Source organism: Gymnodinialimonas phycosphaerae (assembly GCF_019195455.1).
Lineage (GTDB): Bacteria > Pseudomonadota > Alphaproteobacteria > Rhodobacterales > Rhodobacteraceae > Gymnodinialimonas > Gymnodinialimonas phycosphaerae.
In genome coordinates this window covers 3,988,675-4,044,602 of sequence record NZ_JAIMBW010000001.1, presented here as the reverse complement: position 1 = coordinate 4,044,602, position 55,928 = coordinate 3,988,675, and the positions used below count along the sequence as shown (strand labels likewise).

Here is a 55,928-nt window from a genome sequence, read left to right as displayed (position 1 = left end):
TCATTCTATTTCAATGTGTTGCGCTGATTATTCTGCGATGCGGCGCTTTGCCCACGAATTTTGCGTCGCTGAAAGCCGCGATTCTTTGGTCTTCGCGGTCGAAACTCACGTATTTTCGCACAGGTCTGGGGCAAAGCGCCCGCATTGGCGCGCTCAGCCCGGAAGGCGTTCAACCACGGCGCCGGGCCGGAATCCAATCAGGCAGCGTCGGTCTGACTTGTCGTATAGGGGATGGCACGCGCGGTCTGGACGCGCTTCGGGAACAACTTCCATCAGGTCGACGAATCCTGCCGCGTGCATCAAATCAATCAGAGCCCGGTAGGTTGGGTGCAATTCCGCATTATAGGCGCCTTCCGCGTGGTGCGACTGATCCTTGTTGGTGCGCAGGATGAACGCTGAAACCGGGGATTTATACGTGATCGTGTCAACGATGCAAAAGGTCGAGGTCGCTGCAAACGACAATTCCATCAGGCGCACCGGATCGGTGACGTGGTACAAAAGCCCGAGGTTCAGCACGACATCGGCCTGGCCCTCATAGGTGTAGACGTCCCGCTGCTCGAACGTGGCGCTGGCAAGGTCAAATTGGTCCGCCAGAAGCCGCGCCTTGCGCAGGTTGACCTCGCGCAAGTCGAACCCGCGCACCGCGTCGAAGCCAAGCTCTGCCGCCAGAAGGGAAAAATATCCGTGATTGCAGGCGAAATCGACCGCCGTGGCCCCTTGTGGCGTCCGGCCGCACAGCCGCAGCCCTTCGCGGATCGCACCGGAAATGAGGTGCGAGCGATAGACAGTGCGCTCCAACGCCTCCGCCCCGCCTGTCAGCACACCCGGGGCAAGCTGGATCGAGTAGCCCCAGGGTTGCAGCGCCTTGATCTCCTGCACGAGGCCCTCTCGGGCAGCACCCCGCCCCATCAACGACGGCAGCGCCGTGGGCACCGGAACGCGCATCTCGGGCAGCAAACGCTCGGCTTTCAGAATGCCTGCCTCGCGCAACTTTCCCAGCCACTGATTGTACCGCGCCCCGCTTTGCCCCAAGGACATGCCTTCTGTGTTCGGCACATCCGCAGGTTTTTCCTTGGCCAGATTGCTATCGGATTGTTCCATGTGATCCCCAACCTTCCGTTACGCCGTCACACCGCCGTCATGCGGGCTCTTTACCAATGGCGTCCAGGGATGTCGAAGACTGGCCCCGCCCGCTGACCCCCACGGGTTGAGAGCTGCCCTCCAGCACACGCAAGGGCCTGCGCACCCGCTCTGCCAGCCCGGGCTTGCGCCTTGCCGGAATGCGCTTGGATACCTCGATCAAGATGACCCCGCCGGCACGGTTGCGGCTCAGCTTGGTGCCCAGACGCTCCACCATATCCGCCGACTTCAGCCAGAACCGCTTCGGCGAGGGGGGCACGAACAGCGCTGCCGCGTGGCGCTCGGGTATGAAGTCGAAGGCCTCCAACTGCGCCTCCAACTGTCCCAACGAATAGGGCCTCCCGAAGCCGAAGGGTGTCCCGTCCCGGCGCGCCCACAGGCCCATCCGGTTCGGCACAATGAACAGCGCCCGACCGCCGGGCGCCAGCACCCGCTGGCATTCGTCCAACACGCTTGCCGGATGCTCGGATGTCTCTAGCCCGTGCAGGCAAATCAGCTTGTCCGCCTGTCCGGTCTGCACCGGCCACAACCCTTCTCGGCACAGGAGTGAGACATTATCCAGACCCGCAGGCCAAGGCATCACACCCTGTTGCGCCGGCATCACCCCGATCACCCGCCGCGCGTCGGCCAGATAGGGGCGCATCAGCGGCACGGCGAAGCCGAAGCCTACGACCGTCTCGCCCCTGGCGCTTGGCCACATCTCCAGCATCCGTTCGCGCACCGCCTTCTGGGCGATCCGCCCCAAACGGGTGCGGTAGTAGAACTGCCGCAGGTCTATGACATCCAGATGCATCCGACTTCCTGTTTGCAAACGCGCGTCCAGCGGCGCAGGCTTTCGTCTAACCTATGCATTTAATCTAACCACTGAGGGCGCAAAGACCATGGCCGATCCGCAGATCATCACCATCCCCTGCCTCCAAGACAACTACGCCTTTCTTCTGCATGATCCCGACACCGGGGCCACGGCCTGTGTGGACGTCCCCGAAGTCGCGCCGATCAAGGCCGCGCTGGCAACCCACGGCTGGACCCTGACTGACATTCTGATCACGCACCACCACGGGGACCATGTCGACGGCGTTCCGGCGCTGAAGGCCGCAACAGGTGCCAAGGTGTGGGGCTGTGGCGCCGATGCCGGCCGCCTCCCTCCTCTGGACAAGGCGTTGGCTGAGGGCGACACTTTCTGGGTCGGCAACTTGGCGATCGAGGTTCTGGACACGTCCGGCCATTGCGACAATCACCTGTCGTTCTACGTGCCCGACGCAAGGGCCGTTTTCACCGCCGACAGCTTGATGGCCCTCGGCTGCGGTCGCCTCTTCGAAGGCACGCCCGCGCAGATGCACGCGTCACTACAGAAGCTGGCCGCCCTGCCCCCGGAAACCCTCGTCTGTTCCGGCCACGAATACACCGCGTCCAACGCGCGCTTCGCATTGACTATTGAACCCGACAATCCTGACCTTATCTCTCGGTCAGAGGCGATCGCCGCCGCCCGCGCGGCGGGTCAACCGACCGTTCCGTCCATCCTGGCCGAAGAATTGGCCACCAACCCCTTCCTGCGCGCCCACGTGCCCGCCGTCGCCGCCCACCTCTCGATGACAGGCGCGTCACCCGTGGACGTTTTCACCCGCATTCGTGCGCAAAAAGATCGGTTTTAGGTGTACTGCCTGAAAATCGAGCAACCCCAAGGCTTTAGGGAAAATTTTTGGCAAATCAGACCGTTAACCAAACACGAAACACGGGGTCTTGATGCGAATTTGCTTGAAACCTACGGCCGGAAAGCAAAATTTAACTTTATGAGGCCACGATCGGGATGAGGGGCCACCCCTCCCTCGATGCAGACGAAAGGAGCACAGATAGTGCCGTCTTTTTCGAACACACTGGAACAGGCCATCCACGCTGCCTTGGCGAACGCCAACGCACGTCGCCACGAACTGGCGACCCTGGAACACCTGCTTCTCGCGCTTATTGATGAACCCGACGCGCAAAAGGTCATGAAGGCCTGCTCGGTCGACATCGAACTGCTGCGGGACACGCTGTCGAAGTTCATCGATGAGGATCTTTCGACCCTTGAAACCGATGTTGAAGGGTCTGAGGCCGTGCCAACGGCTGCTTTCCAGCGCGTTATCCAACGTGCTGCGATCCATGTGCAGTCCTCGGGACGCACGGAAGTGACCGGGGCGAATGTCCTCGTCGCGATTTTCGCGGAACGCGAAAGCAACGCCGCCTATTTCCTGCAAGAACAGGATATGACGCGCTACGACGCCGTGAATTTCATCGCCCATGGCGTCGCCAAGGACCCTTCTTACGGCGAAGCCCGGCCTGTGACGGGCGCGGAAGATGAAGACACCGAAGCCCCCAGCCTCCAGGACAACACCGGGGGGGAGGAGAAGGAATCCGCCCTCGCCAAGTATTGTGTCGACCTCAATGCGAAGGCGACCAAAGGCGACGTCGATCCCCTGATCGGCCGCTCTGCAGAGGTCGAGCGGTGCATTCAGGTGCTGTGCCGCCGCCGCAAGAATAACCCGCTGCTGGTGGGCGACCCCGGTGTCGGCAAAACTGCCATCGCCGAGGGCCTCGCCAAGAAAATCGTGGAGGGGGAAACCCCCGAGGTGCTGGCAAACGCCACGATCTATTCACTCGACATGGGTGCGCTTCTGGCCGGCACCCGCTATCGCGGTGACTTTGAAGAGCGGCTCAAGGCGGTCGTGAAAGAGCTGGAAGATCACCCCGATGCCGTTCTTTTCATTGACGAAATCCACACAGTGATCGGTGCGGGCGCCACCTCTGGCGGTGCCATGGATGCCTCCAACCTGCTCAAGCCCGCGCTGCAAGGCGGCGGTCTCCGCTGCATGGGCTCCACCACCTACAAGGAGTTTCGCCAACACTTCGAAAAGGACCGCGCCCTGTCGCGGCGTTTCCAGAAGATCGATGTGGCAGAGCCTTCGGTGGATGACGCGGTCAAGATCCTCAAGGGCCTCAAGCCTTACTTCGAGGATCATCACGGCGTGAAATACACCGCTGATGCGATCAAGACCTCGGTTGAGCTGGCCTCTCGCTATATCAACGACCGCAAACTGCCTGACTCGGCCATCGACGTGATCGATGAAGCGGGGGCAGCGCAGCACTTGGTCGCGGAAAGCAAGCGTCGCAAGACGATTGGCACCAAGGAAGTGGAAGATGTGGTCGCCAAGATCGCCCGCATCCCGCCGAAGAACGTATCCAAGGACGATGCGATTGTACTGAAGGATCTTGAAGTATCCTTGAAGCGGGTCGTCTTCGGTCAGGACAAGGCGATCGAGGCGCTTGCGTCCTCCATCAAGTTGGCCCGTGCCGGTCTGCGGGAACCTGAAAAGCCCATCGGCAACTACCTGTTCGCCGGCCCCACCGGCGTGGGTAAAACCGAGGTTGCCAAGCAATTGGCGGACACCTTGGGGGTTGAGCTGATCCGGTTCGACATGTCCGAATACATGGAGAAACACGCGGTTTCCCGCCTCATCGGTGCACCTCCGGGCTATGTCGGCTTCGATCAGGGCGGTCTTTTGACCGACGGCATCGACCAGCACCCGCATTGTGTGTTGCTGCTGGACGAGATCGAGAAGGCGCACCCGGATGTCTTCAATATCCTGCTTCAGGTCATGGATCATGGGACGCTGACCGATCACAACGGACGGTCCGTCGACTTCCGCAACGTGGTTCTGATCATGACCTCGAACGCGGGCGCGGCGGAGCAGGCGAAGGCCGCCATCGGCTTCAACCGCGATCGGCGTGAAGGCGAAGACACGGCTGCGATCGAGCGGACGTTCACGCCGGAATTCCGTAACCGTCTGGATGCGGTGATCTCCTTCGGGCCGCTCCCGAAAGAAGTGATCTTGCAGGTGGTCGAGAAGTTCGTGCTTCAGCTTGAAGCGCAGTTGATGGATCGCAATGTCACGATCGAACTGACCAAGCCTGCCGCAGAGTGGCTGGCCGACAAGGGCTACGACGACCGCATGGGTGCGCGCCCCTTGGGCCGCGTGATTCAAGAACATATCAAGAAGCCCCTCGCGGAAGAGTTGCTGTTCGGGAAACTGGCCAAGGGCGGCAACGTGCAAGTCGGCGTCAAGGACGGCAAGATCGATTTGCGTGTGGAAGAGGCCGGAAGCCCGCGCCTCTCGCCCAAGAAGAAGCCTCCGCTTCTGACCGCTGATTGATTGTGACCTGACGCAGAGTTTGAAAAGGGCCGGGGACTTCCTCGGCCCTTTTTCGTATTCAACCCGGCGGCCCACCGCCCATTCTGCCAACGTGATATCTATATGGTGTCATCTTGAACGGTTTCGGCCCTTGATGAAGTCTCTACGCCTCCTGGGAAGGTTCTCCATGCGCGCGCTGCTTCTTGTCCTCTCAAGCTCCCTCCCCGCTCTCGCGCAAGAGGGTCCTTCCCTCGCTTTTCCCGTCGATTGCGTGTTGGGCGAAACCTGCATGATTCAACAGCTCGTGGACCACGACCCCGGCCCCGATGCACAAGATTTCCTCTGTGGCTCAATGAGTTACGATGGCCACCAAGGCACCGACATCCGCGTTCCGGACATGGAGGCGCTGGCCCGCGGCATCCCCATTCTCGCCGCCGCACCCGGCACCGTGCTCGGCACCCGCAACGGGGTTCCAGACACCGGCACCGGCGGCTTTCCCGACGGACAGGATTGCGGCAATGGCGTGCTGATCGAACACGAAAACGGTTGGCAAACCCAGTATTGCCACATGGCCCAGGGGTCTGTTGCCGTGGCCCAAGGCGATACCGTCGAAACAAGGCAACCCATTGGCGAAATGGGTTTTTCCGGCAATACTGAATTCCCGCATCTGCACATCACCGTCCGTCACAACGGCGAGGTCATCGATCCCTTCGCCCCCATCGATAGCGGCACCTGCGATAGCGACGTAACGCTTTGGGCGGACGACATCCCCCTTTCCCCCGGAGGTATTCTCAGCATCGGCTTTGCCCAAGCGATGCCCACTTATGAGGCGACCCAAGCCGGGTCGGCTGATGCCAACGCGCTGTCGGCAACCGGAGAAGCCATTATTATCTGGGGCTTTTTCCACAGTGGGCGCACGGGCGATCTCGTCACGGCCACTATCACCGCGCCCGATGGCACGACCTACCACACCCAGGATATCACGCTGGAGCGTACCCAGGCACAGCTTTTCCGCGCGAGCGGTCGCCGGATCCGCACTGCACTGCCGGTGGGGGTCTACACCGGCACCGTGTCACTTACCCGCGACGGCATCCTTGTCGACGAAGAAACGACAACAATTTCCGTGCGTTAGCGCTCGGTCAACTTCAGTTCGATCCGCCGGTTCGCCGCTTGACCCGCTTCGGTATCATTTGGCGCAATCGGTCGATGCTCGCCAAAGCCCGTCGCCGCCAAACGACGCGGAGGGATGCCCAATTCCTCGCTCATGTAAAGGACGACCGCCAGGGCGCGCGCTTGGCTGAGCTCCCAATTGTTGGCGTAGGTGGCCCCTTCACGCAGCTGCTGATCATCGGTGTGGCCATCCACGCGGATGATCCAATCGATGGCCTCGGGGATGTCTTCGGCGATCTCCAGAAGCAACTGGGCCACGTTTTCGATCTGCGCCAACCCCTCTGCCGCCAGGTCCGCAGAGCCGACCTCGAACAGCACCTCAGACGAGAACACGAAACGATCCCCCTCGATCCGGACGCCCTCACGATCTTCCAGCAATTCCCGCAAACGGCCAAAGAATTCCGAGCGATAGCGCTCCAGTTCCTGTGCTTCCGCTGCCAGCCGCGCGACCTCGGCGGCCTCCAGTTCAGCGCGCGCACGCTCTTCGGCGGCCAGTTGCGCCAACGCCGTATTCAACCGCGATCCCAGCGCCTCGATCTGAATTTGCGCCTCTTCATCGCGGTCCTCCGACAGCGTGAGCAGTGATTGCAGCGAACCCAATTGCGACCGCAATGCCGCGACCTGTTCGTTCAGAAGCGCCACCTGACGCGCACTTTCAGAGGATTGCGCCTCGGCCCGCTCCAACTCCTGATTGGCCTGCGCCAGAAGGGTCGCGCGGGTCTCGGCCTCTGACAGAGCTTCCGCGAGGGCGGCGTCGGTTGTCTGGCGCGCGGCGAGGGCGGCGGCCAACTGCGCCTCCAACGTGGACAATTCGGCAGCGGCAGCGACAGCCTCGGAGGCTTGCGCCTCGGACGCGGCAATCGTTGCTTCCAGCTCGGCCAAGCGCGCGGCGGCACTCGCCTCAGCACTTTCCAGACGCGACAGGACAAGGGCCAATTGGCGTTCCAATGCCGTCAATTCACCGGTCTGGGTCGATAAAGCAGCTTCGGCACGATCCAGCTCCAACTCAGCCGCCGCAAGGGCGTCGGCAAGGGATGCAGCCTCTCCCTGCCCACTTTCGGCCCGCGCCAGCGCGCCCGCAAGCCGCGTCGCCAGATCATCGCGGGCGGCATCGGCGGCGGCAAGTAGTGTCAAGGTTTCCTCGGCCCGCTGGCGCTGCTCTTCCAAGGCAAGTGACATCGCGGTCAGTTCTGCATCGGCATTTTCCAGACGCCGCCGCAGGGCCTCGGCTGCCGCTGCTTCGGCGAGGCGGGCGGCCTCTTCCTCTGACAGGGCGGCGGTTGTGTCATCCAACTGCGTGCGTAGCGCCGCCGCCGCTGCAGCCTCGGCCAACCGGGCGGATTCCTCTTCCGAAAGCGCCGCCTCTAGGTCGCCCAAACGGGCGCGCAGGGCCTCTGCCGCTGCCAATTCAGCCAACCGCGCTGCTTCTTCCTCGGACAGCGCGGTCTCTACTTCCGCCAAGCGCAAACGGAGGGCTTCTGCCGCAGCCACGTCTGCAAGGCGTGCAGCTTCCGTTTCGGACAAATTCCCCTCAACTTCCTGAAGGCGCGACAGAAGTTCTTCGGCGCGTTCGTCCCCGCTGGCCAAAGCCGCAAGGGCGGCGGTCAGGGATTGATCCCGCTCGATCAACGTGCCCGCAAGTTGCGCGCTCCGGGTTTCGGCCCGCGCCAACGCAGTCAGCGCCTCAGTCAGCGCGCTCTGACGCACTTCCAATTCAGACGATGACGCCGCCAAGGCGGCCAGCGCGTCGGACAGGGACGCATCCCGCGCCGCGCCCTCGGCCTCAAGATCTGCGATCAGCGCCTCCAGCGCTTCACGACGGGCGGCAGCAAGGCGCGCGGCCTCGGAGGCTTCGTCGATCTCGGTGCGGGCGGTGGCGAGCGCAAGGTTCAGCGCCTCGGCCTGCGTCATCGCTTCCGCCAGTTCGGCCTCGGTCTCGGCCCTACTTGTCGCCAGCTCCGCATTCTGCGCCAGAAGCCCCGCGACTTGTTCCTCGAACGCCACGATCCGGGCCGATTGTGCTGCACTTTCCGCCGTCAGCGTGGCGATTAAGGCCTCCTGCGCGGTGGCCTGCTCCTGGGCCGCCGACAAGGATCCCGAAAGCGTCGTGACCCGCGCCTCCAACTGCCCCGCCCGCGCTTCTTCAAGGCCCAAGGCCTGGGCCAACTGGTTGACCTGCGCCGTCAGGGAATTCAGTTCTTCATCCTGGGTGCTGATTTCTTCGGACAGCACGTATTGCATGACCATGAAAATGGTCAGCACGAAGATCATCACCATCAAAAGCGCGGTAATGGCATCGACGAAACCGGGCCAGATCGCCCCGGACATGCCCTGCTTCGCTTTGCGGTGGAAGGCCATCGCCTAGCCGTCCCCGCGCTGCCGCGCGCGGGCCTCGGCGGGGGCGCGGGCGGCCTGGGTCAGCGCTTGCAGCGCCTCGGTCAGTTGCGCCAAGTCGCCCCGCAGGCCCATGACCTCTGCGTCGCGATTGGTGCCGATTTCCTCGGCCATCTTGAACAGCTGCACGTCGATGGAGCGCAAGCGGTTGCGCGACTCGTCGTCCAGACCCTGCTCGGCGGCCATCCCGTCGAGGGCCGCCGCCAAGCGGTCCTGCGCCGTCGCAAGCCGTTCGGTGGCCGCCACCTGCCCCGGCCCCAGCCGTTCGGTCAAACTGTCAATGCTTTGCGCCAGGGTCAGCACCCGCTGTTCCGTCGCCGCACGGCGCGTCTCGGATTGCGCGAAAAGCGATTGCAGCGTGTCCATCTGGTCAACCATGTGGTCGAGCACGGTGGCGATTGCCGCCTTGTCGATAGCCCCGTCCCCATCGCCCGAGAACGACACGCGGGTGATCGAGGCCAGCCATTCCTCCAACTCGCGGTAGAAGCGGTTCTGGCCGTGGCCCGCGTAAAGCTCCAGCAAGCCCACGACAAGCGACCCGGCTAGGCCAAGCAGGGAGGACGCGAAGGCCGTGCCCATACCGCCAAGCTGATCGTCAAGGCCGTCCATCAGGCGGCCAAAGACGGCGAGGCCTTCTTCGCCTTCGGTCGGTTGCAGGGATCGGATGGTTTCCACAACCGCCGGCACCGTCGTGGCAAGGCCAAAGAAAGTACCCAAAAGGCCCAGAAAAATCAGAAGGTTGGCGATGTATCGCGTGATATCGCCGCTTTCCTCCATCCGCGCGCCAACACTATCAAGAATGGATTTCGCCGACGCGGGCGTCACCTGCGTACGAGATCCCCGCAGCCGCGCCACGCCAGAAATCGCCGCCAAAAGGCGTGGCGGCTTTTCATCCGCATCCGCCTGGCCGCCCTCGGCCAATTGTTCGATCCACGCAACCGAAGAGAACAGCTGGATCACCTGAAAGAAGGTCGCGCAAACGCCCACGACGAAGACGATAGCAATCGTACCATTCAAGTAGGGTGAGGTCAGGAACACGTCCTGCACCCGCGGCCACACCAAAATGCCCCCCGCCACGACAAGCGCGAGGATGATCAGCATCAGAAGGATCTGCTGCGTGGGCCGTGTAAATCGGGCGCTGCCTGCGCCCTCTCTGCTGCTCGCCATGGGGTTTGTCTCAACCGCTCTTTTGACTTGTCTGGCGACACCCTACACGGTTGTGGGCCGTCACGCCAACAAAAGCCTTAAAGCGCGGCCTTCAAGTCCCGGACCATGGTCACCAAAGCCTCCAGATCGGCGTCGCCGATGCCCAATTCGCTTAGATGTGCGGCGGTGTTGTAGAGATATTCATCATTCGGCCCCCGCCCGCCCACGGCACCGGCAATGATGCGAGCCTGAACCTCCAGCGCATGTTGACAGTATTGCACATGGTCGCGGTTGATCACGTAGGTCAGCACATCGTCCTGCGTGCCGCCGTCATGGAAATTCACGGTTTGGCGCGTCTCGACATAGGCCGAAGAGATCAATTCCCGCTCTCGCAGATAGGCGATGGTGGCGTCCTCGGTCCCCGGCTCCGCGCGCAGCGCCAAGCCATCGCAACTGGCCCCCTGCAAGGCATCCAGGGCAAGGACCAGTCCGGGATCGGCCTCGGTTCCGCGATGATGGATCGACGACATGCAGAAAGAGCGGTGCCAATCGTGCAGCCGCGCGATCCGGGTTTCCGCCACGCAAAAGCCGGGGTTCCACAGGAGCGAGCCGTAGCCGAAAATCCAAAGCGGTGCTGTCATGGGGTTCATCCTTGTCGTGCTCTGCCCTCATAGGCGATAGAGTGACGGAAGGGGAGTGCCATGAAGCGGCTTTTGATCTGGATTTTCGGAGTTGGGGCCTTGGGCGGGATCGCCTGGGGGGGCGGTGCCATGGTTTCCGAGACGGCCGCGACCCGGTGGCTGGATGACAGGCAGGCCGATGGCTGGGTGGCCGAGGTCTCGGACATTTCGGTCAGCGGCTTCCCGTTGCAGTTCGTGACGGAATTGCAGAACCTTGAACTTGCCGACCCCGAGACGGGCCTTGCATGGTCCGTTGCGTCGTTGGAGTTCCGCCAGGACGTCCTGCGCCTGGACCGGATCGAGGCGCGCTGGCCCGCGGTTCAGGTCATCGCATCACCCTACGAGCGGTTGAATGTCTCTGAACTGGGGGCAGAGGGCCTGCACCTGCAAGCCGCGCTGGACGTGCAACCCACCAATCGTTTCGCGCTGGATGCGCTCCACGTGGATACGGGGCCGTTGCAGGTCAGTTCCAGTGACGGCTGGCAGACCCAGTGGGAGCAGGGAAGCCTGATCCTGACCCGTGTCGCGGACACGGAAACGACCTACGACATCATGGCGCTGGCCACCGCCATGACCCCGCCCGAGGCGTGGCGGACCCGTCTGGATCCCGCAGGCGTGTTGCCCGCAATCATGGAACGGGCCGAAGTGCAGGTGACAGCCACGTTCGACGCCCCATGGGATATGGATGCGATCGAAGTCGCCCGCCCGCAATTCACCGCGCTACAGATCGACGAGGTCAGCATGCGCTGGGGCGACATGCTGTTTCGCGCCACGGGCACCTTGGACGTCACCGCAGGTGGCGTGCCCGAGGGAGAGTTGGCCGTACGCGCCGAAAACTGGCGGGCGATGGTGGATCTGGCCAGCAACGCGGGCGTCGTTCCCGAACGGCTGCGCGGCACCGCAGAGGCCATGTTGGAGGTGTTGGCAGGTCTGTCCGGCAGCGAAGAGAACATCGACGCGACGCTCTCGTTTTCCAATGGACGCGTGTTCATCGGACCGCTGCCGATTGGGCACGCGCCAAGCCTGCGCCTGCGCTAGCAGGCCGTCAGCGGCAATAAGAGCCCGAGCGGTAGGAGGCCACGTCGAAGTGGAAGTGATCCCGGTGGAACCGGTCCGATTCCGGCCCAAGGACCGTGCCGAACGTCCCGCACGCGGCTTGGTGCAGGCCACGCATGATCGAGGAATTGCCGCCGCGCCAATCGTTCAACACACTGAGTTCACTGCCATTTTGCAGCCCTATGCCGGCGATATCCACCGCGTTGCCCGTCGCATGCTCGGACAATCGCGCCCCGGATTGCGAGTTGCGCGTGCGGCACGCATAAGAGGCGACCACCCGAAGATTCGCCATGCCGCCCCCGGTGTTGCCGATGATATCCTCGGCGGCCAAAACCCATTCGCTAATCGACTGCGCCGTGGTGCAATTGACCGTCGCAGGTGTCGTCAGGGTGATTCCATGTACCGTGCGCAACCGAACGGCACGCGGGATGCCGCAGCCGTTGATGCGGCCTGCGACAGGCTCGATCTCGTCACCCTGAAGGCCCACCACACCGCAGAGCGTGCCAGTGTTTCGGCCCGGCTGCGCCACGGCCGAGGGGATGTTGCGCGTCGCTGCTGCGCGAACTTGCTCCACAAGGCCCGCGGGGCGCTGTTCGGGGCGCAGGGATTGTGTCATGGCAAGAGACGAGCCGCCGCCGACAGCACCCGTGGCTGCAGGCGTCTCGCCCTGGGGCCGGAACAGTGCGGCAAGGCCACGAGGCCTTGTGGGCGCGGGGGCCTCGGCCGCTGGGGCCGCTCCGATGGCCGAGCCGACGGCGGTCCCGATTGCTCCGGGCCCCACGCTGGAGGGCACCGGCGTGCCCGCGGGGCGTGCCATAGGGCGCAAGGATTCCGCCGGAGCCCGCGCAGTGGCCGAGATCACCCGAACCTCAGCCGATTGGCCAAGCGCCGCAAGGGGCACGGCAGCGGCAACGGTGACAACACAAAGGCCCGCGCGCAGGTTCATTCTGTGTCTCCCTTCTTCGCCATGTTGCGTCCGAAATCAGGGGCGTCCGTATCTTGGCCTGCCTCGATGATCCCCCGTCGAATGGCGCGGGTGCGGGTGAAGTAATCATGCAAATGCTCGCCATCGCCGGTACGGATCGCCCGCTGCAACGCGAACAATTCTTCGGTGAAACGGCCCAGAATTTCCAGTGTCGCATCCTTGTTTGACAAGAACACATCACGCCACATTGTCGGGTCCGAGGCCGCGATACGGGTAAAGTCCCGAAACCCCGCCGCGGAATACTTGATGACTTCGCTATCGGTGACGCGCCGCAGATCGTCGGCCACGCCGACCATAGTGTAGGCAATCAGGTGCGGCGTATGCGAGGTCACGGCAAGAACCAGATCGTGGTGGTCCGGGTCCATTTCCTCCACAAGCGCTCCACAACCTATCCACAGGTTTTTCAAGCGTTCGGTCGCGGCCGGATCGGTACCTTCAGGCGGCGTCAACAGCGTATAGCGGTTGTCGAACAACTCGGCGAAGCCCGACCGCGGGCCGGAATGTTCGGTCCCTGCCAACGGGTGGCCCGGCACGAAATGAACGTGATCCGGCAGATGCGGGCCCACTTGCGCGATGACCTCTTGCTTGACAGATCCCACATCCGTGACCGTCGCCCCCGCGGCCAGATGCGGCGCGATGTCAGCGGCAACGGCGGCCATCGCCCCGATAGGCACAGCGAGCACCACAAGGTCGGCCCCCGCCACGGCCTCGGCAGCCGTCTCGGTGATCCGGTCGCACAGATTGATCTCGGCGGCGATGGCCCGCGTCTCGGAAGAGCGCGCGGTGCCCACGATCTCCTTGGCCAAGCCGCCGCGCCGCATGGCGTGGGCTATGGACCCCGCGATCAGCCCAAGGCCGATCAGGGCGACGCGGTCGTAGATAACGCTCATGCCGCCACCAAGGCAGTAAGGGACGCGAGAACACGGGAATTGTCCTCGGGCCGTCCCACGGTGATCCGCAAGCAATCAGGCAACCCGTAGGACTTGGGCGCGCGCACAATGATACCGTCGGCCTTCAGGTGGGCATCGGCGGCATCGGCGGCTGCCTCGGTTTCAAACCGGGCCAGCACGAAGTTGGCATGGCTGTCATCACAGGCCAGCCCCAACTGGCGCAACCCGCCCACAAGTCGAGCACGCTCCGCCGCGTTCACACGCAGGCATTCCGCCACCCAATCCACGTCCCGCACCGCCGCCTCAGCCCCCGCTAAAGCCACGGTGGACAGGTTGAACGGCCCCCGGATGCGGTTGAGCGTGTCGATCACATGGCGCGGGCCGTAACCATAGCCCACCCGCAACCCACCAAGGCCGTAGACCTTTGAAAACGTCCGGGTCATCACCACGTTGTTGCGCGCCTCTACCAGCGCTTTGCCGCCATCGTAGCCGTCGGCGAACTCTACGTAAGCGCCATCCAGGATCAGCAGGCATTGATCCGGCAACGCATCGGCAAGGCGCATGATCTCGCCATTGTCGATCATCGTCGCGCAGGGGTTGGAGGGGTTGGCGATGAAGATCAGCCGCGTCTGTTCGGTGATGCCCGCAAGCAGCGTGTCCACGTCGACGGTGCGGTTGACTTCAGCCACCTGCACCGGCGTGGCCCCTGCAGCCTTCGCCGCGATCGGGTACATGCCGAAGCCGTGTTGGGTGTAAAGCACCTCATCCCCCGGCCCGGCATAGCATTGGCACAGGAAGTGAATGATCTCGTCCGAGCCGACGCCGCAGATGATGTTATCGGCCTCCAGCCCGTGAACCTCGGCAATCGCCGCGCGCAGGTCGGCGTGATCGGTGGAGGGGTAACGATGCGCGTCGGCCACGGCATCCGCCATGGCGACGACGGCGGCGGGCGACGGGCCGAACGGGTTCTCGTTCGACGAAAGCTTCAGCGGCGCGGCATGGCCCGCAATTTCCGAAGCCCCGCCCTGGTAAAGCGCGATGTCGAGGATCCCGGGTTGCGGGCGGATTTGGGCTGTCATGGATGTCACCAACTTGATTGTCCGCCGGGTTTACGTGCCGAGGGCCCGGCGATCAATAGAGGTCCGGATTCGTCCGATCGGGTTCAACGGGGAAGAGTAATGGCCACAAAGAATGGAAAATACAGTGCCAGGAACGCGATCGCCCAGAGCATGCTCATTCCTGTGAACATGCAGATAGCGGCAAGCGCTCCCACCGCTCCGAGCGGGGCATAAATAAATCGGCGTTCCGCTCTGGCCGGATCTTCTGCAAGGGTGGCGCGATAGGCGCGGAAGGCCCTCTGGTATGGGCCGATGATGAAAGCGATAAGATGGTCGATAGCTGACGCCCTTGTTAATGATTCAGAAGAAATTCTGCGGGTCGATGTCGATGCTCAGGCGCAGGTGACCGGGCAGCTTTAGCCCGTTTGTCCAACGGCTTAGGGCGGGTTGCAGGGCCACGCCCTTCGGGGCCTTGACCAGCAGCCGCACCCGGTGCCGCCCACGCACACGGGCAATCGGCGCGGGCGCGGGGCCATAGACGATGCCGCCCGCGTCGCGGATCGGGCCATCATTGCGCGCCAGATGGGTACCCAGATCGAAGGCTGCGGCGGCCTCGGTGCTGGAGATGATAACCCCCGCGAGCCGCCCGTACGGCGGCATGCCTGAGGCCTCACGTTCCGCGGCCTCGGTGCGCCAGAAGCCTTCCTCATCACCAGACAGGATCGCGCGGATCACCGGGTGATCGGGCTGGAACGTCTGCAACAATGCCTGCCCCGGTTTCTCGGCCCGCCCCGCGCGGCCCGCCACCTGTCGCATCAGCTGAAAGGTGCGCTCTGCCGCGCGCAGGTCACTGCCCTGAAGCCCGAGATCCGCATCGACCACGCCCACCAGCGTCAGCCGGGGGAAATTGTGCCCCTTCGCGACAAGCTGCGTGCCGATGATCAGGTCGGTGTCGCCGTGGGCCAGTTCCTCGATCTGGGCCTTCAAGGCGCGGGCAGAGCCGAAGAGGTCCGATGATAAGATCGCCGTTTTCGCATCGGGGAAGGCGGCGGCGGCCTCTTCCGCGATCCGCTCGACCCCCGGGCCGACGGCAGCCATCTTGCCTTCGACCTCGCACGAGGGGCAAACCTCGGGCAGGGGTTTCGTTTCGCCGCATTGGTGGCAGATCAGGCGTTTCTGGAACCGGTGTTCGACCATACGCGCATCGCAGTGATCGCAACCCACCATCTCGCCACACGCCCGGCACAGCGTCACCGGCGCATAGCCGCGACGGTTGAGGAACAGCAGCGCCTGTTCGCCTGCCTGCAACCGGGCACCCACGGCGCTTTGCAACGACGGGGACAGCCACGACGACCCCGGCAAATCCTCCAGCCGCATATCGATCGCGGCCATGTCGGGCAGGTCCTGCGGCCCAAAGCGCGAGGCCAGATCGAGCCGCGTGTACTTGCCCGCCTGCGCATTGGCCCATGTCTCTAGCGAGGGCGTGGCCGAGGCCAGCACCACCGGCGCATCATTCAGAGACGCGCGCAGCACGGCCATGTCACGGGCATTGTAGCTGGCCCCTTCGTCCTGCTTGTAGGAGGTGTCGTGTTCCTCATCCACGACGATCAACCCCAGATCGCGGTAGGGCAGGAACAACGCAGAGCGCGCGCCGACGACCAGCTGCGCCTCGCCTTGCCCAACCATGCGCCAGCAGCGGCGGCGTTCGGTCATGGTCACGCCGGAATGCCATTCCGCCGGGTCCGCGCCGAAGCGCGCCTTGACGCGGGTGAGGAATTCAGAGGTCAGGGCGATCTCCGGCAGCAAAACAAGCGCCTGGCGACCTTCGCGCAGGCATTCTGCGACAGCTTCCAGATAGACCTCTGTCTTGCCCGACCCGGTGACGCCCTTGAGAAGTACCGTGCCATACCGCCGGGCACGCAGGCCCTCCTGCAACTGCCCAGCGGCAAACGCTTGATCTTCGGTCAGCTCCTTGCCCGGCAGGCCCGGGTCCAAAGTCAAGTATGGCGCATCGCGGGGCGTATCCGCCTCTTCCACCACGCCTTGTTTGGCCAAGCCCTTTACGACCGACGAAGTCACCCCCGCCAATTCGCTCAATTCCTTCAGCGTGAACCCCAGCCCGCCGTATTCCACCAACGTCTCGATCACCCGCGTCCGCGCGGGCGTCACGCGGTCCGGCGTCCCCTGCCCCAAGCGGTAGACTTTCCGCATCGACGGCGGGTCCGACAGCCCCGGCGCGCGGGTCGCCAACCGCAACATGATGCTCATCGGTGTCAGGGTGTAGCCGCCTGCCTTCTCCAGAAAGTCCCGCATCTCCGCGCGCATGGGGGCCACGTCCAGCACACGGTTCACCTTCCGCACCTTGGCGATGTCCCAATCGCCGCGTCCCTTCCCCCAGACGACGCCCAACACCTTGCGCGGCCCCAGTGGCACCTCCACGAAGGCCCCCAACCAGCAGCCCCCTGTCGGCGCCTTGTAGTCCAGCACGCGGTCGAGGGGCTCTGCCGTCAGAACCCCCACCAAGTCGCCTTCATCGAAATGCTCGTCGATAGTGTCTGGCATGGCTTTCAGGCAAACCGTCATTGTTGTAGAAGGCCCCAAACCATCACGATATCCCCCCGAAAGGAACCTCGCCGATGAAATTCTTTGTGGATACAGCAGACATTGACGCAATCCGTGAGCTGCACGCCCTTGGCATGGTCGATGGCGTCACCACCAACCCGTCGCTCATCATGAAATCGGGCCGCGACATCAAGGAAGTCACCGCCGAGATCTGCGCGCTGGTCGATGGCCCCGTGTCCGCCGAGACGGTCGCGCTGGATGCCGACGGCATGATCAACGAAGGCCGCGAGTTGGCCAAAATCGCCGACAACATCACCATCAAAGTGCCGCTGACCTGGGCCGGGCTTCAGGCCTGCAAGGTGCTGTCGGGCGAAGGCCGCATGGTCAACGTGACGCTCTGCTTCTCCGCCAATCAGGCGCTTCTGGCCGCCAAGGCGGGCGCGACGTTCATCTCGCCGTTCGTGGGGCGGCTTGATGATATCAACATCGACGGCATGGATCTGATCGCAGAAATTCGCCAGATCTACGACAATTACGCGTTCGACACCGAGATTCTCGTGGCCTCGATCCGCACCGCCAACCACATGAAAGACGCGGCCCTGATCGGCGCGGACGTGGCCACCGCGCCGCCCGCGGTGATCAAGGCGATGGCCAATCACGTGCTGACCGACAAGGGCTTGGAAGGCTTCATGGCGGATTGGGCCAAGACCGGGCAAAGCATTATCTGAGCAGTCCAGCGTTTGCGCCGGTCACCTGACGCCTTAGTGTCCGGTGGCCCGCGCCAGGGTAGCCGACGGCACTTCGCCGAACCGCGCCGCGTAGCGTTGCGAAAACCGACCCAGATGCGTCAACCCGGACGCAAGGGCCGCGGCGGTCACCGACGCGGCGGCACCGCCTTCCAACAGGGCGCGGGCGTGGCGCAGGCGCAGGTCCGACAGATACGCCATCGGCGCCATGCCGATTTCAGCCGTGAAATGGGCAGACAATGTGCGGGCGGACACCTGAGCCACGGCCACCAGATCGCGCAATCGGATCGGCTCGTCGAGGTGCGCAACCATATAGGCCGTCACCAGGGCCACATCGCGGGGCGCCTGTTGCGCAGGCGGCTCGCTGGACCTGCGGCACTGGATCAAGATGGTGGCGACAATGGCATCCAGATAGGCCTCTACCCGCGACTGATCGGTCACGAAATCGGCGTCGGCCGCGTCTTCCTCGACCATCTGCGCAATCAACCACCCGATTGCGCGATGCGACGGCACCCGAAGATCGAAGGTCTCCCCGACACCATGCGCGACGTCGGAAGGATCCTGTAGCACATTGTCCGCAAAATCCTGAAGCCGCTGGTGCGGCAGGGCCAGCCCCAACCGGTCTTGCCCGCCCGCAACGCGCATCGGATCTTCGCGGCCGGGCGCCGCCAGCCTGCTTTCACCGTCCACGACATCGATGCGCGCCCAACCATCGGCCTGCCGCCGCAGTGAACATGGAATTGAAACCCAGAAGAAATCAGTCGCTTCCGTTGACGTCAGAACCACATCATCGCCGTATCGGTAGTGAAACAGCTTGTAGGCATCACCTTCGCACACAGATGCACGAACGCGTCCCGCCGGTCGGGTCAGTCCCTGATCGGGTTCTAGCATCAGGTGAAGATCTTTATGCACACTGCGCGCGATCTCGAACGAGACATCCGGCAATCTCAGGTGGCGATCCAGCATCACACCAAGGCCCTTTTTGCGAAGGGGCTCAGCATCGCGTCGCGTGACGTAAAGTCAACTTTTTCAGGTGGGGCTGCCGAAAACGGACAAATCCCGCCGAAGGTGGATAGCGCGGGCCCCGGCAAGCGCCCACGCTTCAAGGGTCCATTACAATCAATGAGAGATCCCCATGCTGCGCCCCTTCCTCCTTGTCTCCTGCCTGGCGCTGACCGGCTGCTTACCGGTTTTCGCCGGAACCGAAATCATCACGCGCAACGGCGTCGAATACTCGGCAACGCGTTGGGACAGCCAAACAGGCGGAGGATCGTTCTGGCGCATTCGATTGGGCAGGACCTCCTATATCTGCGACAGATATGATGATGGAGAAGCGGGCTGCAACGCCCTGATCGACCAATTCGTTGCAGGGGAACTGGCCCAGCCCGCGTCGTCCACCGACGGCGATGGCGGAGGCAACACCGGTGGATACGACGGAGAGGGTGGCGGCTTCTAGGGCGCCCAAGAGACCCCGTTTGGAACAAATGGAACCCCGCGCGCGCCGCAGCCCCATGGCCCAACACAGGCGGCGTCACGCCCGGCAGTAGACCGTCGCGCCTTGTGGCGATGCGGCCAGTCGGCCACAAATTCCATGGCGCGTAAAATTGGGGGAGAAATTTCAGATCACCTCGTATAAGCTGCCCGAAACAAAAGAAACGTAATGAGGCAGTATTGATGAGCAGCACCGAGGCGGGAGCCCCGCTCGATTCCCTTGAAAATGGTATGGATCTGGACTGGCGCGACCGCGCGCTTGCGGACCCTGAGTTGATCCTTGAAGACCGTGATCTGATGCGCGCGTTGATCTCTGCCAATGACCGCCAGATGGGCGGCAACATCGTCGACATGCGCGGCATCGCGATGGAGCGGTTGCAAAACCGGCTGGACCGGTTGGAAGACACCCACCGGTCCGTCATCGCGGCGGCCTATGAGAACCTTGCCGGCACCAATCAGATCCATCGCTCGATCATCCGCATGCTGGATGCCAAGGAATTCACTGAATTCCTGACAACTCTTGGCACCGACGTCGCAGGCATCCTGCGCGTGGACCGGGTGCGGCTTGTCCTGGAATCGGCCGAAGCGACCGAGACCGAGGCCCCCAAGGTGCAGAAGCTTGAAGATGTGCTGACCGTCGTCGCGCCCGGCTTCGTGCAGGACTACGTGACGGGCGGGCGCGATGTGCCCCACCGCCAGGTCAGCCTGCGCCAGGTGGGCGGCGATGCCGAGCGTATTTTCGGCGAAGCCTCGCGCTGGATCCATTCCGAGGCCTGCCTGACCCTTGATCTGGGCCAGGGCCGCCTTCCGGGTCTTCTGGTCATGGGTGCCGAAGATCCGCACCAATTCCGCCCCTCCCAAGGCACGGACCTGCTGACGTTCTTCGCCGGTGTGTTCGAGCGTCTGATGCGCGGCTGGTTGGACTGAAGCGCAATCCAACAAAGTGGGAACCGGGTTTTGGAACAAATTGCGCAACAACGCAGTAGCCTGTCCCTGACCCCCGCGGTCCGGGATCTGCTGGAGGCCTGGCTGACCCACCTGCGCGGCGTGCGCGGGCGGGCCGAGGCCACGCTGTCGGCCTACGGCGCGGATGTCCGTGAATTCCTTGCTTTCCAGAGCGAGCATCTGGGCGGTGCCCCCGGCCCTGCCGGATTGCGCGCCCTCCAGACCCGCGACTTGCGCGCCTGGATGGCCGCACAGCGCGCCCGCGACGTGGGGGCGAGGTCTCTGGCGCGGCGGCTGTCTGCCGTGAAGGCCTTCTACAAATGGTGGGCCGAGCGGGACGCCTTCGACGCCACGGCAGTCCTTTCCATGCGCGCGCCCAAACACATCCGCCGCCTGCCCCGCCCCCTGTCCGAGGGTGGCGCAAAAGACATGATCGCGGGGCTCGCCGATCAAGACGACCGTGATTGGGTGCAGGCCCGAGATATGGCCGTGGTCACGTTGCTATACGGATGCGGGTTGCGGATATCCGAGGCCCTCGGCCTCGACGCGCGCCACGCCGCGCTGCCGGGCGTTCTGCGCATCACCGGCAAGGGCGGCAAGGAACGCGAGGTTCCGGTGCTGCCCGCCGCCCAAGAAGCCTGCGCCCGCTACGCGCGCCTCTGCCCCCATGACCTCGCCCCCGGAACACCTCTGTTCCGGGCGATCCGGGGCGGCGGTCTTGGCCCTCGCGCCGTGGCGAAAGTGATGGAGAAGACGCGGCTGCAACTCGGCCTGCCCTCTACGGCGACGCCCCACGCGATGCGCCATTCCTTCGCCACCCACCTGCTGGACGCAGGCGGCGATCTGCGCGCAATTCAAGAGCTTCTGGGCCACGCATCCCTGTCGACGACCCAAGCCTATACCGCCGTCGACACCGCGCGCCTGATGGAGGTCTACAATGCCGCCCATCCCAAGGCCTGATCGACGCGAACCGGACCGTGGCCATCACAGCGCGGTTCAGGGCCACACGTCACAGACCTGTTGCAAATCGCACCGTTAACAGGCATCCCGAGCGTTATGCGTTTCAGAGCCTATTCTGTTCATCTATTCACAGCCATCGGCGCCTCGCTTGCGATGCTGGCCCTCTTGGAGGCCGCACAGCAGGACTGGGCGATGATGACGATTTGGCTGACCGTGGCCTTTATCGTCGATGGCATCGATGGGCCTCTGGCACGCCGTTACGATGTGACCACAAATGCACCGGTGATCGACGGGGTCTTGCTGGACCTGATCATCGACTTCCTCACCTACGTGATGATCCCGGCCTATGCGCTTTATGGCTCGGGGCTTCTGCCCGGCTGGCCGGGCTGGCTTGTGGTGTTGCTGATCCCATTTGCCTCGGCGCTCTACTTTGCGGATACGCGCATGAAAACGGCGGACAAGTCCTTCCGGGGCTTTCCCGGCTGTTGGAACATGGTCGCTTTGGCCACGCTGGTGATCGTGCCGCCGCCGCCGGTGATTCTGGGGATCGTGCTGGTCCTGTCGGCGGCGCAATTCCTGAACCTGAAATTCGTCCACCCCGTGCGCACCGCGCGGTGGCGCTGGCTCTCTTTGCCCGTTGCCTTGGTCTGGGTCTCGTCCATCGCCTACGCGGCCTGGACGGATTTCGCGTCCAATCCGGCGCTCACCACGATCGTGACGGTGACCTCGATCTACCTTGTGGCTGCCGGGATCGCGCAACAGATCATCTACGACCGCGGCTACGCCCGATAAAGCTGCGAGGAGAGCCTCAAAGGGCTCGAGGAGGGGCGCGCCGCACTCAATCGCGGGTGCGGATGACCTTTGCGAACTGGTCGAAAATCGCTTCCGTGCCGCAGATCACGTGTCCGTCCTCCAGCAAGGACTGGTCCTCTCGAATCGGCTCCACGAAGGCGCCGGCCTCCCGCGCGATCAGGATCCCGGCAGCGATATCCCATGGCTTGAGGTTGTATTCCCAGTAGCCTTCGAACCGCCCCGCCGCGACCCAGCACAGGTCCAGCGAGGCAGCACCATTGCGGCGCATGCCCGAACACATCGGCATCAGACGCGCGAGGTCGCGCAACACGGCAGGCAGATACTTGCCCCCATCGGGCGGGAACCCGGCCGAGAAAACCGCCTCCGACATCCGCTTCCGCGCCGAGACCCGCAGGCGTTGCGTGTCGTTCAACCATGCACCCGCGCCTTTTTCAGCAAAGAACATCTCGTCCTTGGCGGGGTCATAGACCACGCCCGCAACGATCTCGCCCTTGTGCTCCAAGGCGATCGATATCGCCCAGTGCGGCATGGCGTGCAGGAAATTGGTGGTGCCATCGAGCGGATCGACGATCCAGCGGCGCGTGGGGTCCTTGCCGACGATCTCGGCCTCTTCCTCGCCCAGAAAACCGTAGTTCGGGCGCGCCTCCATCAACTCTTCCTTGATGACCTGCTGCGCCGCGCGATCGGCCCGGCTAACGAAGTCGCCCGGTCCCTTGGAGGACACTTGCAACTGCTCCACCTCGCGGAAGTCCTTTTGCAGGGACCGCGCCGCCTTGCGGGCGGCCTTTATCATCACGTTGAGGTTGGCAGAGCCTTGCATCGGATATCCCTTCAGGTCAGGCGTGGTCCTATAACCGGGGCACTGGCCCATGCCAAGAGGCACCCCAAACTCTTGACCAAGAGTTTGTACAGATCCTTGCAAGGATCTGGTTGCGCCTAGCTGCGCCGTTGCAACTTCAGTGGTTCGGTCCGACTGAGCTTCAGGACATGGGACATGAAGGGTTTGGCGGTGTCCTCCGCCCGGCTCGCCCCGTAAAGTCGGCGGGTCAGGCCTGCTTCCGTCAGGGATTTCGTCACGATGGACTGGCTCGCGCCCACGTCGCGTACCACCCAATCGGGCAGCACGGAAACCCCACGGCCTGACGCTACCAGCAGAAGGATCACGGCCGACAATTCCACCTGTCGGATCGCCTTGGGCTCCACACCCGCGGGGTTCAGCAACTGGCTGAACACGTCCAGTCGGGGCCGCTCGACCGGGTAGGTGATCAGGGTCTGATCCACAAAATCCTCGGCCTCGATGAACGGCTTGCGCGCCAGCGGATGGTCGGCGGCACAGACGAAAACCGGCTCGTAATCAAACAGCGGCGTGAAATCGACGCCGGGCAGGTCTTCCGGATCGCTGGAGATCACCAGATCCACGTCCTGGCGGTTGAGCGCGGGCAAAGCCTCGAACTGCAGTCCGGGGCGGATGTCCAAATCCACATCGGGCCAGGTCTTGCGAAACGCCTCCAGCACCGGCAGGAGCCAGTCAAAACAGGCGTGACACTCGATCGCGATGTGCAACCGCCCGGATTTACCGGCCCTCAGCCCTGAAAAGTCCTCTTCCAGCGCGGCGACGCGGGGCAACACCTCTTCCGCCAGACGCAGCATCTTCATCCCGGCAGGCGACAGCCGCATCGGCTTGGAGCGGCGCACGAACAACTCCAGCCCCGCCTGATCTTCCAGTCCCTTGATCTGGTGGCTCAGCGCGCTTTGCGTGATGTGCAGGCTATCGGCGGCCTTCGCCAGGCCGCCTTCCTCGTAGATGGCCTTGATCGTGCGCAGGTGGCGGAACTCAATATGCATATGAACCTCATATTGATGATGAGAGTTATGAATTTGCTGGCAGCACCCTTCTATGCGACATCCATGTGCGACACATCAAGGACCAGTTCCGTCATGCACACGCCCAACGTCTCATTCGAATTCTTCCCGCCGAAATCGCTCGACGGCTCTTTCCGGCTTTGGGAAACCCTGGGCGTGCTTGCCCCGCTGGACCCCCGGTTCGTCTCGGTCACCTACGGCGCGGGTGGCACCACGCGGAAGCTGACCCACGAGGCGGTCACGGCGATCAACTCCAACTTCGGCGTGCCCGTGGCCGCGCACCTGACCTGCGTCGACGCCACAAGGACGGAGACGATGGAGATCGCCGATCAATACGCCGAGGCCGGCATCAGCCAGATCGTCGCCCTGCGCGGCGACCCGCCCAAGGGGGCGGACGGTTTCTCGCCCCACGCCGACGGCTTCGCCTCGTCAGTCGACCTTGTCGAAGCGCTGGCCAGGACTGGCAAGTTCGACATTCGTGTCGGTGCCTATCCCGATCCGCACCCCGAGGCTGCGTCCATGCAGGCGTGTGTGGATTACCTTAAACGCAAGATCGACGCAGGCGCGACGTCGGCCATCACCCAGTTCTTCTTCGAGGCGGACACGTTCTTCCGCTTCCGCGACGCCTGCGCCGCCTCCGGCATCACCGCGCCGATCCTGCCCGGCATTCTGCCGATCGAAGATTGGACCCGTGCCCGCCGCTTCGCCGCCTCTTGCGGGGCCGCGATCCCGACGTGGCTGGATGAAGCCTACGCCAGCGCCACCCGCGACGGCCGCGAAGATCTGCTGTCCACGGCGATCTGCACCGAACTGTGCTCCGATCTGATCGAGGGCGGCGTCGAAGATCTGCATTTCTACACATTGAACCGCCCGGAATTGACCCGGGATGTATGCGCCGCGTTAGGCGTCGCCCCGAAGACGGTTCTGGCTGAGGTGGCGTGAACTTGGGGGCTAGCCCCCAAACCCCCAGAGTTTTTCTGGCAAGATGAAAAGGGCGGGTTGTCCTTCGCCGCGCACCGTGGAGGATGCATCCCTGTCAAATGGAGACAGAGATGCCCACACCCTATTATGCCCAGTCCCCCAACGATTTGCCCACCGAGGCAGAGGTCCTCGCCCTGTCGGGGCTGGAGTTCATGCGGGCCATTGCGGCAGGCGAAATCTCCAACCCACCCATTGGCGAGACGTTGGGCTATAACGTGGATCAGGTCGAAGACGGCCGCGTTGTGTTTCGTGGAACGCCCACCTTTGGCGCGCTCAACCCGATGGGCACGGTCCATGGCGGCTGGTACGGTACGCTGCTCGATAGTGCGATGGCCTGCGCTGTGATGACCAAGGTGCCGAAGGGCAGCGTCTATACGACGCTGGAGTACAAGGTGAACATCACCCGGCCCATCCCCATGGACGCAGAGATTATCGCCGAGGGCATCGTGTCCCATGCGGGTCGCAGTACCGGTGTGGCCGAGGGCACGATCCGCGATGCGGCGAGTGGAAAGCTCTATGCCACGGGCTCCACCACCTGCCTCATTATGGCCCGCACCATCACCCCCAACACTTGACCCCATCAGCATCGATGAATTGACTAACGTCCGGCCCCGGTGCAACAGGGTGCCTTGTTTTATCCCATGGAGTCCGGCCAATGATCTCGCCTGTCCTACCCAGCTATTCCCGCGCAAACCTGTCCTTCGTCAAAGGCGAAGGATCCTGGCTCGTGGAAGCGGACGGCCGACGTTATCTGGACTTCGCAAGTGGCATTGCGGTGATGTCCCTTGGCCACGGCAACCCGCGCGTCGTGGGTGCGCTGATGGATCAGGCGAATGCGCTGTGGCACACGTCAAACCTCTACGAGGTGCCGCAACAAAAGGCCCTGGCCGAGCGGTTGGTGGAACACACCTTCGCCGACACGGTGTTCTTCTGCAACTCCGGCACGGAGGCCGCCGAACTGGCCATCAAGATGGCCCGCAAATACCGCACGGAAACGGGCGAGGCGGACCGCATGACGATCCTGACGTTCGAAGGCTGCTTCCACGGACGCTCCACCGGCGCGATTTCTGCCGCCGGATCCGAGAAGCTGACCAACGGCTTCGGCCCGCTCCTGCCGGGCTTCAAGACGCTGCCCTTCGGCGATCACGATGCCCTGCGCGAGGCGGCAGCACAGCCCGATGTGGGCGCCATCATGATCGAGCCGATCCAGGGTGAAGGCGGCATCCGCCCGGTGCCCGATCAATGCCTCAAAGGCCTGCGCGATCTGTGCGATGAACATGGCCTGCTGCTCATTTTCGATGAAATCCAATGCGGCGTGGGCCGCACGGGCAAGCTTTTCGCCCATGAATGGGCGGGCATCTCGCCCGATATCATGCTGGTCGCCAAAGGCATCGGCAGCGGCTTCCCCCTCGGCGCGCTTCTGGCCACCGAAGAGGCGGCCAAAGGCATGACGGCGGGCACCCACGGCTCCACCTATGGCGGCAACCCTCTTGGCTGCGCGGTGGGATGCGCGGTGATGGACACGATCACCGAGGACGGCTTCCTCGATGCCGTCAACGCCAAGGCGGGCTTCCTGCGCCAGAAGCTGGAAGGCCTCGTTGCCGCCCACCCCACCATCTTCGAGGGGGTGCGCGGCCAAGGCCTGATGATTGGCCTCAAATGCAAGATCGCGCCCACGGACATCGTGGCCGAGGGCTACAACCACGCCGTTCTCACGGTGCCCGCCGCCGACAACACCCTCCGTGTTCTGCCCGCCCTCACCATTACGGAAGACGAGATTTCCGAAGGCATCGCCCGCCTCGACGCCACCGCCACGGCGCTTGAGGCCAAAGCCGCCTAGCCCATCTTTGTTCCCCGAAAATGCCGGGGGGTCCGGGGGGCTGGCCCCCCGGCGCTTCCGCCAGACAAAGGCGCATATCCATGCCCAATTTCCTCGACATCCACACGACAGACCCCGCCGCCCTGCGCGACATCCTCGCCCAGGCTGGAAAGATGAAAACCGCCCGCGGCACCCGCCCCAAGGGCACCCCCGACGATGATCTGCCCCTCGACGGTCATGTGGTGGCCCTGATCTTCGAGAAACCCTCCACCCGCACCCGCGTGAGCTTCGATGTGGGTGTGCGCCAGATGGGCGGCACATCGCTGGTCCTGTCCGGCGCCGAAATGCAACTCGGCCATGGTGAGACCATCGCCGACACCGCCCGGGTCCTGTCGCGCTACGTGGACTTGATTATGATCCGCACCTTCGGCGAAGATATCCTGCACGAGATGGCCGACCACGCCACCGTGCCGGTGATCAACGGCCTCACCGACAATTCCCACCCCTGCCAGATCATGGCCGACGTCATGACATTCGAGGAACACCGCGGCCCCATCAAGGGCAAGCGCGTCGCATGGATGGGCGACGGCAACAACGTGGCCCAAAGCTTCCTGCATGCCGCCGCCTCCTTCGGGTTCGATTTCACCTTCTCGGGCCCCGCACAGCTGGACCCGCGCGACGACCTCATGGGGGCGGTCCGCAACGCGGGCCAGGACGTCCGGATCGAGCGTGATCCGGCAAAAGCCGTCGCCGATGCCGACCTGATCGTCACCGACACCTGGGTGTCCATGGGCGATGCGGAAAGCTCGCGCCAGCGCCGACACAACCTTCTGCGCCCCTACCAGGTGAACGAGGCCCTGATGGACGCCGCCCCCGACCACGCCATGGTCATGCATTGCCTGCCCGCCCATCGCGGCGAAGAGATCACCGATGCCGTCCTCGACGGCCCGCGCTCGGTCGTCTTCGATGAGGCCGAGAACCGCCTGCATGCGCAAAAGGCGATCATGCGCTGGTGCCTGGATGCCTGACGAAGCCGCGTCCGCAGGTCTCGTGATGGCAGGCCTGCGGACACTCCCCTTCCAAGCCGACACCGCCCTCCGAGGGCGCCACATCGATGCGCCCGCAGGCACCCTTGCCGGAACGCTGGAAAGAGGGGCCGGTGACCGGGCCGCGCGGATCCCGCTTATCTCCGACCCGATAAACCGCAACAGCAAATCCGCCGCGCACTCGCGATGACGGCGCAACCCCCCATACCGGCTACGCCCGCCCAGCCGGGCCTCGCCGCGCCCGCACCCGGCATTGCCATTGCCTTCATGCTCTGCGCCACCGCCTTCATCGCGGCGACGACGCTCCTGGCCAAGGCCCTTGGCACCGACACCCTTGGCCCGCCCTTGCATCCAGTCCATGTCAGCCACGGGCGGTTCCTGTTTGCCTGGATCACCATCGCCTGCGTCATCGCGGCCCTGCGCCCTTGCCTCACACGACCCAACTGGGGCCTGCACATCGGGCGCACCCTCACGGGCTTCGGCGGCGTCACCTGCATGTTCGCCGCCGCCGCGTTGATCCCCCTGGCCGATGCCACGGCGATCACCTTTCTCAACCCGGTCTTCGGAATGATCCTCGCCATTCCCCTATTGGGCGAGAGGGTCGGCAAATGGCGCTGGCTCGCGGCCGCCATTGCCTTCGCGGGCGCGCTGGTCCTGATCCGCCCTGGCGCAGGCGCCATCGCCCCCGGCGCATTTCTGGCCCTGGCCGCCGCCCTCGCCTTCGGGCTGGAGCTGACCTTCATCAAGCGCCTCGCAGGCCGCGAACGCCCCCTGCAGATCCTGTTCGTCAACAATTCCCTCGGGGTCCTCATCGCCACCGCCGCCGTCATCGCCGTCTGGCAGCCCCCGACTGTGGCCCAATGGGCCGCCCTTGCCGCGCTGGGCACCCTCATGGCCGCCGCCCAAGCCTGTTTCGTGAACGCCGTCGCCCGCGCCGACGCCAGCTTGGTGACACCCTTCTCCTACCTCACGCTGGTCTTCGCCGCGCTCTATGACTTCGCCGTCTTCGGCGTGACCCCCACCGGCCTGTCCTTGCTGGGCGCCACCATCATCATTGCGGGCGCAGCACTATTGGCCTGGCGCGAGGCCCGCGCAAAAGCACCCTCTATTGCGCCCCCCGATGTAAATCGCTCCTAACACACCCTCTCCACCTTGCCCTTGCCCGCGTAGACCCTCACAATAGGCCTTCCATTCGCGGGCCGCCCGCACCATATACCCAAGCTGACACACGAATGCCGCGTGCGGCGGAACGACAAGACCGGAAGGTACATCCATGTCCTGGACCGATGAACGGGTTGAGACGCTTAAGAAAATGTGGGGCGAGGGCCAGTCGGCCAGCCAGATCGCCAAGGAATTGGGCGGCGTGACGCGCAATGCCGTGATCGGCAAGGTACACCGCCTGGGGCTGTCCAACCGCTCTGGCGGAGGTGCTTCTGCGCCCTCCAAGCACGCGCCTGCGGCAAAGGAAGCGCCCGCCGCCAAAGCCGCGCCTGCGCCTAAACCAGCCCCTGCGCCCGAGGCCAAGGCCGCCGAACCCGCGCCCGCCCCCGTGCAGCGCACCAACATCATGCCCCTGCGCAAACCCATCGCGCCCGCGGGCCAACCCCTTCCGCCGCAACCCTCCGCCAACGAGATCAGCCCAGAGGCGCTGGCCAAGGTGTCCGAGGTTGAAAAGCACGCCAAGCGCATCAGCCTGATGGAATTGACCGAGCGGGTCTGCAAATGGCCTATCGGCGATCCGGCAACGGAAGATTTCTACTTCTGTGGCCTGCCGGTGCAACAGGGCAAACCCTACTGCGATGCCCACGTCGGCGTGGCCTTCCAGCCCATGTCGTCGCGCCGCGACCGCCGCCGCTGACGCATCCCCCTGCGGGAGGGCGGGTGGGGCGCCTTTGGCCTTGGGCCAAACAGCGTCACCCCCCTCCATGATCCTTGCGCCCCAGGATGGCGATCAAAACTGCCTTCCGGGTGCACTATCTTATCGGCAATGTCGCGCGACCTCCCGCTCGCGCAGGCCCGTCTCCACCAGCAAGCACCGATCCCGCGCCTCGTAGTAATACCCACGCGCATACCAGCCGACCGCCTCGTCGATGTCGCCGTCGCTCACCACCCAGGCCCCCCGCAAATACCGGCCCGCGTATTCAAGGTTCGTGCGCGCATCGAGAAGATCATTCGGCGCGCCTTGGTGACCCATCTGCCCTGCCGTCTCCGGCAGGATCTGCATCAAGCCATAATACGGCCCGTTACGCGCGTCGGCGCGGTAATCGCTTTCGCGTTGGATCACCCGGTGAAGCAGCGCGGGAGGAATCTCGTGGCGGGTGGCATATTCGTTGACCAGGGCGCGCATCTGCGGCGTCTCGCCGGGATAAAGATCCGGCGTGCCGCGCGCCGCGCGCGGTGCATCTCGCCCGTCCCCGAAACCCGGGATTCCGCCGCCGCACCCCGCCAACACAACGCAAAGCGCCATCGCACCAAAGACCTTCATTCTCAAGATACCTTCATTCCGTCTCACCTTGATTGCCAAATATCAGTTGCTGAACACCATTGATCAGCTCTTCCGTCAGCTGCTCTTCGATGTCTTCGGGCGTGTCGCCCGCCTCGATCTCGGTGCCCAGAAGCGCATTCGCCCGGTCCCGCGCCAATTCTTCCAACCGCTCCTCTTCGGCCTCCAGCGCCGCGCGGCCCTCTGCCTCCAGACGCGCGCGTTCTTCAGCCAGCTCCATCTCCGCCAAAAGCGCCAGATCCGGCGCGATCTGCGGCGCGGACCACGGCCCCCGCACCGCGATCGGCACGCGGATATCCGCCACGCCTTCCGCATCGCGGAAGATGCCCGGCACCAGCGTGTAATCCACCGTCATCGCGGCCAGATCCGCCTCTCCGGCGCCGCGCACCTCGCCCCAGGGGGCGTCCAGCAGCAGGTCTTCGTTGCGGACGATCCCGTCGCGCACAAGGTATTCAGCCGTCACGCGGTCATAGACCGTGCGCTGACCCTCGCCCTGAAACGACGGGTCGAAATTGCGGATCATGCCAGCCAGATCGAGGCCGATGATCGCACCTTGGCCCAGTGCGATGTCGCCCTCCGCTTCCAGCCCATCCATGATGGTATAAAGGTCATTGCCGACCCCAAGGAACTCGATAGAGGCCGAGCCCGTCCCCTCCAACCGCTCATATCCGGCCATCGCCGTCATCAGCGGTTGCAGCGCCACGTCCGACAAGACCAGATCACCGCCCACGGAAAGCCCGCCACGCCCGTTGATCACGAAGCGGCCCGCAAGCTGGCCCTCATAGGTGCGGATCGACGCGATATCAAAGACCAACCGCCCCCGGGTCAGGGTCGCACGCAGGTCGATCTCGCTCAAGGCAACGGCCCCCAGATCAAGGTTTTCGGCCCGCACCGTCAAGTCCGCGTCGGTGGCAAAAAGCCCCGAGACATCGATCACATCGCGCGGCCACCCACTGCCCGTGGCCTCCGCGTCACTGGCCAGCAACCCCGGCAGCGCAATCTCTCCGCCCGTGATCGTGCCGCGCAGCATCGGGCGGTCTTCCCCCGGCACCAGATCCGCGGCGATGTTCAGAAGCGTATCGTCCAGACGCAATTGTCCGCCGCGCAGATGAACCGAGCCCTCTTGCGCCAACCGCAGGTCGCCCGTCACCGCGATGCGGTCCCGTCCCAGGCCTTGCGGCAGATCCGGCATTGCGCCCCCCGCCAGCGCCACCAGCGGGCCAAGGTCTTCGGCCGTCAGGTCCATTGCCCCTTCCGCCGTGGCATCTAACCCCAACTGCCCGTCGAACGCGACCGAGCCGCCCTGCCAGCGCAACGTCGCCACCACCGGGCGCGCGTCTCCGGCCAACAAGCCAGCGACGCCGTCAATGATCGTGTCCAAGACGACGGGCACACCGTTGATCTGCGCGTTGCCCTCGATCTCGACCGCGCCGCCCGCTTCGGGCAGGCGAACGGTTGCGTCCATCTGGGCGACCTGCCAATCGGACCCGGCCTCCCGATCCAGATAGCGCACGCGGGCGCCACGGATGATGGCCTCGTCAAAGCCCACCTGCATCGGGCGCGCGCTCTCGCCGTCGCCGCCACCTGTGCCCATATCCCACGACGTGCGGCCATCGGCGGCGCGCACCAGCATGATCGAGGCCCCTTCCAGCACCGCCCGCTCGACCCGGATATCGCCCGAAAACAGCCCGTTCCAGGCCACGCCCACATTCACGCGATCCGCCTCGATCATGGGGGCATCACCGGCCCACGTCGGGTTGTCGATGCGCAGACCCTCGATAACGATGCCAAGATCCGGCCACAGCGTGGGCCGCGCCTCTCCGGTGATGGTGACGGTCCGGCCCGTGGCCGCCGTGATCCTGTCGCTGGCGACCTCTGCGATCCGATCGGCCGGGATCAGCAAGAACGCCCCAAGGGCCAGGAACAACAGGACGACAAATGCCCCGACTATCCGAATGATCCACCGCATTGCGTGTGCGCCTTCTGCTCGTTTTTGGCAGCCTAACGCGGTTCATCCGGTCCGCACATCCAAAACGTGGGTTTGCGCGACGCTTTGCCGATCCACATCCCTTCCCTTGTGCCATCGCAACGGCTATCTGCGGGGCCATGAGCCAGAACCCGCCCCTCCTCCGCCCCGACCTTGCCCGCCCTGATTTCAAGGGCGCACAAGTGCCTGAAGCAGCCCGCCCCGGTCAGCCGCGCATCGGCATGGTCTCCCTCGGCTGCCCCAAGGCCCTGGTGGATAGTGAGCGCATCCTGACCCGCCTGCGGGCCGAGGGCTATGCCATCAGCCCCGACTACGCGGGTGCCGAGGCGGTGATCGTGAACACCTGCGGGTTTCTCGACAGCGCCAAGATGGAAAGCCTCGACGCGATCGGCGAGGCGCTGGAAGCCAACGGCAAGGTCATCGTCACCGGCTGTCTGGGGGCCGAGCCCGAGTATATCACCGGCGCCCACCCCCGTGTTCTGGCCGTCACCGGCCCGCAGCAATATGAACAAGTGCTCGACGCCGTCCATACCGCCGTGCCGCCCTCGCCCGACCCGTTCATCGATCTTCTGCCGCCGGCCGGCGTCAAGCTGACGCCCCGCCATTACGCCTACCTCAAGATCGCCGAGGGCTGCGATCACAAGTGCAAGTTCTGCATCATCCCCGACATGCGAGGGAAGCTCGCCTCACGCCCGCAAGCGGCGATCATGCGAGAGGCCGAGAAGCTGGTGGCCTCCGGCGTCAAGGAACTGCTGATCATCAGCCAGGACACCTCCGCCTACGGCACGGACTGGAAGGGCCGGGATGAGAAATTTCCAATCCTCAATCTATCCCGTGACTTATCCACCTTGGGCGCGTGGGTTCGCTTGCACTATGTCTATCCCTATCCGCATGTGCGCGAATTGATCCCCCTGATGGCGGATCCCGCGAATGGCCTGCTGCCCTACCTCGATATCCCGTTTCAGCACGCCCACCCCAACACCCTCAAACGCATGGCACGACCCGCCGCCGCCTCGCGCACCCTGGACGAGATCGCCGCCTGGCGGCGCGACTGCCCGGACATCACCCTGCGCTCCACCTTCATCGTCGGCTACCCCGGCGAGACCGAGGACGAGTTTCAGACCCTTCTGGATTGGCTGGACGAGGCGCAGCTCGATCGGATCGGCTGCTTCAAGTACGAAAACGTCGACGGCGCGCGGTCGAACGCGCTGCCGGGTCACGTTCCGGCAGAGGTCAAACAGGACCGCTGGGACCGCTTCATGGAAAAGGCGCAAGCCATTTCCGAGGCCAAGCTGCAAGCCAAGGTCGGCCGCACAATGCAGGTGCTGGTCGATACCGTGGACGACGAAGGCGCGACCTGCCGCACCACGGCCGACGCCCCCGAGATCGACGGAAACCTTTTCATCGATGAAGGATTCGACGCCCTGAAACCCGGCGACATGGTGACGGTCGAGGTGGACGAGGCCAGCGATTATGACCTCTGGGGCAGGTTAACGGCCTAGCGCCTCAAGGTAGGTCCGCACACAGGTCGCCACATGGCGGAACCGGTCGCCGCCCAGATGCTTGCCGCCGTACCAGCGCGTCACGACGACCACATGGCCATGCAGGCCGTCCCGTTCCAGCATCTGCAAGATCACCTGCCCCGCGCCGCCCTCTCCGTCGTCGTTTTTCAGGGGGCCATCGGGCAGCAAGACCGCCCATGTGTTGTGCGTCGCCTTGGCGTATTTCTTCTTCCGCTTCAACGCGCGCAAGAACGCCTCTACCCCCGCGCGGTCCAGGACCGCCCCGCCCGAGACCGCGTATTTGGAGCCTCGGTCGCTGACGACGCCCTCTATCTGCACTGCTGCCGCGCCGTGTCCGCCACGATCTGTACACGAGCCGCGTTGGGCGGATGGGTGCCGAACACCCGCGCGCCGGGATCGGGCAGTTGGCTGAAGAACCGCGCGCCCACGATGGGGTCAAACCCGGCGCGGCAGGTTATGATGGTGCCAAGGCTGTCAGCCTCCAATTCGGCCCGCTGACTGAATTCCGTGAAGCCGACCAATGCACCTTGCTGTGCCGCGGCGATGATCTGTTCCCGGTTCGCGCCCTGCTGCTGCGCCGACGCCCCGAAAATCTGCGCGCCTGCCCGAACGGCGGCTTCCTGCATCGCGATATGTTCAGCGATGTGATGTGCCGTCTCATGGCCGATCACGAACGCCAGTTCGTCGTCGTTGCGGACCGACCGGATCAGGCCCACGGTCAGGATGATGACCGGGCGGCCATTGTCGGGATTGACCGTCTGGAACGCGTTGATGCCGCTGCGCGGATCGCGGTTTACCAGGAACTCGAAATCGCAATCCTGGTCCGGGGTCTGGGTCCGGCAGATCTGCTCGGCCACCGGTTCCATCCGGCGCGTCACCTCGATGGCACGCGCGACCGAGACGGGCACGTCCTGCGCTGTTGCCGCTGTTGGCGTGGCGGCCGGTGGCGGCACCGAGACGCAGGCGCCCAGTGCCAAGGCAGACAAAAGAGGGGCGAAAGCGCGCATCGAATTCTCCGGTATCAGACGAGGGGACAGTAACCCGGCGCGCGGGGGCGTCCAGACCGATCCGTTCACGAGCCCGTGGGCAACCCTGCGGGCAACCCATGGGCAAATCGCGCAACAGACCTATCTCTCGCACATGGATATGACCCGCATCCTCTACAATGGCCGCTGCCCGATCTGTCGGGCAGAGATCACGCAATACGCCCGCCGCGCCGAAGCCCTTGGCGCGCCCTTGGTGTTCGAAGATCTGCACGAAACCAGCCTCGACCGCTGGCACCTGACGCCGGACGCCGCGATGCGGCGGCTGCACGCGCAATTGCCCGATGGCCGCTTCGTCTCGGGCATTGCGGCCTTTGCGGCGATCTGGGATCACCTGCCGCGCCTGCGCTGGATGGCGCGTGCCGTCCGTTTGCCCGGCGTCCGCACCGTGGTGCGGCTCGCCTATGATCACATCGCGGCACCGGTGCTCTACAAGATGCACTTGCGCAGAGAGAGGCTTGGCAGCAGCACCACACGCCCCTAACCTCACCCCCATGTTTACCATCGAGCACGAATTCGACGCCACCATTATCACCCTCGTGGACGAGGGCGAGCTTCCCCTCAAAGAGGATGTGATCGTCTCGGCGTTCGACGAATGCGTGACGCTGCAACAGGTCGATCCGCGCACCGATCAGGTCCGCACAATCACGCTGTCGATGGATCAGGTCCGCGATCTCGCCGCAGCACTTGACCTGCCCGAGGGGGCCTATCAACTGGCGCAGGATGTTGACTGATCTCGGTCTATCCACAGCAGAAATGGGGATAAACGGGTCTAGGACTTATACTGGAATGTGCTTCACTCCCAAGGAAGGAAACCGCCCATGACCACCGGATTTTTCTGGGACGAGCGTTGCTTCTGGCATTCTGGCGGCAACTACGCGGGGCTGTTGCAGGTGGGCGGGTTGATCCAGCCCGGCGGCGGCCTGCCCGAAAACCCCGAGACCAAGCGCAGGCTTGTGAACCTGATGCGCGTCACCGGCCTGTGGGATGAGCTTGCCACCCAGCATGCCGCACCCGCCACCGATGAGGACCTCCTGCGCATCCACCCGCCCGACTACCTCGCGGCCTTCAAGGCCAGGTCCGCCGAGGGTGGGGGAGAGCTTGGCCTGCGCACGCCCTTCGGCCCCGACGGCTATGACATCGCCTGCGTTTCGGCGGGCCTCGCCAAGGGGGCCCTTTTTGCCACGCTGAAAGGCGACGTGCAAAACGCCTACGCCCTGTCGCGCCCGCCCGGCCACCATTGCCTGCCGGATTTCCCGAACGGCTTCTGCCTGCTCGCCAACATCGCCATCGCGATCGAGGCGGCGCAGACCCACAAGCTGACCGACCGCGTCGCGGTCATCGATTGGGACGTGCACCACGGCAACGGCACCGAGGCGATTTTCTATGACCGTGACGATGTGCTGACGATCTCTTTGCACCAGGAACGCAACTACCCGCTCGATACCGGCGATTTCACCGACCGCGGGTCAGACGCGGGCACAGGTTTCAACCTCAACATTCCACTGCCGCCCGGCACCGGCCACGCGGGCTACGTGGAGGCGTTTGAACGCCTCGTGATCCCGTCGCTGTACGCCTTCCAGCCCGACGCCATCGTGGTGGCCTGCGGCTTTGATGCCTCCCTTGTCGATCCGCTCTCGCGCATGATTACCGGCGGTGAAACCTTCCGCGCCATGACCGACATGACCATGGAGGCCGCGCAGGACCTCTGCGATGGGCGTCTGACAGTCGTCCATGAAGGCGGCTATTCCGAGGTTCACGTCCCCTTCCTGGGCCACGCTGTGCTGGAATCCATGTCAGGCAGCGACATCCACGCCCCCGATCCGTTCCAGCAGAAGTTCGACGGCCAACAGCCCAACGACCGTTTCAACCGCTACGTCTCGACCCTGATCGCCGAGATGGAAGAGACCCTCGGCCTGTAATTGACTTCCCGCCCCCCCTCCGCCAATTTGCGCGGCAACGCAGCATAGGGGATTTGCGACATGAAAAAAGTCTATGGCTCGGCGTCCGAGGCCCTCGACGGGGTGCTTTTCGACGGCATGTTGATCGCGGCGGGCGGCTTTGGCCTCTGCGGCATCCCGGAATTGCTGATCGACGGTATCGTTGATGCGGGCACCAAGGACATCACGGTCGCCTCCAACAACGCGGGCGTCGATGATTTCGGCCTCGGCAAGCTGTTGGCGACACGCCAGATCAAGAAGATGATGTCCAGCTACGTCGGCGAAAACGCCGAATTCATGCGCCAGTACCTGTCCGGTGAGCTGGAGCTGGAGTTCAACCCCCAAGGCACCCTGGCCGAGCGGATGCGGGCAGGCGGCGCGGGCATCCCCGGCTTCTACACCAAGACCGGCGTCGGCACCGTGATCGCCGAGGGCAAGGAAGTGAAGAGCTGGAACGGGCAGGATTACATTCTGGAAGAAGGCATCTTCGCAGACCTCTCTATCGTGAAGGCCTGGAAGGCCGATGCCACGGGCAACGCCGTGTTCCGCAAGACCGCGCGCAATTTCAATCCTCCCGCGGCCATGTGCGGCAAGATCTGCATCCTTGAGGTCGAGGAAATCGTCGAAACCGGCAGCCTGGACGGCGACGCCATCCACCTGCCCGGCATCTACGTGCACCGCCTGATCCAGGGCGAGCATGAAAAGCGGATCGAGCAGCGCACGGTGCGGGCGGCTTAAGCCCGCAAATGACCCGGTCCCCTTACTCCGGCCTTCCCCAGCGCGCTTTCTGGCGCGGCGGTGTGGCCGGGGCCTCGCCGTTTCCGCCCGACATCTACCGTCCCAAGTTCGCCGTGACCCGCGACACGCGCGTCTTCACCGCAGGCTCCTGCTTCGCCCAGCATGTGGGCGCGGCCATGAAGGGCGCAGGCATCAAGGTGATCGATGCCGAACCCGCCCGGCGCGGCCTGCCGCCCGAGACGGCCAAACGCTTTGGCTACGGCGTCTATTCCGCCCGCTTCGGCAATATCTACACCGTCAAGCAATTCCGCCAGTTGGTGGAGGAGATGGGCGGCGCGCAGCCTGCCCTGCCCGTTTGGGAAAAGGATGGCCGCTTCTGGGACGCCCAGCGCCCCGGCGTCGAACCCGACGGTCTTGCCACGCCCGAAATCGTGCAAGAGATGCGCGCGCAGCACCTCGCGGCGTTGGCCCGTGCGTTGCAAGAGGCCGACGTCATCGTCTTCACCCTCGGCCTGACCGAAGCGTGGGAACATACGGCAACGGGCACCGTCTACCCCACGGCCCCGGGCACCATCGCAGGCACCTTTGATCCGGGCCTTTTTCGGTTCGCAAACCACGGCGTCGCCGACATCATCGAAGACTTCGCCGCGTTGGAAGAGGCGCTGAGCGCGCTCAACCCCGATCTGAAGTGGCTGCTCACCGTCTCCCCCGTGCCGCTTGCGGCCACGGCCTCGGGCGAGCATGTGCTGCCCGCGACCGTGCGCTCCAAATCCGTCTTGCGCGTGGTCTGCGACATGCTGGCAGACAGCTCCGATCGGATCGATTACTTTCCCAGCTACGAGCTGGTGACCTCGCCCGCCCATGACCACAGCGTCTTTGCCGACGACCTGCGCTCCGTCCGGCCCGAGATCGTGGCCCAGATCATGCAGACCTTCCTTCAGGCGCACGGCCTCGCCGACCCCTGCGAGGAGGGGGCCAAAGCCCCCGAGGAGGGGCGCGAGACCGCCCAGGACGAGGCAATCTGCGAAGACATCCTGCTGGACGCCTTCGCCCCCGAAAGCCGCGAGCCATGAAAGTCGCCGTCATCGGAACCTCCAACATCGGCGCGGTCAAATACGCCGCCGACCGCATCGCGGCAGCCCACCCGGACCTGGCGCTGACCTGCTACGGCCTTCCGGGCGGGAAATTTGATGAAGCAAAAGTTAACGCCGATGGGGTTTTCCTGCCTAATCAAAAGGATAGACAAGTGCTCAAGCTTGAGCACCGCATCAACGGCACCATTGGCATCGACCTGAACGCCTTCGCCCATATCCTCGTGATCGGCGATACCCTCGGCATGCCCGCCACCCTGTGGACCGCCCTCAACTACGATATCGCCGATTGGCCCACCCGCACCGGGCGCGATCTTCTGTCCCTGCCCGCCTTCCTCGCCACCATCGACGAGGCCATCACCCTGCGCGCCGATCACCTGCGTGCCCAGTTCGGGGATCACAAGATCCACGTGGCCCTCGCCCCCTATCCAACCACCGCCGTCGTCCCCAAGGGCGCACACCATCAACAGCCCTACGCAGGCATGGCCACCCATCCCCATGCCGCAGACATCCATGCGCTCTACCGGCTGGCCCTGATCCGAGCACTCCGAAACCGCGACATGATCTTCATCCCACAACCGGACGAAACCATCGCCTCTCCCTTCCTGACCCGCGAACGCTACGGCCACGGCTCCATGGATTTCCGCGCAGAAGGACGGCTTCTCAACGACCACCGCCATATGAACGCCGATTTCGGCGCTTCGCTTTTCGATGCCTTTGCGCTAGCAATCGGCGCAACACCTCACGCTTAAGGAGACACGCTCATGTGGGACCGCAACCAGATGGCCGCCCGCGCCGCACAGGAACTGCAAGACGGCTGGTACGTGAACCTCGGCATCGGCATCCCGACGCTCGTGTCCAACTATATCCCCGAGGGGATCGAGGTGACGCTGCAATCCGAGAACGGAATGCTTGGCATGGGCCCCTTCCCGATCGAGGGTGAAGAGGACGCAGACCTGATCAACGCGGGCAAGCAGACCATCACGGAACTGCCCCACACGTCCTACTTCGATAGCGCGCAATCCTTCGGCATGATCCGCGGCGGCAAGATCGCCATGGCGATCCTGGGTGCCATGGAGGTGGCCGAGAACGGCGATCTGGCGAACTGGATGATCCCCGGCAAGCTGGTCAAAGGCATGGGCGGCGCGATGGACCTGGTCGCGGGCGTGGGCCGCGTGGTGGTCGTGATGGATCACACCAACAAGCACGGCGACAGCAAGGTCCTCAAGGAATGCACCCTGCCGCTGACCGGCAAGGGTGTCGTCGACCGCATCATCACCAACATGGGCGTACTGGATGTGGTCGAAGGCGGGCTGAAGATCGTCGAGACCGCCGATGGCGTGTCCGAGGATGACCTGCGCACCGCAACGCAAGCAACGATTGTCTGATATGATCATTATTGGCCGTCCACGGACCTCAATCCACCGCCATTGGCAGAACTACCTCCTTAGGGACTTCACGTCTGGGATGCAGGTCCGCTCTGTCATCAACCTTGGCGCAACGCCTGACGCGGCGGACAAGGAAGGGGGCCGGTACTGCGATTATTTCCCGGGCGCCAGTTTCAAATCTCTCGATACGCGCCCCTACGATCACCCCGACTACATTCAGGGTGACCTCATGGATGAAAACCAAGGTCACGGCCCTTATGATCTGGTTGTCGCCATGTCGATAATCGAGCACATCGACAAGCCATGGAAAGCGGCTCCTGTCATGTCCAGTCTCGTGGCAAAAGGCGGACATTTGTTCGTGGCCATGCCTTGGTTCTATCCGACCCATGAAGGTGACGATTTTGGCGATCACTGGCGCGCCCGTCCTTCCGGGCTGGCGCATCTTTTTGAGGATCTCGAGCTTGTGCGCGAGTCGTACTTCCCCTCGGCCCTTCGAGTCGTACGGGATCGCAAAAACTACTGGCGAAACGAAGACAGCACGGCTGCAGGATGTGCTGTGCTGTTTCGAAAGTCGTGATCTTGGAGGCTCCCTGGTCTAATTGGCTATCTCACGTGCAGGGTCCGCTTTCGTTGGACGCCGACCTGATCTGCCTGATGCTCGTTCACAACGAAGCGCATCTTCTGCCGGATCTTTTTGCCCATTACCGGGCAATGGGATCTGTGCAGTATGTCGTGATCGACGACCGCTCCACTGACACGACGCGGGCCATTGTTCAAGATCAGCCTGACGTGACCCTGTTCGAGCCGCTCGATGGTTCCACCTATGCCCGCGACAAACGGGACTGGCGCGGCAGCCTTCTGGACGCTCTGGCGTCCGGAAAATGGTGTGTGGTCATCGACGCGGATGAACGCCTTGTGTGGCGCGGCTACCCAGAGCGTACCCTCTCCGATCTGATTGCCACGATGGAGGCGCAAGGTGCCCAGGCGTTGATTGCGACGATGCTCGACATGTATGCCGACACATCGATCGCGGATCACGTCTCGCACGATGCACCGCTTGCCAAGACATTCCCCTGTTATGATGACCCGCAACGCGATCCCCTGGCCTATCGCGCGGCGCTGACGCCCAAGCGGTTCCGCCAGAAGTTTCCCCTGCCAAATTCCGTCTTGATGGGTGGGATGCGCGACCGCTTGTTTGACGCATCGGGGCATCGGCACAGCTACCTGACCCGACTTCTCCAATCAAAAGTCCTCACCCGCCCGCGCCACGTTCCGGATGCCGCCCTGCTTGGTGCAGCGCTTGTGACCCGTCTGACCCGGCCCCGAGGAGACAAGCCTCCCCTGAATCTGACAAAGGTCCCATTGGTGAAATGGCGAACGGGTTTGCGTTACAACGGGGGCGCACATCACCTGTCGGCCAATCTACCCCTTGCTCACGAGGCTGGCGTTCTGCTGCACTTTCCCGTCACCCGCGGATTGGAGGGCATCGCGTACCTGGCCAATCGCGGCCAGCACGCCTCCGGTGGCGGCTACTACCGTTCCATCCTCGAAAGCGGTGCGCTTTCGGACGTAAACCCGGTTTACGCCGGCACATCCACCCTGACCGACATTGCACAGCTTGAGCCGTTTTTTGGAAAGGCCGCCCCGTGAAACCCAAATTCCGTACGCTCCGAGAACGCTGGTATCATCTGACCAGAGCAAAATACGTGTCCATCGGCGGCGTGCGTCTACGTGCCGTCGGCGAAAACATTCCTGATGAGATCACGCGCCTCCTGCGTCGGGGCGATTACGAGTTCGCGGAACGACATTTGCTGACTCAGGTCGCGGGTCCCGGCGACCGTGTCCTGGAAGTGGGCGCGGGTATCGGCGCACTGGGATTGGTCGCGGCCAAGATCTGCGGTGCCGAGAATGTGCTCAGCTACGAGCCCAATCCCGCGACCCTGCCGCTGATAGAGGCCAATCAGGCTGCAAATGGCCTCCACCCCGTTGTCCGCCCAAAGGCGATTACCACCGACGGGGGCCCAATCACGTTCTTTCGAACGGGAAATATCATTTCGTCGTCACTCATTGAGCGCGACGCAAGTGAAGCTATTTCCGTGGAAAGCGATACTTTGGACCAGGCGATCTTGGATTTTGCACCAACCATCTTGCTAATGGATGCAGAAGGGGCAGAACTGGATCTGCTTCCCGGGTCGGACCTTTCGTCTCTGCGCGCCATTGTGGTGGAAACCCACGCCAAGATCACTGGTGCGGCTTCGGTCGAGACATTGAAGGCACAACTTCTGGCCGCAGGATTCGCGATCAAGGCGGACGTGAACAATAATCTGTTGTGCGTGCGCGCGGACGCTTAATTCATCAACTGGAAGACGCAGCCGTCCGAGATCAGATCCGGCGGCGTATTGCACAGGCCGCGCGCCATGACCCATGCGGACAACACGCGTGGCACATAGGTGCGCGTCTCGTCGTAGTTCGGCACACCGCCCGCGCGTGTCACCGCGCCCTCACCCGCGTTATAGGCGGCAAGGACCAGAATCGGGTCGCGGTCGAACTCGCCCATCAACCAATCAAGGTAGGCCACGCCGCCCGCGATGTTCTGGGCCGGGTCCATGGCGTCCTCCACCCCGAATCTTTCCGCGGTGGCGGGGATCAATTGCATCAGCCCCTGCGCGCCCGCCCCGCTGATTGCATCCGTCCGGCCCGCGCTTTCTGCGGCAATCACCGCCAACGCAAAGGCAGGCGACACCTGCGTGCCGATCGTCGCCGCCAGGATTTCTCGGCCATGGGCCTCCGCGATGCGGCTGACGGTATCAAGGCGCGGCGCGCCAAGGCTGCTGGCCTCGGGTGCGATGGCCAAATGCTCCTGTGCCGCCCAGAAGCGCGCGGGGTCGGCGGGCATATGGCTGGGAATCTCGGCCCAGAACCACGCCGAAGCCCCGCCCGAACCCGCATCCGTATCCCCTGTCGCCGCCGGGGCGACCGCGCCCAAGCGCACTTCCGCTTCAGCTGGCGCGCCCTGCCGCTCCATATCTTCCGGTGTGATCTGAATGTTGATGCGTGGGCCCGTTTGCCCGGCCTCGGGGGCCCTCACAAACCTGATTCCGCCGTCTTGCGCCAAGGCAGGACCGCTCAAAAGGACCGCAAAAGCAGCCACACCCCACATACGTTTGGCCATGGATCACCTGTAAAACTGCTCGGGGCGCCTTGTTTTACTGGTCTTTGCCAGTTCTTTCAGCACCCATTCCCCAAATCATGCCTGTGCGGATGCCACAAAACAACCCGTTAGAATTCTTATTAAATTCTCCTGATCGCCCAATTCGCGCCCCGATTAACCATCAAACAGGCTTCATCCCAAGGGCAGCGGCCCACGAATGGGACCGCACCCTTAGAAACAGACAACATTTATCAAACTGGAGACTACCATGACCAACTTCATCAAAAACTTCGCAGCAGACGAATCCGGCGCCGTGACCGTGGACTGGGTTGTTCTGACCGCCGCCCTCGTGGGTCTGGGCCTGGCCGTCATGGCCGTTGTGTCCGGCGGTGTGGAAGACCTCTCGACCGAGATCTCCCAGGGCCTGATCGACGCCGACGTCCTGACGCCTGCGAACACCTTCGCCGACGCCAACCAGGTTACCGGGGGTCTGACCTTCGACTAAGATCTGCTGAAACCGTCCCCGCCCCCAGCGGGGACATCAGCCCGGCCACCTTGGCCAACAGCCGCCGCGCTCCCCATGGGACGCGGCGGTTTGCGTTTGGGGGCGGCAGAACCTGCCGCGGCACCTTTCGCGAAAACTCCGACGCCGTGAAAAGAGACGATTTAAATCAATTTGATTTCACAGACGCGCCGCATTCGCGCCGTGATTAACCATCAAAAAGGTCGCATCCCAAGGGCAACGTCCTTCCCACGGGACCGCACCTGGAACAATACAACTTATATCAAATTGGAGATTTCCATGAACATGATCAAAAACTTCGCATCCAACGAATCCGGCGCCGTCACGGTTGACTGGGTTGTTCTGACCGCCGCCCTCGTGGGCCTGGGCCTGGCCGTCATGGCCGTCGTGTCCGGCGGTGTGGAAGACCTCTCGACCGAGATCTCCCAGGGCCTGATCGACACCGACGTCCTGACGCCTGCGAACACCTTCGCCGACGCCAACCAGGTTACTGGTGGTCTGACCTTCGACTAAAATCGGCTGAAACCGTCCCCGCCCCCAGCGGGGACATCAGCCCGGCCACCTTGGCCAACAGCCGCCGCGTTCCCATGGGACGCGGCGGTTTGCGTTTGGGGGCGGCAGAACCTGCCGCGGCACCTTTCGTGAAAACTCCGACGCCGTGAAAAGAGACGATTTAAATCAATTTGATTTCACAGACCGGCCCAATTCGCGCCCCGATTAACCATCAAACAGGCTTCATCCCAAGGGCAGCGTCCCGCAACCGGGACCGCAACCTGGAACAAGACAAATTTCATAGAACTGGAGACTACCATGACCAACTTCATCAAAAACTTCGCAGCAGACGAATCCGGCGCCGTGACCGTGGACTGGGTTGTTCTGACCGCCGCCCTCGTGGGTCTGGGCCTGGCCGTCATGGCCGTTGTGTCCGGCGGTGTGGAAGACCTCTCGACCGAGATCTCCCAGGGCCTGATCGACGCCGACGTCCTGACGCCTGCAAACACCTTCGCCGACGCCAACCAGGTTACCGGGGGTCTGACCTTCGACTAAGGTCCATTGACCAACATCGAGCAAGCCAGCTCGACCGGCCAGAAGGCCAACAGCCGCCGCGCTCCCCGTGGGACGCGGCGGTTTGCGTGTATCGGCGACAGCACCTGCCGAAGCACTGTTAGTCGCCCCCCTCAAGCGCCGTGAAAAGAAGCGATTTAAATCGGTTTCATTTCACAGACCGGCCCTAATCGCGCCCCTATTAACCATCAAACAGGTGTCATCCCAAGGGCAGCGTCCCGCAACCGGGACCGCAACCTGGAACAAGACAAATTTCATAGAACTGGAGACTACCATGACCAACTTCATCAAAAACTTCGCAGCAGACGAATCCGGCGCCGTGACCGTGGACTGGGTTGTTCTGACCGCCGCCCTCGTGGGCCTGGGGCTGGCCGTCATGGCCGTTGTCTCCGGCGGTGTGGAAGACCTCTCGACCGAGGTCGCCCAGGGCCTGATCGATGCCGATCCCATGACCGCGGCCACGGTCTTTGCCGACGCCAACCAAGTCACGACCGGTCTGACGCTTGACTAAGCTCTGCCACGACGCTCTGGCAGCCGGGACCTGTACCGCGCCATCCGACAGCAGCCGCGAAGCCCCCAGCTTCGCGGCTGTTTTCCTTTGTGCACTAACCCGCACGGGGTTCCGCCCTCATCGGACAGGACGTGGGAATCACCCCCTGAACCCCGTAAAACTTGAATAAACCCTTCCCGAAACGGGCGGCTGCGGTCGTGGGTGTGCCACATTCTTGCCCCCAGTTTCCCGCCAAACATTCCCTGCGCTTCATTGAAAGGCGCCGGTGCAGAACGCGCCTCGATCCCAATCAATCGATGGGACCGGTTTCCTTCTCACCGACACTAAGGGAGTTCCTACAATGGCTCTGTCGCACATCAAAAATTTCGCATCCAACGAATCCGGCGCCGTCACGGTGGACTGGGTTGTTCTGACCGCCGCCCTCGTGGGTCTGGGTCTCGCCGTCATGTCTGTCGTTTCGGGCGGTGTCGAGAACCTCTCCACCGATATCGGCCAGTCGCTTGCCGACACCGATCCGCTGTCCGATCCCTTCACCGACAACGTGGTCTTCACCGATACCGAGTAATGACCTCGCCCCATGCTTCGGATGCCGATGCAGGCATCCGGAGCCAGGCACCCTGGGCACCGAAAATGCGGTCGCGTCACCGACATACCGTGGCACGACCATGATTTCGCCCGATTCTCCCGCGACAAAGGCGGGGTGTAGCCAGCATTGTTGCCGGGATCGTCCCGGCGCGGGCAGTAGATTACGAGGTGGGCAACATGCGTATCGTTTTCATTCTAGTCTTGGCCGTCGGCGTCGGCTTGGCCGGCTTTGCCGTTTCGATCGCCAAAGACCGATTTGACCAATATCAGACAGCGCTGGCTGAACAGCGCGATGCCATTCTTCCGACCGTCCAGGTCGTCGTCGCCAGCGGACAGGTCCGCTATGGCCAACGCCTGACACCGGATGACGTGCAGTTGATCCGTTGGCCGGCCGAACATGTGCCTTTCGGTGCGTTCACCTCGCTCGAGGATCTGTTTCCCGCAGATGAGGATGGGCAACGAACTGTCATCCGCATGATGGAGCAGCACGAACCGATCCTGCTGTCGAAAGTCACCGCCCCCGGCGAGGACGCAGGCGTCGCGTCGCGTCTTGAAGAGGGGATGCGTGCCATCGCGCTTCGGGTCGATGTCAGCTCGGGTGTGTCCGGCTTCCTGCGTCCCGGTGACCGGGTCGACGTTTATTGGACAGGCACAGGACGCAGCGGTGACACCGTCACCCGCCTGATCCGGGCCAACGTGCAGCTGATCGCAATCGACCAGATCGCGGACGAACAGCGCAGCAACCCGACCATTGCGCGCACCATCACCGTGACCGCGCGTCCCGAAGATGTCGCCGCACTGACCCAGGCCCAGGGCTCTGGCTCTCTGACGCTGGCCCTTGTGGGCGTCGGCGACATGACCGAGCAGGGCGAAGTGGAGGTTTCGACCTCGCAACTGCTGGGTGAAGTGCAAGAAGTCGCAACCGAAGGTCCGCAGGTCTGCACCGTGCGCAACCGCCGCGGCGCCGACGTCGTGATCACGCAAGTGCCCTGCGTGAACTAGGCCCCGTCAAACGGCTCACAGACTTATCCACAGCTTTTCCAAGGCGCCCCGGAACCCCCGCGGGCGCCTTGTTCTTGTGGATGAAAATTTAGACCGTTGTCGATATGGCACATGAAGAACGCCCCGCAACACCATGATTATTGCGTAAAAAGCCGAAGTAGGGCATCTTTCCCCAAAGGGCGATAAAAAAAGACGCCTACAAACCGTGGCATAGAGGCAGGTCACAATGAGCATGACTGGTATTTTACGCGCGTGCCTTCTGGGCGCCGCTACACTTCTTATACAACCGATTTCCGTGGCGCATGCCCAAGGCTTGCGTGTGGTCGAAGGCGAAAGCACCGGCACATTGCGTGTTCCCATGAACCGCGCCGTGGTGGTGGAGGCAGAGATGCTCTTTGCAGAGCTTTCCGTCGCCAACCCCGCCATCGCGGATATCGCAACACTTTCCGAGCGCTCCATCTACGTCTTGGGCCGCGCGCCCGGGCGCACCACGATGACGCTTCTGGGGGCCGACGGCTCCCTGATCGCCAACGTCGAGATCCAGGTCGTCCCCGATGTGGCCGAACTGCGTGAACGCCTTCGCGAGATCATCCCCGGTGAGGGCGTCGAAGTGCGCACGGCCAACGATGGTATCGTCTTGTCGGGCACCGTCGGGTCGTCCATCGCCATCGACCGCGCCCTTGAACTGGCCGAGCGTTACGCGCCGGGTCGCGTTTCCAACCTGATGATGGTCGGTGGCCAGCAACAGGTCATGTTGCAAGTGCGCTTCGCCGAGATGCAGCGCACCGTGCGCCAGGAACTTTCCACATCCCTCGGGATCGGCGCGACAAGCGGCAACTTCGGCTCCAGCGCGGGTGCTGGCAACCTCAGCGGGGGCCTTGCCCTTGGCAATGGTGTGAACGTCCCCGCCGGCCTTGACGGTCGCAACGGCGGTCTGGGCGTCAGCTTCGCCGCCGGGGGCTTGCAGCTTTCGGTCCTTCTGGAAGCACTGGAAGCCAACGGGATGGTCCGCACCCTGGCGGAACCGAACCTGACCGCGCTTTCGGGGGCCACGGCTTCGTTCCTTGCGGGCGGCCAGTTCCCCGTCCCCACCGAATCGGAAAGCGGCGGCACGACCATCGACTTCGTCGATTTCGGCGTGCAACTGGACTTCACACCAACGGTTGTTGGCGATTCCATCATCAACCTGTCGCTTGAGGCCGAGATTTCGTCCATCGGTGAGATCATCGCCACCACCGGCGCCCCGGCGATCAACACCCGCCAGGCCTCTACGGTCGTGGAAATGCGTGACGGAGACAGCTTCGCCATCGCGGGCCTTTTGCAGGACGACTTCCAGAACTCCGTGGCCGAAGTGCCGTGGCTGGGCGATCTGCCGGTGCTGGGCGCGCTCTTCCGCTCGGCGTCTTACAGCCGATCCCAGTCGGAACTGGTGATCATCATCACGGCCCACCTGGTCAGCCCGGTCAACGGCGAGGCCCTGGCGCTGCCGACCGATCGCGTCCGCATCCCGACCGAGACCGAATTGTTCTTCCAGGGTCAGCTTGAAGGCAGCGCGCCCGCAGCAGGCACCGGGGCTGGAGAAGTAGCACAACAGGACTTCTCGGGGTCCTACGGCTACGTGCTGGATTGAGAGAGGACATGACAATGACCAATCAACGCCATTCGCGCCGCACCGTACTGGCCGGCCTGGGTTCAACCCTCGCGCTTAGCGCCTGCGGCACCACCTTCGTTGAAACCGGGCGTCCCCTTGGTGCGCATCTGGACGAAGGCAATCTGGGTGCACCGACGCGCAACAATATCGGCGTGCATAACGGCGATATCCAATGGGCGGCGATCCTGGGCGAGCGTTTCGCCAATACCGTCCCCACAACGATCAACTTCGCCTTCAACTCGGCCGAGTTGGACGCCGAGGCGCGCAATATCCTCAACCAGCAGGCCGCCTTCATCCGCAATTTCCCCGAGGTGCGCTTCTCGGTCTACGGTCACACCGACGCCGTGGGTTCCAACGCCTACAACCAGCGGCTGGGACGTCGTCGCGCCCGCGCGGCGGTGAACTACCTGGTGTCGCAAGGGATTAACCAGCACCGTCTGCAAGCCCTCGTGTCCCTGGGTGAAACCCAGCCTGTCGTGGCCACCGACGGCGAGGAACGTCGCAACCGGCGGACCGTCACGGAAGTGACCGGGTTCCTGGAAAACAACCCCCTGGTCCTCGACGGGCGCTATGCCGAAATCATCTACCGCAGCTACATCAGCAGTGGTGGTGGCGAGGGTGGCGGCGGCGGGTGATCCCACCGGACAAACCGACGGCCCAAACGCCAGAGATATAAACAAAACCGCGTCAAGCCCGCCCGCTTGGCGCGGTTTTCCGTTTGGCGACAAACCCATGAAAGCCCGTGAATTGTAAACGTATTCCCTCATTTGTGTCCAATTCCTGCCTTTTTCTGACGTCAAGTTCATCTTTGAGAAGGTCCCATGCGCGACAGTGCGACGGGGTCTGATTGAAGTTACGGCAGGCCAGGTCGAACAGACCATTTTATGCCGCCGTCGTCATTAATGATCCGGGAAGTCCGGGCGGATGTGGGAATTGAGGAATGAGCAGCGGATTGGCATTACACTCTGAACCGGCCCCGATTGTGGCCTGCACAGTGTCGAGCAAAGTACATCACTTCGGCCTCTTGATCGAGGATATGGAAACGGAAGTCGGCGAAGCCTGGGGCGACCTGGGCTTTGACGAGGCGCGCGAATTCATCAACGCGCTCGACGTGGGCACCCTGGAATTCATCGCGCTGGCTGTGCGTGAAGAGGATGAGGCAGATCTTGGCCGCGTCGGCGAGGTTATCAACGCCGCCCACGCCAAGGAAGTCGCCGTGATTCTCATCCCCGAGAATCTTTCCACGGCGGGTCTGCGTGAATTGTTGCGCCTGGGCGCCGATGATTTTGTCCCCTACCCCCTCGCCGAAGGCGCGCTGCATGACGCGATCGAAAAGATCGCCCGTGCCAAACAGCCGCCCCCCGCCGAAGTGACCCCCCTGCCCGTCTCCGACGCGCCCGCCACGGGCCACCGCATGGACGGCAATTCCGCAATCTTCGCGGTGCAAAACCTTGCTGGCGGCACCGGGGCCACGACGTTGGCCGTGAACCTCGCCTGGGAACTGGCCCACGCCGACAAGAAAAATCCGCCGTCCGTCTGTGTTCTGGATCTCGATCTGCAACATGGCTCGGTCGCGACCTACCTGGACCTGCCGCGCCGCGATATCGTGTTGGAGCTGTTGCAGGACGCCACCACCATGGACACCGATGGGTTCAAACAAGCCCTCGTCCACTATGGTGACAAGCTGTCCGTGTTCACGACGCCCGCCGAAATCGTGCCGCTCGACCTGGTGGGCCCCGATGAGGTGAACGCCTTGATCGATCTTGCATCACAGTGTTTCGACATCGTCGTCATCGACATGCCGCGCACCATGGTGATGTGGACGGATACGGTTCTGACCCGTGCCGACGTGTTCTTCACCACGCTGGAACTTGACCTGCGCTCGGCCCAGAACGCGATGCGTTTCATCAAGGCCTGCCGGTCCGAGGATCTTCCGCTGGAAAAGATGCACTACGTGCTCAACCGCGCGCCGGGTCTGACCGACCTGAACGGCAAGAACCGGATGAAGAAGATGGCCGACAGCCTTGGCGTGTCCTTCTCCACCCAACTGCCGGACGGCGGCAAGCCCGTCATGCAAGCCGGTGACAACGGGGAAACGCTGGCGGAAGCGGCCAAGAAGAACCCGCTGCGCAAGGAAATCATGAAACTCAGCGATGGCCTGTACAAAGCCATGGCGTCTGAAGCGAGAGCGAAGGGCTAACATCATGTTCTCCAAATACAAAAAAGCAGGCACGGGCGGCAGTCCCGCCCCTGAGGCCAAGGCGGACACCGCCCCCGAGGCGGCAGCCCCCGCGGCTGCGCCCTCGGCACCTTCCGGGGCCCCGGCAGCACCCGCCCCCAAGATCGCGCGCAAGCCCGGTCCCGTGGCCGTTGCCCCCACGGCTGAGGCCGTCTCGGGCGAGGACAAGGACCGCAAGCGCCGCCTTCGCCTGGATGAAGTCAAGACGGAGATGCATCACCGTCTGCTCGACAACCTCAACCTCTCGGCGCTGGAAAACGCCAAGGAGTCCGAGCTGCGCGCAGAGATCACCGCCATCACCAGCGAACAACTGGGCGAGATGGGCGTTGTCCTGAACCGCGAAGATCGCCAGACCCTCAACGTCGAGCTGTTTGACGAAGTCACCGGCCTCGGCCCGCTGGAGCCGCTGCTGAAAGACGACACCGTCAACGATATTCTCGTCAACGGCCCCAACCGCGTCTTCGTGGAACGCGCCGGTAAGCTGGAGCTGTCGGACGTCCGCTTCAAGGACGAACGCCACCTGCTGCGGATCATCGACAAGATCGTCTCTGCTGTGGGTCGCCGCGTCGACGAATCCAACCCCTATGTCGACGCCCGCCTGAAAGACGGCTCGCGTTTCAACGCGATGGTACCGCCGGTTGCCGTGGACGGCAGCCTCGTCTCCATTCGTAAGTTCAAGAAAGAGAAGCTGGGCATCGATGACCTGGTGAGATTCGGCGCTTTCTCGGAAGAAATGGCCGCCTACATCCAGGCCGCCGTGGCTTGCCGCCTGAACGTCATCGTTTCGGGTGGTACGGGTTCGGGTAAAACGACCACGCTCAACGCGCTGTCGTCTTTCATCGACAATAGCGAACGCATCCTGACGATCGAGGATACGGCAGAACTTCAACTCCAGCAGGTCCACGTGGGCCGGATGGAATCCCGCCCCCCGAACGTGGAAGGCAAAGGCGCCGTGACCCAGCGCGACTGTCTGCGCAACGCACTGCGGATGCGTCCGGACCGGATCATCGTGGGTGAGACCCGTGGCGAAGAAGTCATCGACATGTTGCAGGCCATGAACACCGGCCACGACGGATCGATGACCACGATCCACGCCAACAACGCCCGCGACGCCTGTTCGCGCCTTGAAAACATGGTCGCCATGGCAGGTATCGAAATGCCGCTGAAGGCCGTGCGCGCCCAGATCTCGGCGGCTGTGCACCTGATCGTCCAGGCCTCGCGCCTGCAAGACGGCTCGCGCCGCATGGTCTCCATCACCGAGGTGACGGGGATGGAAGGCGAGGTGATCTCCATGCAGGAAGTGTTCCGCTTCCAGCGCACGGGCCTTCAGCCCGACGGCAAGATCATCGGCCACTTCACCGCCTGCGGTGTGCGGTCCCATTATTCCGAGCGGTTCCGGCAGTGGGGCTATGATTTGCCCGCGTCGATCTACGAACCCATGGCAGCCCAGTAAGGAGCCCGCGCAATGGAACTTTCAATCGAGCCACTCATCTATATCGGCATCTTCGTCGGTGTGATCATGTTGGTGAACGGCATCTACCTGGCGATTTTCGGCAAGTCGATCAGCCTGAACGCACGGGTAAACCGCCGCCTGACACTGCTGGAAAAGGGCACCTCTCGCGAGGATGTTCTCGACAAGCTCCGCAAGGAGATGGACCAGCACCGGGGCGGCATCAAACTGCCGTTCTACACGTTGATCGCCGACAAGGCGCAGAAGGCGAATATCGCCTTCACCCCGCCACAACTGATGCTGGTGATGGTGGGTGCGGCCGTGGTGGCGTTCCTGTTGCTCCAGATTCTGACGACCGCCTCGCTTCCGATCAGCCTTTTGGCGTCCGTGGGCATGGGCGTGGGCGGCGTGTTCTTCTGGGTCAGCAAGACCGCCAAGAAGCGCATCGCCCTGTTGGAAGAACAGCTTCCCGACGCGGTTGAACTGATGGTCCGCTCGCTTCGTGTGGGCCACCCCTTCGTGTCCTCGATCAACACCGTAAGCCGTGAGATGTCCGACCCCATCGCGTCCGAGCTTGGCGTGATCGCGGACGAGGCCGCCTATGGCCGCGACATCGGCGAATCGATCCGCGCCATGGCCGACCGCCTCGATATCCAGGATTTGCGCTTCCTCGCCGTCGCCGTGGGCATCCAGCAAACCTCTGGCGGTAACCTCGCCGAAATCCTCTCGGGTCTCGCCGATGTGATGCGGGCGCGATTCAAACTGTTCCGCAAGGTCCGCGTGATCACCGCCGAAGCGCGCGGCTCCGGCAACTTCCTGTCGGTGTTCCCGATCCTTGCGCTGATCGGCATCAACGTGGCCCAGCCCGATTACTACGCCGACGTCGTCGACACCCCCGTCTTCATCCCGGCCTGTGCCGGTGTGGCCGTGGCGCTTGGTCTGAACTGGGTCATCATGCGTCTTCTCGTGAACATCAAAGTCTGAACAAGCCCAAAAAGGGGCGATCTGCAACCAACGCCCCAACCGTGAAAGAGCAGTCCGATGGAATTCTTCAAGAACCTCTTCAACGAAGCCAACGCCTTCCTGGTGGATCAGTTGGGCGAACTCGGCCCCCTGATCGCCGTCGGAGGGCTTGGGGTGTTGCTGTGCCTCGTGGCGCTGCCGACCCTGATGAAGAAGCAGAAAGATCCCTACAAGAAGCTGCGCGATACGCGCACCGAGGCGAAATCGGCCAAAACCGGCGGCCTGCGCCTGGGCGGCAAGAACCAGAAGCTGGAAAGGTTCGCCCAGTATCTTGAACCCCAGGATGAGCAGGAACTGTCAGCCACCCAGTTGCAGATGATCCGCGCAGGCTACCGCGCGAAATCCTCGATCCAGATGTTCAACTTCGCCAAGCTGGCCCTTGGTCTGGGCGGCCTGCTGCTGGGCACGCTTTATGTGTTGATCTCCGGCGGTGGCGGCTCTGCCCAGAACTCCATTTTTATCGTGCTGATCCCCGGTGTCGTGGGCTATTACGCGCCGAAGTACTGGATCACCAAGCGCATGCAAACGCGTGAAGAACAGATCAACTCGGGCTTTCCCGATGCGCTCGACCTGATGCTGGTCTGCGTGGAGGCCGGTCAATCCCTCGATCAGGCGATCATCAAGGTCGCGACCGAGATCAAGGCCTCCTACCCGCCGCTGGCCGAAGAATTCGAGATTGTCTCCTACGAAATGAAGGCCGGCAAGGACAAGACCAAGGTCCTGCGCGACATGGGCGAACGGGTCGGCATTCAGGACGTGAACTCCTTCATCACCACGTTGATCCAATCCGCCACCTTCGGTACCTCCATGGCCGAGGCCCTGCGGGTCTATTCCGATGAGATGCGCGACAAACGCATCAGCCGTGCCGAAGAAAAGGCCAACAAGCTGCCCACCAAGCTGACGCTGTTCACCATGCTGTTCTGTGTGCCGCCGCTTCTGGTCATCCTTATCGGCCCGTCGATCTACGCCATCGCCACGGACTTGTCGCGCTGACGCGGCATCCCAGCCCGGACCCGCGGGCGACCGCGTTTGAAAAAAACTCTTAGCCAACAGGCGCCGCCATCCCTATGGTGACGCCTGAGCAGTTTTTTTCCACGAGGCAGACAGTGCTTAAGCACGCGCCCCTCATCCTTCTGATGATCACGCTGACCGCGTGCACCCTCACCCCGCGCCTCGACGTGGGCGATGGCGTCAACGCGCCTGCCAGTGTCGGGCAGTTGGACGACAGCCAGGCCAGCCTGATCACCGGCGATCGGCTGATGGAGGCCGGAGAGTATGAGCTGGCCCTGCGCGCCTACTACCGCGCGGGCGTTGAAGACGGTCTCAGCGTCGATGTGATCACCGCGATTGGGGCCGCGAACCTCGCTTTGGGTCGTTTGGGGCAGGCGGAAGAACAATTCCGCGCCGCGCTTCAACGACAAAATGATTTTGTGCCTGCCCTCAACAACTTGGGGGCAGTCCTTATCGAACAGGGCGAATATGGGGAGGCGCGGCGCCTTCTGGAACAAGCATTCGCGCTCGATAGTGGCAGTTCGGAAACGATTCGTGACAACCTGCGCCTCGCGATAGCGCGAATGGAAAATCAGGTATACACTGACGACGAGCAAGAAAGGCCGACGCTGATCCGGCGGGGCGGTGGGCGCTACACCCTCCAATCCTCGCTTTGAGGTGCACGGTCAACGAAGAATGAAGGCGCGGCGATAGACCTGCGTCCATTGAATGAGGCAGAGCATGATCCGAATCCTCCGGTTAATCCCGGCGGCTGTCGCCGTCGCGGCCGTCGCTGCGTGTAACACCACCGATGCCGATGTCGAACGGGCGCTAGACCCGCTCAATGTCATCGATGAAACCAACCTCGCCGACATCATGCTCAGCGCGGCCTCCCCGAACGAAGCCGTCGATTACTTCCGTCGCGCCGCGCAAGAGGACCCGACCCGCATCGATCTGCAGCGCGGATTGGCCACAAGCCTGGTACGGGCGGGCCGCGCGGCCGAGGCGTTGACGATTTGGCAAGGAGTTATCGACCATGATGGCGCCATGGACCAGGACCGCGTTGATTATGCCGATGCCTTGATCCGCACCGGCGATTGGGACGGGGCGCAGGCGCAGCTTGATGCCACGCCGCCGACGTTCGAGACCTATGAACGCTACCGGCTGGAGGCGATGATCGCCGACAGTGAAGAAGATTGGGACCGCGCCGACAGCTTCTACGAGACCGCCGCAGGCCTTACCACCCGGCCCGCCAACGTCTACAACAACTGGGGCTATTCGCACCTGACCCGCGGCGACTATCCCGGCGCGGAAGAACTTTTCGTGCGTGCGATCTCTTATGATCCGGAGTTGTTCACCGCCAAGAACAACCTCGTCCTCGCCCGGGCAGCCCAGGGCAACTACACCCTGCCCTTGATCAACATGAACCAGGTCGAGCGGGCACAATTGCTCCACACTGCTGCCCTATCCGCGATCCGTCGCGGTGATATCGACGAAGGACGCGGCCTTCTGAACGAGGCGATTGATACACACCCGCAGCACTTTGAAGCTGCCGTTGAGGCGCTCCGCGCTTTGAACGCTTGAACCGGAGGTCCCCATGACCCTCACCCTGAC

At 63.4% G+C, this 55,928-nt stretch carries 59 protein-coding genes (1 of these 59 running past the window's edge); 42 read left to right on the top strand and 17 right to left on the bottom strand.

Annotated features, from left to right (window positions below):
* Positions 1-153: 153 nt before the first annotated feature.
* A complete protein-coding gene (locus tag KUL25_RS20320) occupies positions 154-1,101 on the bottom strand; it encodes a class I SAM-dependent methyltransferase (protein WP_257894549.1) in 948 nt (315 codons plus the stop codon).
* 37 nt (positions 1,102-1,138) lie between these two features.
* The gene (locus tag KUL25_RS20315; RefSeq protein ID WP_257894548.1) at positions 1,139-1,933 is read right to left on the bottom strand and encodes a class I SAM-dependent methyltransferase; all 795 of its coding nucleotides are present in this window, start codon (positions 1,931-1,933) and stop codon (positions 1,139-1,141) included.
* An 88-nt stretch (positions 1,934-2,021) separates the two neighbouring features.
* Between KUL25_RS20315 and gloB the strand changes: the two genes are divergently transcribed.
* The 3 genes from gloB (at position 2,022) to KUL25_RS20300 (ending at position 6,438) form a co-directional block, all read left to right on the top strand.
* A complete protein-coding gene (gloB, locus tag KUL25_RS20310; RefSeq protein ID WP_257894547.1) occupies positions 2,022-2,792 on the top strand; it encodes a hydroxyacylglutathione hydrolase in 771 nt (256 codons plus the stop codon).
* Between the two features lie 201 nt (positions 2,793-2,993).
* Complete coding sequence (gene clpA / locus KUL25_RS20305; protein ID WP_257894546.1) at positions 2,994-5,327, top strand: ATP-dependent Clp protease ATP-binding subunit ClpA; 2,334 nt, start codon at positions 2,994-2,996, stop codon at positions 5,325-5,327.
* A gap of 268 nt (positions 5,328-5,595) precedes the next feature.
* Complete coding sequence (locus KUL25_RS20300) at positions 5,596-6,438, top strand: peptidoglycan DD-metalloendopeptidase family protein (protein WP_257894545.1); 843 nt, start codon at positions 5,596-5,598, stop codon at positions 6,436-6,438.
* Here the strand turns inward: KUL25_RS20300 and KUL25_RS20295 are convergent.
* From KUL25_RS20295 to KUL25_RS20285, 3 genes are all read right to left on the bottom strand, one after another.
* On the bottom strand, positions 6,435-8,834 hold the full coding sequence (locus tag KUL25_RS20295) for a peptidoglycan -binding protein (RefSeq protein WP_257894544.1): 2,400 nt from the start codon (positions 8,832-8,834) through the stop codon (positions 6,435-6,437). The genes KUL25_RS20300 and KUL25_RS20295 overlap by 4 nt on opposite strands.
* A 3-nt stretch (positions 8,835-8,837) precedes the next feature.
* Positions 8,838-10,037, bottom strand: coding sequence for a biopolymer transporter ExbB (locus KUL25_RS20290; RefSeq protein WP_257894543.1), 1,200 nt, complete (start codon positions 10,035-10,037; stop codon positions 8,838-8,840).
* 77 nt (positions 10,038-10,114) lie between these two features.
* On the bottom strand, positions 10,115-10,657 hold the full coding sequence (locus KUL25_RS20285; protein ID WP_257894542.1) for a gamma-glutamylcyclotransferase: 543 nt from the start codon (positions 10,655-10,657) through the stop codon (positions 10,115-10,117).
* Positions 10,658-10,717: 60 nt separating this feature from the next.
* Here KUL25_RS20285 and KUL25_RS20280 point away from each other — a divergent pair, with 60 nt between their 5' ends.
* Complete coding sequence (locus KUL25_RS20280) at positions 10,718-11,734, top strand: DUF2125 domain-containing protein (protein ID WP_257894541.1); 1,017 nt, start codon at positions 10,718-10,720, stop codon at positions 11,732-11,734.
* Between the two features lie 7 nt (positions 11,735-11,741).
* Here KUL25_RS20280 and KUL25_RS20275 read toward each other — a convergent pair whose 3' ends face one another.
* From KUL25_RS20275 to KUL25_RS20260, 4 genes are all read right to left on the bottom strand, one after another.
* Positions 11,742-12,698 carry an extensin-like domain-containing protein gene (locus KUL25_RS20275; protein WP_257894540.1) on the bottom strand — a complete coding sequence of 319 codons (957 nt, stop codon included), beginning with the start codon at positions 12,696-12,698 and terminating at the stop codon, positions 11,742-11,744.
* Positions 12,695-13,627, bottom strand: coding sequence for a prephenate/arogenate dehydrogenase family protein (locus KUL25_RS20270; RefSeq protein WP_257894539.1), 933 nt, complete (start codon positions 13,625-13,627; stop codon positions 12,695-12,697). The genes KUL25_RS20275 and KUL25_RS20270 overlap by 4 nt, the downstream gene beginning before the upstream one ends.
* Entirely contained in the window at positions 13,624-14,706 is a 1,083-nt protein-coding gene (hisC, locus tag KUL25_RS20265; RefSeq protein ID WP_257894538.1) for a histidinol-phosphate transaminase, read from the bottom strand. The genes KUL25_RS20270 and hisC overlap by 4 nt, the downstream gene beginning before the upstream one ends.
* Before the next feature lie 339 nt (positions 14,707-15,045).
* Positions 15,046-17,247, bottom strand: coding sequence for a primosomal protein N' (locus KUL25_RS20260; RefSeq protein WP_257894537.1), 2,202 nt, complete (start codon positions 17,245-17,247; stop codon positions 15,046-15,048).
* A 74-nt stretch (positions 17,248-17,321) separates the two neighbouring features.
* On the opposite strand from KUL25_RS20260, the gene fsa reads away from it, so the two are divergent.
* Positions 17,322-17,975: a fructose-6-phosphate aldolase gene (gene fsa, locus KUL25_RS20255; RefSeq protein WP_257894536.1), complete on the top strand. Its 654-nt coding sequence runs from the start codon at positions 17,322-17,324 to the stop codon at positions 17,973-17,975.
* Positions 17,976-18,008: 33 nt separating this feature from the next.
* On the opposite strand, the gene KUL25_RS20250 is transcribed toward fsa, so the two are convergent.
* Complete coding sequence (locus tag KUL25_RS20250; RefSeq protein WP_257894535.1) at positions 18,009-18,959, bottom strand: AraC family transcriptional regulator; 951 nt, start codon at positions 18,957-18,959, stop codon at positions 18,009-18,011.
* Positions 18,960-19,128: 169 nt separating this feature from the next.
* Here KUL25_RS20250 and KUL25_RS20245 point away from each other — a divergent pair, with 169 nt between their 5' ends.
* From KUL25_RS20245 to KUL25_RS20230, 4 genes are all read left to right on the top strand, one after another.
* Positions 19,129-19,449, top strand: a complete 321-nt coding sequence (locus tag KUL25_RS20245) for a hypothetical protein (protein WP_257894534.1) — start codon at positions 19,129-19,131, stop codon at positions 19,447-19,449.
* Between the two features lie 218 nt (positions 19,450-19,667).
* Positions 19,668-20,411, top strand: coding sequence for a DUF484 family protein (locus tag KUL25_RS20240; RefSeq protein WP_427854471.1), 744 nt, complete (start codon positions 19,668-19,670; stop codon positions 20,409-20,411).
* 39 nt (positions 20,412-20,450) lie between these two features.
* Entirely contained in the window at positions 20,451-21,389 is a 939-nt protein-coding gene (locus tag KUL25_RS20235; RefSeq protein WP_257894914.1) for a tyrosine recombinase XerC, read from the top strand.
* Positions 21,390-21,485: 96 nt separating this feature from the next.
* Complete coding sequence (locus KUL25_RS20230; RefSeq protein ID WP_068362324.1) at positions 21,486-22,181, top strand: CDP-alcohol phosphatidyltransferase family protein; 696 nt, start codon at positions 21,486-21,488, stop codon at positions 22,179-22,181.
* Positions 22,182-22,227: 46 nt separating this feature from the next.
* Here the strand turns inward: KUL25_RS20230 and KUL25_RS20225 are convergent, their stop codons facing one another.
* On the bottom strand, positions 22,228-23,022 hold the full coding sequence (locus KUL25_RS20225; protein WP_257894533.1) for an inositol monophosphatase family protein: 795 nt from the start codon (positions 23,020-23,022) through the stop codon (positions 22,228-22,230).
* Between the two features lie 116 nt (positions 23,023-23,138).
* Positions 23,139-24,047, bottom strand: a complete 909-nt coding sequence (locus KUL25_RS20220; RefSeq protein ID WP_257894532.1) for a LysR family transcriptional regulator — start codon at positions 24,045-24,047, stop codon at positions 23,139-23,141.
* Positions 24,048-24,140: 93 nt separating this feature from the next.
* Here KUL25_RS20220 and metF point away from each other — a divergent pair, with 93 nt between their 5' ends.
* The 7 genes from metF (at position 24,141) to KUL25_RS20185 (ending at position 29,769) form a co-directional block, all read left to right on the top strand.
* Positions 24,141-25,007: a methylenetetrahydrofolate reductase [NAD(P)H] gene (gene metF, locus KUL25_RS20215; protein WP_257894531.1), complete on the top strand. Its 867-nt coding sequence runs from the start codon at positions 24,141-24,143 to the stop codon at positions 25,005-25,007.
* 110 nt (positions 25,008-25,117) lie between these two features.
* Positions 25,118-25,621: a PaaI family thioesterase gene (locus KUL25_RS20210; protein WP_257894530.1), complete on the top strand. Its 504-nt coding sequence runs from the start codon at positions 25,118-25,120 to the stop codon at positions 25,619-25,621.
* A gap of 80 nt (positions 25,622-25,701) precedes the next feature.
* Positions 25,702-26,886: an aspartate aminotransferase family protein gene (locus tag KUL25_RS20205; RefSeq protein WP_257894529.1), complete on the top strand. Its 1,185-nt coding sequence runs from the start codon at positions 25,702-25,704 to the stop codon at positions 26,884-26,886.
* Positions 26,887-26,966: 80 nt separating this feature from the next.
* Positions 26,967-27,893: an ornithine carbamoyltransferase gene (gene argF, locus KUL25_RS20200; protein WP_257894528.1), complete on the top strand. Its 927-nt coding sequence runs from the start codon at positions 26,967-26,969 to the stop codon at positions 27,891-27,893.
* Complete coding sequence (locus KUL25_RS20195; RefSeq protein WP_257894527.1) at positions 27,886-28,101, top strand: hypothetical protein; 216 nt, start codon at positions 27,886-27,888, stop codon at positions 28,099-28,101. The genes argF and KUL25_RS20195 overlap by 8 nt, the downstream gene beginning before the upstream one ends.
* Positions 28,098-29,048, top strand: a complete 951-nt coding sequence (locus tag KUL25_RS20190; RefSeq protein ID WP_257894526.1) for a DMT family transporter — start codon at positions 28,098-28,100, stop codon at positions 29,046-29,048. The genes KUL25_RS20195 and KUL25_RS20190 overlap by 4 nt, the downstream gene beginning before the upstream one ends.
* A gap of 136 nt (positions 29,049-29,184) precedes the next feature.
* Positions 29,185-29,769, top strand: a complete 585-nt coding sequence (locus KUL25_RS20185) for a GcrA family cell cycle regulator (RefSeq protein WP_257894525.1) — start codon at positions 29,185-29,187, stop codon at positions 29,767-29,769.
* A gap of 120 nt (positions 29,770-29,889) precedes the next feature.
* Here KUL25_RS20185 and KUL25_RS20180 read toward each other — a convergent pair whose 3' ends face one another.
* Together KUL25_RS20180 and KUL25_RS20175 are read right to left on the bottom strand one after the other, a co-directional pair.
* Positions 29,890-30,396: a transglycosylase SLT domain-containing protein gene (locus tag KUL25_RS20180; protein WP_257894524.1), complete on the bottom strand. Its 507-nt coding sequence runs from the start codon at positions 30,394-30,396 to the stop codon at positions 29,890-29,892.
* Positions 30,397-30,409: 13 nt separating this feature from the next.
* Entirely contained in the window at positions 30,410-32,383 is a 1,974-nt protein-coding gene (locus KUL25_RS20175; protein WP_257894523.1) for an AsmA family protein, read from the bottom strand.
* A gap of 137 nt (positions 32,384-32,520) precedes the next feature.
* Here KUL25_RS20175 and rimO point away from each other — a divergent pair, with 137 nt between their 5' ends.
* Positions 32,521-33,903 carry a 30S ribosomal protein S12 methylthiotransferase RimO gene (gene rimO / locus KUL25_RS20170; RefSeq protein ID WP_257894522.1) on the top strand — a complete coding sequence of 461 codons (1,383 nt, stop codon included), beginning with the start codon at positions 32,521-32,523 and terminating at the stop codon, positions 33,901-33,903.
* Here rimO and KUL25_RS20165 read toward each other — a convergent pair.
* Together KUL25_RS20165 and KUL25_RS20160 are read right to left on the bottom strand one after the other, a co-directional pair.
* The gene (locus KUL25_RS20165) at positions 33,892-34,242 is read right to left on the bottom strand and encodes a YigZ family protein (protein ID WP_068361213.1); all 351 of its coding nucleotides are present in this window, start codon (positions 34,240-34,242) and stop codon (positions 33,892-33,894) included. The two genes, rimO and KUL25_RS20165, sit on opposite strands and share 12 nt — an antisense overlap.
* Entirely contained in the window at positions 34,233-34,931 is a 699-nt protein-coding gene (locus KUL25_RS20160) for a M48 family metallopeptidase (RefSeq protein WP_257894521.1), read from the bottom strand. Before KUL25_RS20160 ends, KUL25_RS20165 begins: the two co-directional genes overlap by 10 nt.
* A 133-nt stretch (positions 34,932-35,064) precedes the next feature.
* On the opposite strand from KUL25_RS20160, the gene KUL25_RS20155 reads away from it, so the two are divergent.
* The 10 genes from KUL25_RS20155 to KUL25_RS20110 all read left to right on the top strand — a co-directional run bounded on the left by KUL25_RS20155 (position 35,065) and on the right by KUL25_RS20110 (position 42,475).
* Positions 35,065-35,451: a thiol-disulfide oxidoreductase DCC family protein gene (locus tag KUL25_RS20155; protein ID WP_257894520.1), complete on the top strand. Its 387-nt coding sequence runs from the start codon at positions 35,065-35,067 to the stop codon at positions 35,449-35,451.
* A 10-nt stretch (positions 35,452-35,461) separates the two neighbouring features.
* The gene (locus KUL25_RS20150) at positions 35,462-35,701 is read left to right on the top strand and encodes a hypothetical protein (RefSeq protein ID WP_257894519.1); all 240 of its coding nucleotides are present in this window, start codon (positions 35,462-35,464) and stop codon (positions 35,699-35,701) included.
* Between the two features lie 87 nt (positions 35,702-35,788).
* Complete coding sequence (locus tag KUL25_RS20145) at positions 35,789-36,889, top strand: class II histone deacetylase (protein ID WP_257894518.1); 1,101 nt, start codon at positions 35,789-35,791, stop codon at positions 36,887-36,889.
* 60 nt (positions 36,890-36,949) lie between these two features.
* Positions 36,950-37,645: a CoA transferase subunit A gene (locus KUL25_RS20140; RefSeq protein ID WP_257894517.1), complete on the top strand. Its 696-nt coding sequence runs from the start codon at positions 36,950-36,952 to the stop codon at positions 37,643-37,645.
* 8 nt (positions 37,646-37,653) lie between these two features.
* Complete coding sequence (locus KUL25_RS20135; protein WP_257894516.1) at positions 37,654-38,718, top strand: GSCFA domain-containing protein; 1,065 nt, start codon at positions 37,654-37,656, stop codon at positions 38,716-38,718.
* On the top strand, positions 38,715-39,488 hold the full coding sequence (locus KUL25_RS20130) for a hypothetical protein (RefSeq protein WP_257894515.1): 774 nt from the start codon (positions 38,715-38,717) through the stop codon (positions 39,486-39,488). The genes KUL25_RS20135 and KUL25_RS20130 overlap by 4 nt, the downstream gene beginning before the upstream one ends.
* 12 nt (positions 39,489-39,500) lie before the next feature.
* A complete protein-coding gene (locus KUL25_RS20125; RefSeq protein ID WP_257894514.1) occupies positions 39,501-40,124 on the top strand; it encodes a 3-oxoacid CoA-transferase subunit B in 624 nt (207 codons plus the stop codon).
* Entirely contained in the window at positions 40,117-40,701 is a 585-nt protein-coding gene (locus tag KUL25_RS20120; protein WP_257894513.1) for a class I SAM-dependent methyltransferase, read from the top strand. The genes KUL25_RS20125 and KUL25_RS20120 overlap by 8 nt, the downstream gene beginning before the upstream one ends.
* A 35-nt stretch (positions 40,702-40,736) precedes the next feature.
* On the top strand, positions 40,737-41,774 hold the full coding sequence (locus KUL25_RS20115; protein WP_257894512.1) for a glycosyltransferase family 2 protein: 1,038 nt from the start codon (positions 40,737-40,739) through the stop codon (positions 41,772-41,774).
* Entirely contained in the window at positions 41,771-42,475 is a 705-nt protein-coding gene (locus KUL25_RS20110) for an FkbM family methyltransferase (protein ID WP_257894511.1), read from the top strand. Before KUL25_RS20115 ends, KUL25_RS20110 begins: the two co-directional genes overlap by 4 nt.
* Here the strand turns inward: KUL25_RS20110 and KUL25_RS20105 are convergent.
* Positions 42,472-43,296 (bottom strand): lytic transglycosylase domain-containing protein, encoded by an 825-nt coding sequence (locus KUL25_RS20105; protein WP_257894510.1) that lies wholly within the window; start codon positions 43,294-43,296, stop codon positions 42,472-42,474. The two genes, KUL25_RS20110 and KUL25_RS20105, sit on opposite strands and share 4 nt — an antisense overlap.
* 247 nt (positions 43,297-43,543) lie before the next feature.
* Here KUL25_RS20105 and KUL25_RS20100 point away from each other — a divergent pair, with 247 nt between their 5' ends.
* The 15 genes from KUL25_RS20100 to KUL25_RS20030 form a co-directional block, all read left to right on the top strand.
* Positions 43,544-43,780 carry a Flp family type IVb pilin gene (locus KUL25_RS20100; RefSeq protein ID WP_257894508.1) on the top strand — a complete coding sequence of 79 codons (237 nt, stop codon included), beginning with the start codon at positions 43,544-43,546 and terminating at the stop codon, positions 43,778-43,780.
* Positions 43,781-44,077: 297 nt separating this feature from the next.
* Positions 44,078-44,311, top strand: a complete 234-nt coding sequence (locus KUL25_RS20095) for a hypothetical protein (protein WP_257894509.1) — start codon at positions 44,078-44,080, stop codon at positions 44,309-44,311.
* Positions 44,312-44,608: 297 nt separating this feature from the next.
* Complete coding sequence (locus KUL25_RS20090) at positions 44,609-44,845, top strand: Flp family type IVb pilin (RefSeq protein WP_257894508.1); 237 nt, start codon at positions 44,609-44,611, stop codon at positions 44,843-44,845.
* 292 nt (positions 44,846-45,137) lie between these two features.
* Complete coding sequence (locus tag KUL25_RS20085; protein WP_257894507.1) at positions 45,138-45,374, top strand: Flp family type IVb pilin; 237 nt, start codon at positions 45,138-45,140, stop codon at positions 45,372-45,374.
* Positions 45,375-45,714: 340 nt separating this feature from the next.
* A complete protein-coding gene (locus KUL25_RS20080; RefSeq protein ID WP_068362707.1) occupies positions 45,715-45,939 on the top strand; it encodes a hypothetical protein in 225 nt (74 codons plus the stop codon).
* Between the two features lie 197 nt (positions 45,940-46,136).
* Positions 46,137-46,961, top strand: a complete 825-nt coding sequence (cpaB, locus tag KUL25_RS20075; protein ID WP_068362722.1) for a Flp pilus assembly protein CpaB — start codon at positions 46,137-46,139, stop codon at positions 46,959-46,961.
* A 226-nt stretch (positions 46,962-47,187) separates the two neighbouring features.
* Positions 47,188-48,591, top strand: a complete 1,404-nt coding sequence (locus KUL25_RS20070; protein WP_427854469.1) for a type II and III secretion system protein family protein — start codon at positions 47,188-47,190, stop codon at positions 48,589-48,591.
* Between the two features lie 14 nt (positions 48,592-48,605).
* Positions 48,606-49,247, top strand: coding sequence for an OmpA family protein (locus KUL25_RS20065; protein ID WP_257894506.1), 642 nt, complete (start codon positions 48,606-48,608; stop codon positions 49,245-49,247).
* 305 nt (positions 49,248-49,552) lie between these two features.
* On the top strand, positions 49,553-50,812 hold the full coding sequence (locus KUL25_RS20060; RefSeq protein ID WP_257894505.1) for a CpaE/TadZ family protein: 1,260 nt from the start codon (positions 49,553-49,555) through the stop codon (positions 50,810-50,812).
* Positions 50,813-50,816: 4 nt separating this feature from the next.
* Positions 50,817-52,304 (top strand): TadA family conjugal transfer-associated ATPase, encoded by a 1,488-nt coding sequence (locus KUL25_RS20055; RefSeq protein WP_257894504.1) that lies wholly within the window; start codon positions 50,817-50,819, stop codon positions 52,302-52,304.
* Positions 52,305-52,316: 12 nt separating this feature from the next.
* On the top strand, positions 52,317-53,285 hold the full coding sequence (locus KUL25_RS20050) for a type II secretion system F family protein (RefSeq protein ID WP_068353703.1): 969 nt from the start codon (positions 52,317-52,319) through the stop codon (positions 53,283-53,285).
* A 57-nt stretch (positions 53,286-53,342) separates the two neighbouring features.
* Positions 53,343-54,317: a type II secretion system F family protein gene (locus tag KUL25_RS20045; protein ID WP_068353700.1), complete on the top strand. Its 975-nt coding sequence runs from the start codon at positions 53,343-53,345 to the stop codon at positions 54,315-54,317.
* 113 nt (positions 54,318-54,430) lie between these two features.
* Positions 54,431-54,991, top strand: coding sequence for a tetratricopeptide repeat protein (locus KUL25_RS20040; RefSeq protein WP_257894503.1), 561 nt, complete (start codon positions 54,431-54,433; stop codon positions 54,989-54,991).
* Positions 54,992-55,055: 64 nt separating this feature from the next.
* A complete protein-coding gene (locus tag KUL25_RS20035) occupies positions 55,056-55,898 on the top strand; it encodes a tetratricopeptide repeat protein (protein WP_257894502.1) in 843 nt (280 codons plus the stop codon).
* A 13-nt stretch (positions 55,899-55,911) separates the two neighbouring features.
* Positions 55,912-55,928, top strand: partial view of a prepilin peptidase gene (locus tag KUL25_RS20030; RefSeq protein WP_068353691.1) — the 5' end (the start) only. It continues 487 nt past the right edge of the window; only the first 17 of its 504 coding nucleotides appear in the window; its start codon is at positions 55,912-55,914; its stop codon lies beyond the right edge, outside the window.

Excerpts from the sequence above, each read along its gene's own strand:
- KUL25_RS20145 (WP_257894518.1), top strand. The coding sequence starts at position 35,789 with ATGACCACCGGATTTTTCTGGGACGAGCGTTGCTTCTGGCATTCTGGC.
- KUL25_RS20240 (WP_427854471.1), top strand. The coding sequence starts at position 19,668 with ATGAGCAGCACCGAGGCGGGAGCCCCGCTCGATTCCCTTGAAAATGGT.
- KUL25_RS20085 (WP_257894507.1), top strand. The coding sequence starts at position 45,138 with ATGACCAACTTCATCAAAAACTTCGCAGCAGACGAATCCGGCGCCGTG.
- KUL25_RS20250 (WP_257894535.1), bottom strand. The coding sequence starts at position 18,959 with ATGCTGGATCGCCACCTGAGATTGCCGGATGTCTCGTTCGAGATCGCG.
- KUL25_RS20190 (WP_257894526.1), top strand. The coding sequence starts at position 28,098 with ATGACGGCGCAACCCCCCATACCGGCTACGCCCGCCCAGCCGGGCCTC.
- KUL25_RS20160 (WP_257894521.1), bottom strand. The coding sequence starts at position 34,931 with ATGCGCGCTTTCGCCCCTCTTTTGTCTGCCTTGGCACTGGGCGCCTGC.
- KUL25_RS20155 (WP_257894520.1), top strand. The coding sequence starts at position 35,065 with ATGGATATGACCCGCATCCTCTACAATGGCCGCTGCCCGATCTGTCGG.
- gloB (WP_257894547.1), top strand. The coding sequence starts at position 2,022 with ATGGCCGATCCGCAGATCATCACCATCCCCTGCCTCCAAGACAACTAC.
- KUL25_RS20225 (WP_257894533.1), bottom strand. The coding sequence starts at position 23,022 with ATGCAAGGCTCTGCCAACCTCAACGTGATGATAAAGGCCGCCCGCAAG.
- KUL25_RS20275 (WP_257894540.1), bottom strand. The coding sequence starts at position 12,698 with ATGAACCTGCGCGCGGGCCTTTGTGTTGTCACCGTTGCCGCTGCCGTG.
- fsa (WP_257894536.1), top strand. The coding sequence starts at position 17,322 with ATGAAATTCTTTGTGGATACAGCAGACATTGACGCAATCCGTGAGCTG.
- KUL25_RS20130 (WP_257894515.1), top strand. The coding sequence starts at position 38,715 with ATGAAAGTCGCCGTCATCGGAACCTCCAACATCGGCGCGGTCAAATAC.
- KUL25_RS20070 (WP_427854469.1), top strand. The coding sequence starts at position 47,188 with ATGAGCATGACTGGTATTTTACGCGCGTGCCTTCTGGGCGCCGCTACA.
- KUL25_RS20055 (WP_257894504.1), top strand. The coding sequence starts at position 50,817 with ATGTTCTCCAAATACAAAAAAGCAGGCACGGGCGGCAGTCCCGCCCCT.
- KUL25_RS20300 (WP_257894545.1), top strand. The coding sequence starts at position 5,596 with ATGATTCAACAGCTCGTGGACCACGACCCCGGCCCCGATGCACAAGAT.
- KUL25_RS20195 (WP_257894527.1), top strand. The coding sequence starts at position 27,886 with ATGCCTGACGAAGCCGCGTCCGCAGGTCTCGTGATGGCAGGCCTGCGG.
- KUL25_RS20260 (WP_257894537.1), bottom strand. The coding sequence starts at position 17,247 with ATGCCAGACACTATCGACGAGCATTTCGATGAAGGCGACTTGGTGGGG.
- KUL25_RS20045 (WP_068353700.1), top strand. The coding sequence starts at position 53,343 with ATGGAATTCTTCAAGAACCTCTTCAACGAAGCCAACGCCTTCCTGGTG.
- KUL25_RS20210 (WP_257894530.1), top strand. The coding sequence starts at position 25,118 with ATGCCCACACCCTATTATGCCCAGTCCCCCAACGATTTGCCCACCGAG.
- rimO (WP_257894522.1), top strand. The coding sequence starts at position 32,521 with ATGAGCCAGAACCCGCCCCTCCTCCGCCCCGACCTTGCCCGCCCTGAT.
- KUL25_RS20065 (WP_257894506.1), top strand. The coding sequence starts at position 48,606 with ATGACCAATCAACGCCATTCGCGCCGCACCGTACTGGCCGGCCTGGGT.
- KUL25_RS20270 (WP_257894539.1), bottom strand. The coding sequence starts at position 13,627 with ATGAGCGTTATCTACGACCGCGTCGCCCTGATCGGCCTTGGGCTGATC.
- KUL25_RS20315 (WP_257894548.1), bottom strand. The coding sequence starts at position 1,933 with ATGCATCTGGATGTCATAGACCTGCGGCAGTTCTACTACCGCACCCGT.
- KUL25_RS20295 (WP_257894544.1), bottom strand. The coding sequence starts at position 8,834 with ATGGCCTTCCACCGCAAAGCGAAGCAGGGCATGTCCGGGGCGATCTGG.
- KUL25_RS20230 (WP_068362324.1), top strand. The coding sequence starts at position 21,486 with ATGCGTTTCAGAGCCTATTCTGTTCATCTATTCACAGCCATCGGCGCC.
- KUL25_RS20090 (WP_257894508.1), top strand. The coding sequence starts at position 44,609 with ATGACCAACTTCATCAAAAACTTCGCAGCAGACGAATCCGGCGCCGTG.
- KUL25_RS20080 (WP_068362707.1), top strand. The coding sequence starts at position 45,715 with ATGGCTCTGTCGCACATCAAAAATTTCGCATCCAACGAATCCGGCGCC.
- KUL25_RS20135 (WP_257894516.1), top strand. The coding sequence starts at position 37,654 with ATGACCCGGTCCCCTTACTCCGGCCTTCCCCAGCGCGCTTTCTGGCGC.
- KUL25_RS20125 (WP_257894514.1), top strand. The coding sequence starts at position 39,501 with ATGTGGGACCGCAACCAGATGGCCGCCCGCGCCGCACAGGAACTGCAA.
- KUL25_RS20245 (WP_257894534.1), top strand. The coding sequence starts at position 19,129 with ATGCTGCGCCCCTTCCTCCTTGTCTCCTGCCTGGCGCTGACCGGCTGC.
- KUL25_RS20100 (WP_257894508.1), top strand. The coding sequence starts at position 43,544 with ATGACCAACTTCATCAAAAACTTCGCAGCAGACGAATCCGGCGCCGTG.
- KUL25_RS20095 (WP_257894509.1), top strand. The coding sequence starts at position 44,078 with ATGAACATGATCAAAAACTTCGCATCCAACGAATCCGGCGCCGTCACG.
- KUL25_RS20285 (WP_257894542.1), bottom strand. The coding sequence starts at position 10,657 with ATGACAGCACCGCTTTGGATTTTCGGCTACGGCTCGCTCCTGTGGAAC.
- KUL25_RS20035 (WP_257894502.1), top strand. The coding sequence starts at position 55,056 with ATGATCCGAATCCTCCGGTTAATCCCGGCGGCTGTCGCCGTCGCGGCC.
- KUL25_RS20105 (WP_257894510.1), bottom strand. The coding sequence starts at position 43,296 with ATGGCCAAACGTATGTGGGGTGTGGCTGCTTTTGCGGTCCTTTTGAGC.
- KUL25_RS20185 (WP_257894525.1), top strand. The coding sequence starts at position 29,185 with ATGTCCTGGACCGATGAACGGGTTGAGACGCTTAAGAAAATGTGGGGC.
- metF (WP_257894531.1), top strand. The coding sequence starts at position 24,141 with ATGCACACGCCCAACGTCTCATTCGAATTCTTCCCGCCGAAATCGCTC.
- KUL25_RS20320 (WP_257894549.1), bottom strand. The coding sequence starts at position 1,101 with ATGGAACAATCCGATAGCAATCTGGCCAAGGAAAAACCTGCGGATGTG.
- KUL25_RS20175 (WP_257894523.1), bottom strand. The coding sequence starts at position 32,383 with ATGCGGTGGATCATTCGGATAGTCGGGGCATTTGTCGTCCTGTTGTTC.
- KUL25_RS20150 (WP_257894519.1), top strand. The coding sequence starts at position 35,462 with ATGTTTACCATCGAGCACGAATTCGACGCCACCATTATCACCCTCGTG.
- hisC (WP_257894538.1), bottom strand. The coding sequence starts at position 14,706 with ATGACAGCCCAAATCCGCCCGCAACCCGGGATCCTCGACATCGCGCTT.
- cpaB (WP_068362722.1), top strand. The coding sequence starts at position 46,137 with ATGCGTATCGTTTTCATTCTAGTCTTGGCCGTCGGCGTCGGCTTGGCC.
- KUL25_RS20205 (WP_257894529.1), top strand. The coding sequence starts at position 25,702 with ATGATCTCGCCTGTCCTACCCAGCTATTCCCGCGCAAACCTGTCCTTC.
- KUL25_RS20050 (WP_068353703.1), top strand. The coding sequence starts at position 52,317 with ATGGAACTTTCAATCGAGCCACTCATCTATATCGGCATCTTCGTCGGT.
- KUL25_RS20290 (WP_257894543.1), bottom strand. The coding sequence starts at position 10,037 with ATGGCGAGCAGCAGAGAGGGCGCAGGCAGCGCCCGATTTACACGGCCC.
- argF (WP_257894528.1), top strand. The coding sequence starts at position 26,967 with ATGCCCAATTTCCTCGACATCCACACGACAGACCCCGCCGCCCTGCGC.
- KUL25_RS20220 (WP_257894532.1), bottom strand. The coding sequence starts at position 24,047 with ATGCATATTGAGTTCCGCCACCTGCGCACGATCAAGGCCATCTACGAG.
- KUL25_RS20060 (WP_257894505.1), top strand. The coding sequence starts at position 49,553 with ATGAGCAGCGGATTGGCATTACACTCTGAACCGGCCCCGATTGTGGCC.
- KUL25_RS20280 (WP_257894541.1), top strand. The coding sequence starts at position 10,718 with ATGAAGCGGCTTTTGATCTGGATTTTCGGAGTTGGGGCCTTGGGCGGG.
- KUL25_RS20140 (WP_257894517.1), top strand. The coding sequence starts at position 36,950 with ATGAAAAAAGTCTATGGCTCGGCGTCCGAGGCCCTCGACGGGGTGCTT.
- KUL25_RS20180 (WP_257894524.1), bottom strand. The coding sequence starts at position 30,396 with ATGAAGGTCTTTGGTGCGATGGCGCTTTGCGTTGTGTTGGCGGGGTGC.